This window comes from Flavobacterium sp. MFBS3-15, from assembly GCF_026107645.2.
GTDB lineage: Bacteria > Bacteroidota > Bacteroidia > Flavobacteriales > Flavobacteriaceae > Flavobacterium.
The window spans coordinates 112,558-168,307 of record NZ_JAPCHV010000002.1; the positions used below are offsets into that span (position 1 = coordinate 112,558).

Here is a 55,750-nt window from a genome sequence, read left to right on the forward strand (position 1 = left end):
TTCATGCCAAAGGAATAAAACTATTACTGGCTTCGTCTGCCTCAAAGCGTAAAATTAAGGCTGTATTTACACGCTTTGGCCTGCATCCCTACTTTGATGCTAAAATAAGCGGTGAGGATTTTGAATTTTCCAAGCCCAATCCCGATATATTCCTTGAAGCTGTAAAGCAATCCGGGTTCTCGAAAGATGAATGCATCATTATTGAAGACAGCACAAATGGTATTAAATCTGCAAAAGCCGCCGGTGTGTACTGCATCGGATATAGAAGTGAGCATTCAATGGGGCAGGATACCTCACTGGCCGATATGGTCATAAGCGATTTTAAGGAATTGGATTTTGAAAAGATAAAAACTCTTTAGTCCTTAAAATTTTTTATAGTCCTGATTATTTCTTCTTTAGGTACGACCCCTGATTGTCGCCAAAGCATTTTCCCATTTTGGAATAGCATCAGCGTAGGCACGCCCTTTACCTGAAAACGGGGATTGCCCATTAATACCTGGTTTTTATCAACATCCACCTTAAAGATTTTTATTTCGTCTCCCAGTGTATCTTTTACGTCTTTAAGTATGGGTGCGAGCATTTGGCAAGGGCCACACCACGTGGCGAAAAAATCGATCAATATCATTTCTTTGCCATTGATAAGGGTATTGAAACTGTCCATAATTTTTACATTTTAAGTATAAAGTTAATAAACCATTGGATGGCGCGTTAACCTTTTACACAAAATTATGATAACACATTGTAAGCTCATAATTGTTAGTTAAATCTGACAAGAAATGCAGATAGTCAAATGTTAAAATGATTACTTTTAATCAAAAGAATAACAGCCATGAAAAAAGCACATATTATAATTGCCCTACTGTTTGGGTTTACATTTACCAACATCTCCTGTAAAAAGGACAAAGATAAAATTGAAGCTGATGCTAGCACTGAAGTCCATGATCATGAGGGAGCAGATATACCTTTAGATGCTTCCGGTTTTGACCCTTTCTTTGCTAAATTCCCGCAATACAAAGAATATGAAAAGGACATCCGCGAGCTATACCAAAAGCACAACCATTATATATGGCACGAAAAACGTGGGCTTATCGAATTTGCGGAAGTCCTTTATAATCGCGTGAACCAATTAGATGATGAAGGATTGCCAATGAAAATACCATATAAAAAGAACCTGGACGAAATTTTTGAGGATGCAGGAAGGGGCGAAAAACCTAATATGGAGTCGGAATTGCTTATCAGTTCAATGTACATGTATTATGCCAATAAGACATTAAATGGCCTTGATGACGAAAAAAGCCGTCAAACGGGCTGGTTCCTGCCAAGGGAAAAACTGGATTATGTTGCCTATCTTGATACATTGATGAAGGAGCCTCAAAAAATTAAAGGTGATAAATCAGAAGTATTTGCAATGTACTTTGGATTAAAGAAAGCGCTTCAAAAATACCGTGAGATTGAAAAGAAGGGGGGCTGGGGCGAAATTACACTTGAAAAAGGAGTAAAGTCGCTTAAAGAAGGCGATTCGGCCACCGCAATAGTGCAGATACGGAAGCGTCTTGCATTGGAAGGCTATCTGAAAAGCGACTCCAAAAGCGCGATATATGACAGCGATCTTGCAGCAGGATTGAAACGATACGAAGAAAAACATAACCGTGAGTTTGACGGTAAAATAGGCCCTGCTATGGTAAAGGAACTTAATGTGCCTGTTGCTGAACTCATAAGGAGGATTACCGTAAATATGGAGCGTTGCCGTTGGGTCCCGACAGCCATCAACAAGCAGCAGGAATATATAGTTGTGAATATACCGTCTTATCGTATGCGGTATGTAAAGGACGGAAAGCCATTCCTTATATCAAAAGTTGTAGTAGGTAAGGAGCTTAACAAAACCGTAGTATTCAGCGGGCAGATGAGTTATCTTGTTTTCAGCCCGTACTGGAATGTACCGAAAAGCATCCTTGAAAAGGAAATCAAGCCGGGAATAGCCAAAGATGCTAATTATCTTGCAAAACATAACATGGAGTGGAATGGGCAAAGCGTAAGGCAAAAGCCCGGAGGACAGAATTCACTGGGTAAAGTGAAATTCATGTTCCCTAACTCTAATAATATTTATTTGCATGATACGCCTGCTAAAAGTCTTTTCAATGCTGATGACAGGGCGTTTAGCCATGGATGCGTAAGGGTTGAAAAAGCGCGTGAATTGGCTTTGGCTATTACAAAAGACCAGGCTGGCTGGAGCGAAAGCAAAGTTGATGCCGCCATGAATGGAACCACGGAAACCTACTTTAACCTGAAAAGGAAAATACCGGTATACCTGACTTATTTTACGGCCCTTGCCGATGAAGATGGCAATGTAGCTTTCTATGATGATATTTATGAGAGGGATGGCAGGCTGTCGCAGTTCTTGTATGCAGCTAAATAGGGTTTAATAAAAAGCAACCGGCCACAAACACTAATATTATCACTATTTTAATGGTGAAATTATTGGAATTTGTGGCTTTTTTATGTCAGCAATTTTTCCCTCACAATCTCCATGCCTTCGCTGCCAATTTTAGCGATTACTTGCACTGGGTTGGCCATATAGGGAATAGACGCAGGGTTTGGGTCTACATAAAAGATTGATGTATCTGGCCTTGCGTAATCCATTAACCCTGCAGCCGGATATACCTGTAAAGAAGTACCTATAACAATAACATAATCTGCTTTCTCAACAATAATTATTGCTTCGGTAATAGCAGGAACGGCTTCGCCGAACCATACGATATGCGGGCGGAGCTGGTGGCCATCAGTATGCATGTCGCCAAGATTGATGTCATCCTTCCATTCAACAAAATCAGAGCTGTTTACACTCCGAGCTTTTAACAATTCGCCGTGGAGGTGCAGCACGTTGGTGCTGCCGGCACGCTCGTGCAGGTCGTCCACATTCTGTGTGATGACTGTTACTTCAAAATCTTTTTCCAGTTCGGCAATGATGATATGTGCTTTGTTGGGCTGTACTTCAAAAAGCTGCCTGCGTCGCTGATTGTAAAAGTCGAGTACTAATGCGGGATTTTTACGGAAACCTTCTGGTGTGGCGACATCCATTACGTCATGGCCTTCCCACAATCCGTCGGCATCTCGAAAGGTTCTGATACCGCTTTCGGCACTTACACCCGCACCTGATAATACTACTAGTTTCTTTTTCATTTTGTCGTGCTTGTTTCTCGTTAAATAAATGATTTATGACAAAGGAAAGAAAATATTATCGCTGACGCTTAATAAAAATACAATGCAGGACTACACTTTACCCAGTGTATACAACTGCTCCAATGTAGGGGTTACGCTGCCGCCCGCAGGTTCCAGCGTGATTCCGAAGGCTTCTGCCTGGTCGAAATTCTCTACCTGAAGTATGCCGTTGCTGTTGGCTGCGTTGTCAAGTACGCCTATGCTGGTCGGTGTAAGTGGGTCTAGCTTCAGTGCCCAAACCTGGTATACCTTACCGGCAGGAGGTTCCGGCAATCCGGCAATATCCACGTATATTTCTTTTTTGTTAGGGTTTACGTATACCTTGGCATAGGCTTGTGGCGCTACAGCTTGTCCTTCGAGTTTTACTACGGTATTGAACTGATCCCTGATTACGGCAAGCGCTTTCTCATTTTCCGTATTTTTAACGTTGAGTTCAGCTACCATCTGCTCAAATTTTCCACGTTCTTTGGTCACCGCTTCTACTTCTTTGGTTACCTCATTGTATTCGTAGTATTGGTAGGCCAGCCCGAACATAAGTATGACGGCCGCGGCCCAGCCTATCCATAACGTTATACCTTGTCGCTGTTTAATTTCAACTACTCCACCATGCTTTTCGATGAGCTGTTGGCGTATGCGGTCATAAACCTCTGCTGAAAGGTAAGGGGCAAAACTGTATGACAGGCTTATTACGGCCTTTTCGATAGACACTATCTCTTCCTGTATTTCGCGACTGTCTTCGGCGCGTTTCATTACCTCAAGGTTTTCCTCATCAGAAAGCCTGCCGAAAACGTAAAGTTCCAGTATGCCCGATTCTATATATTCCCTTGTATCCATTATACTTGTAATAGTGTTCGTAAATCTTTAATGCAGCTTCGGTTTTGCGTCTTCACCGTTCCAAGGGGCAATTCCAGCTCTTCCGAAGCCTCTTGCTGCGTGTAGCCTTTAAAGAAAAGCAGGTCGATAATACGGATGCATTTGGGTTTTAGCTTTTTGATGAATTCCCTTATGCCTATCGCGTCAATCTTTGCGGGTGCGCTGCCATTTTGGTCAAGTATATGTACGAAGTTATCAACGGACAGGTTTTTCAGGCTGTTATTATGGCTCTTTGAACGCAGCCTGTCAATGGAGGCATTGCGTGCAATATTGAGTATCCAGGTAAAAAAACGCCCTTTTGTGTCGTTATACGAATCGATGTTCTTCCAGATTTTTATAAAGACTTCCTGTAAAACATCTTCACTTTCTTCTCTGTCGTTCAGTATGTTAAAGATAATTCCATAGAGGCTTTTGGAATACATGTCATATAGGGTTGTAAACGCCCTCCCATCTTTTTTGTAGATTTGTTCAAGTAATTCTTCTTGTGTCATAGTGCCGGTTTGGTTTTTAAATATAGGAAGAATTTTTAACTTATCAGCCCTTTATGAAAAATACAACAGATATCGAATACCTTAATTACCTCGAAGGATTTATGACCAAAGGCCGGGCCGAACGTTTCCGTGATGTGCTTTCGCGCCGTACACGTCATTTTACCGTGGCAGTGGAGGACATTTTCCAGCTTTATAATACCAGTGCCGTAATGCGTACCTGTGAGGTTTTTGGAATCCAGGATTTGCACGTTATCGAAGAAAAGTATGGCAAAACTATAGATAAGGAAATCGCACTGGGTGCTCAAAAGTGGGTCGACGTACACCGCTACGATTCGGTCGCTCCCTGCATTGCCCGGCTAAAGGCCGATGGCTACCGAATTATTGCTACATCGCCCCACGAAGGTTCCTGCCTGCTGGAGGATTTTGACATTAACCGACGATCCGCCTTGTTCTTTGGTACTGAAAGAGATGGCCTATCCGATGAGGTTCTCAAGCACGCTGACGGTTTTCTTAAAATTCCAATGGTAGGTTTTACGGAAAGCCTGAACATATCATCATCCGCGGCAATTGTAATTCAGGATATTACCCACAGGCTCAGGCAATCGGGTATTGGGTGGGGTTTAAATGAAGAAGAAACACTCGAAAAACGCATTGACTGGGCAGAGAAGACGATAAAAGATATTGACTTCATTAAACGGCAGTATTTTGAGCGTAGCTAACCCTATATGTTTAACAGCCTGTTTTATACTTTGTAAAACTAATTGGGCAAACTTTTTATAATAAGGGAGGATAGTCATAAATTTGCAGCAACAACACAACTATTATGTACAAATCACTCATCAGGCCATTGCTTTTTCGCTTCGACCCCGAAAAAGTACACCACTTCACATTTTCATCAATACGTTTCCTGAATAACATCCCCGGAATCCCGTCGGCTTTGCGTTCGGCTTATGAAGTATCAGATCCGCGGCTTGAACGTGAAGTTTTCGGATTGAAATTCAAGAATCCGGTTGGGCTTGCGGCAGGGTTGGACAAGGATGCCAAGCTCTATAAAGAGCTGTCAGGGCTGGGCTTCGGGTTTATCGAAATCGGTACGCTTACGCCAAAACCCCAGGAAGGCAACCCCAAAAAGCGCCTTTTCCGCCTGCGGGAGGACAGCGCCATCATCAACCGGATGGGGTTCAATAATGGGGGAGTGGCTGCTGCTGTGGAACGCCTGAAAAAAAATCCGAAAGGGAAAAACCATGTGCTGATAGGGGGAAATATAGGGAAGAATAAGGTGACTTCTAATGATGATGCTGTAGGAGATTATGAGATATGCTATGAGACTTTATATGACTATGTTGATTACTTTGTGGTCAATGTGAGTTCGCCAAATACACCCAACCTTCGTGAGCTGCAGGATAAGGAACCCCTGACGAAACTTTTGCAGACTTTGCAGGACAGAAACAACAGCAAACCTAAGGCCAAACCCATTCTCCTGAAAATTGCACCCGACCTGACCGATGACCAGCTGCTCGATATCATCGACATTGTGAAGGTGACGAAGATAGCCGGGGTCATTGCGACCAATACCACCATTTCCCGTGAGGGACTTTTATCTGAAAATAAGGCAGAAGCAGGGGGGCTGAGCGGCAAACCCTTAGCCAAACGCTCTACCGAAGTGATACGCTTCCTCTCCGAGAAAAGCAATAAGGCTTTCCCTATTATAGGTGTAGGAGGTATCCATTCTGCCGATGATGCCATGGAGAAACTCGAGGCAGGCGCTAGCCTGGTGCAGTTATATACCGGTTTTATTTATGAGGGGCCGGGGCTGATAAAGGCGATCTGTAAGAAAATCTTACTTTCAAAGTCGTAAAGTTGGAAAGTCGTAAAGCCCTGAAGTACATAAAAAACTTTGCAACTTTATGACTTTACGACTTTGGAACTTTTTAAAAGAAATCGATTTCGTAAACCCCAATTCTTTTTTATCTTTGGGCTTCTATGGACAAAGTCAAAATTATCGAATGCCCGAGGGATGCCATGCAGGGCATCAAGGCATTCATTCCCGCCGAAAGGAAAATAAGCTACATCCAGTCGCTGCTGCGGGTGGGTTTTGATACCATTGATTTCGGCAGCTTCGTGTCGCCCAAAGCCATTCCGCAAATGCAGGACACGGCTGAGGTACTTGCCAACCTCGACCTTTCGGCCACCGAAAGCAAGCTGCTTGCTATTATTGCCAATACCAAAGGAGCTGAAGATGCCGCTCAGCATGCACCGATACAATATTTGGGCTATCCGTTTTCCATTTCGGAGAACTTCCAGATGCGAAATACCCACAAAACCATTGCGGAATCATTAGTCACTTTACAGGAGATACTTAATATTGCTGATAAGTCGGGTAAGGAGGTAGTGGCTTACCTGTCCATGGGATTTGGCAACCCTTATGGCGACCCGTGGAATGTACAAATAGTAGGGGAGTGGACCGAAAAGCTGGCCCGCATGGGTGTCAAGATTCTTTCCCTGTCCGATACTGTTGGAAGTTCAACACCCGATGTTATAACGTACCTGTTTTCCAACCTGATTCCGAAATACCCAGACATCGAGTTCGGTGCCCACTTGCATACCACCCCCGACAAATGGCACGAAAAGGTAGATGCTGCCTATAAAGCCGGGTGCCTCCGCTTTGATGGTGCGATACAAGGTTTCGGCGGATGCCCGATGGCTAAGGATGACCTAACAGGCAACATGCCGACCGAGAAAATGCTATCCTACTTTACCTCTGTAAAAGCCGACCATAACTTGCGCGCCATGAGCTTTGAAAGCGCTTACAATGAAGCTACGAAGCTTTTTGGGGAGTATCATTAATTGGTTGTCGGTTTTCAGTTGTCAGTTGTCGGTTGATGCTTGTCAGTAAGGTTAGGTGTTTTTTAAATTCGTTCCAAAATAATGGCAGTCTGCCGCTGCGTTACAGGTAACTGAGGTGGGGCCATAAAAAAAGCTGCCGGTTTCCCTGACAGCTTTTCCAATATTGTATGAATAACTTACTCCGCAGATACATCCACCGTTGTAGCGGCAGCGATTTGCTTGTACGTACCGTTCTGTAATTTCTCACGGATAGCTTCATAGGCCGCAAGTGTCTGGTTGATGTCTTCCAGGGTGTGGGTTGCGGTAGGGATCATCCTCAACAGGATAATGCCTTTCGGGATAACCGGATACACTACTATTGAAAGGAAGATGCTGTAATTTTCCCTCAGGTCGTTTACCATGACCATTGCTTCGGGGATGCTGCCTTCCAGGTACACCGGCGTAACGCAGGTGTTGGTATCGCCAATATTGAAACCCCTTTCTTTAAGGCCGTTCTGCAATGCGTTCACATTTTCCCAAAGCTTGTCTTTCAGCTCCGGCATGGTGCGCAGCATGTCAAGGCGCTTCAAAGCCCCTTTTACGAGAATCATTGGCAATGACTTGGCAAACATCTGTGAGCGCAGGTTGTATTTCAGGAAGTCGATCACGTCTTTATCCGCTGCTACAAAAGCGCCAATGCTGGCCATTGATTTGGCGAAAGTCGAAAAGTATACGTCGATACCGTCCTGGCAGCCTTGTTCTTCACCGGCGCCGGCGCCTGTTTTGCCAAGCGTACCGAAGCCGTGGGCATCATCCACCAAAAGCCTGAAGTTGTATTTTTGTTTAAGTGCAACAATCTCTTTCAGTTTGCCCTGTTGGCCGCGCATCCCGAAAACGCCTTCAGTAATTACAAGGATACCGCCTCCGGTAGTCTCGGCCATGTTGGTAGCGCGCTCAAGATTCTTCTCAAGGCTTTCCACATCGTTATGCTTATAGGTAAAGCGCTTGCCCATGTGGAGGCGAACGCCGTCGATAATACAAGCGTGGGAGTCTACATCATATACGATCACATCATTTTTTGAAACCAAAGCATCAATGGTAGAAACCATTCCCTGGTAACCGAAGTTCAGCAGGTAAGCCGATTCCTTTTGAACGAAAGAAGCCAGTTCCTGCTCCAGTTGCTCGTGGAAGGTGGTGTGCCCGCTCATCATCCTTGCGCCCATAGGGTAGGCAGCACCATATTCGGCAGCGGCCTCAGCATCTGCTTTACGTACTTCAGGGTGGTTGGCAAGCCCCAGGTAATCATTGATGCTCCAGTTGAGTACTTCCTTGCCGTGGAACATCATCCTGCTGGATAGTGGCCCTTCCAGTTTAGGGAAAACATAATAGCCTTCAGCCTGTGAAGCCCATTTTCCAAGCGGGCCTTTATTTTTCTGTATCCTTTCAAAAAGATCTTTTACCATAATTCATTTTGCGTTTTAAAACGCCCCAAAAATAACTATTAAATATGTTCTGTCATAATATTAAAAGAAGGTTATTTTCATTTTAGGTTCTTTAGCCTGTAATTGCCCGATATTATTACTGTGTTTGTTAAACTCAATAAAATATTTTTATATTTACGGCAATAACAACCAAAAATAAACCAAAATGGATTCACAAAGAGTTGACATGTACCTGATGACCAATGCAAAATTTTTCCAGCCGCAGCATCTTAATTATGTACGCGAAAGGCTGCTTGCAATGGATGATTCTAAATGGGGTATGATCCAGTCGGTAGAGTTGAAGGACCCTACAACAATACTTATCGTTTCAATCCTTGCCGGAGGGCTTGGCATTGACCGTTTCCTGATCGGCGACACAGGCCTTGGAGTGGCTAAGCTGCTTACGTGTGGTGGAGTAGGTATTTGGACGATAATCGACTGGTTCCTTATTATGGACCTTACCCGCCAGAAAAACATGGAAAAACTGCAGCCATTCCTGGGCTAAAATGACAAGGAACAGGCTATACCTGATAACAGGTGTGCTGCTGGCTGCCGGTTATGGCTGGCTGCTGTATGCGTGGGACAAGGCGCACCGTAGCGATTTTACCCCCTGCATATTTAAGAACACCACGGGTATAGCCTGCCCTTCCTGCGGGAATACACGGTCGGTTTTGGCTGTGGCGCACGGGGACTTTGCCGACGCGCTGCTGATAAACCCATTGGGGCTGCTGTTGGCATTGCTTATGATGGCACTGCCGTTTTGGATTGTGTATGACCTTGCTGCAAAAAAAGACACCTTTTACAAAAGTTTCCGTAAATTTGAGCAGACGGCCGGGATCCGATGGGTAGCCATCGTCTTGGTGGTCCTCATAATTTTAAACTGGGCATGGAACATTCACAAGGGACTTTAAAAAATGGCGCAGAAGCCATACATCCGTATGAATATGAGCAGGCATCCAAAAGCTACCTCATGGCCGTGGTAGCCGTCATTGCTGCCTTGCCGCTTCCTATCGTCAACGTGCTGGCTTCGGCAGGATATTACCTGGCACACCGGAAGTCGGGCTACTTTGTACGCTGGCATTCTATCCAGGCCATATTGGTACAGCTTATCATGCTGCCCTTTAACAGCTTCCTCTTTTGGTGGACAGTATCATTGCTATTCAGTGAGGAGCGCTTTCCGCGCCGCCATGGCAGGCATGCTATTGAAGGCCCGGTAACTTTCGACGAAATTTTTTCTTCTGCGTCGCTCTACTACTGGCTGTACCTTTCCATAATAGTATTTCTTAACATTGTTGAATTTTTCAGCGTAATCTATACGGCCGGCCGGGTAGGCAAAGGCCACAATGTGCGCTGGTTCCTGATTTCGGACATTACCGATGCCCTTTGCAGCAGGAAGAACCGCGACCCTTATAAAATCTGATGATGAAGATCGTTTTTGCCTCCAACAATAAGAATAAGATCATTGAGATAAAGCACCAGTTGCCGGCAGACATCGAACTGCTGAGCCTGGAGGACATCGGGTGCCATGAAGACATACCTGAAACTGCTGATACCATTGAAGGGAATGCCATTCTTAAAGCCGACTACGTGACCCGGAAATATGGCTACGATTGTTTTGCCGATGATACGGGGCTGGAGGTCAATGCGCTGAACGGTGCGCCGGGTGTATACTCGGCCCGCTATGCAGGGGAGCAAAAAAACGCCGGCGATAATATGCACAGGCTTTTGCTCGAGCTCGGCAATAACCCTGACAGGAGTGCCCGATTCAAAACTGTAATAGCGCTGAATCTTAATGGGCAGCAGCATTTGTTTACCGGCCTTGTAGAAGGAAATATTACCTATGAGAAGGCTGGCGAAGGGGGCTTTGGGTATGACCCCATCTTTAAGCCGGAAAATCTGGATGTGACCTTTGCGCAAATGTCGCTGGATGAAAAAGCACAAATGAGCCACAGGGGGAGGGCAGTAGCACAATTGGTTACATTTTTGAAACGATATTAAGCCACCGGTATTTCAACATATTTCTGCGCGACATCAGGATGTAGGATTAGCCCTTATTTTGCATCAATTTCGTCACGGTTACCCCGGCTATCCGACATTTTGCGAAACCCCGGAAATACCCCTGCAGGGGAGTGGAAACATAACTTTCTGATTTTCAATTTATTTAATTGTAAGAAATGTGTTCTGTATATTAGATTATCTCGCTAATAAACAGTACCTTTGCACCAATTTTAAAAATATACATGAATAAATTTGAACAATTAGGATTGAATGAATCGCTTCTGAGGGCGATAAACGATCTAGGATTTGAGAATCCGTCAGAAGTACAGGAAAAAGCGATTCCCCTATTATTGGAAAAAGATACAGATATTGTAGCGCTTGCGCAAACGGGGACAGGGAAAACAGCAGCTTTTGGTTTTCCGCTTATCCAAAAAATAAACCCTGAAAACAGGGAAACACAGGCACTTATCCTTTCACCGACACGTGAGCTTTGCCTGCAGATTACCAACGAAATTAAGCTTTATTCCAAGTATATCAAGGGTGTTAACACCGTTGCAGTATATGGCGGGGCAAGCATTACAGAGCAGGCCAGGGAAATAAAGCGCGGTGCGCAGATCATCGTGGCTACTCCGGGAAGGATGCAGGACATGATTAATCGCGGGCTGGTAAACATTTCTAAAATCGACTTCTGTATCCTTGATGAGGCAGATGAGATGCTGAACATGGGCTTTTATGATGATATCGTAAACATCCTTTCTACCTCACCGGACGATAAGAGCACGTGGCTTTTCTCGGCTACCATGCCGCAGGAAGTGGCGCGTATCGCCAAAGAATTCATGCGCAAGCCGCTTGAGATCACTGTGGGCCATAAGAATTCGGGTTCATCTACAGTATCGCACGAGTTTTACCTTGTGAATGCACGCGACCGCTATGAGGCGCTGAAGCGTTTGGCCGATGCCAACCCGGACATCTTCTCGGTTATCTTCTGCCGTACAAAAAGGGATACCCAGGCAGTTGCCGAAAAACTGATCGAGGACGGGTACAACGCCGCTGCACTGCATGGCGACCTTAGCCAGGCACAGCGCGACGGTGTTATGAAATCCTTCCGTGGCAGGCAGATACAGATGCTTGTGGCTACCGACGTTGCCGCCAGGGGTATCGATGTAGATAACGTTACGCACGTGATCAATTACCAGCTGCCGGACGAGATCGAGACCTACAACCACCGTAGCGGACGTACGGGTCGTGCCGGAAAGCTGGGTACATCCATCGTAATCATTACTAAAAGTGAACTGCGTAAAATATCTGCCATTGAGAGGATTATCAAACAAAAGTTTGAAGAAAAAACAATACCTTCAGGCATTGAGATATGTGAAATACAGCTGTTCCACCTTGCTAACAAGATTAAGGATGTTGAAGTTGACCATGAGATTGACTCATACCTTCCTGCCATCTATGAGGTAATGAAAGACCTTACTAAAGAGGAGCTGATCAAGAAGATGGTATCGGTTGAATTTAACCGCTTCATCAACTACTATAAAAAGAACAGGGACCTTTCGGCACAAAAAGCAGGTTCGGAACGCAGGGAAAGCTTTGCCTCAAATGACGGCGGAAGCGGAAACGGCGCGGTGCGTTACTTTGTAAACATTGGGTCGAGGGATAACTTCGACTGGATGAGCCTGAAGGATTTCCTTCGTGATACGCTTGGCCTTGGACGCGACGATGTATTTAAAGTGGATGTAAAAGAAGGCTTTTCCTTCTTTAATACAGATGCCGAACACAGTGAGGTCGTTCTGGAAACCCTGAACAGTATGCACCTTGAAGGCCGCAGGCTGAATGTTGAAATATCCAAGAATGACGGACGTGACAACAACAACCGCAGGGACCACAACGGCAGGAGCGGTGGTGGCTTTAAGCGTGCCGGAGGCGACAGGAGCACCGACCGCAATGCCAGAAGTGAACGCAGGGGCGAATCGTTTGGAGGCGGCAGGAGCGGGGCCAGGACACAAAGCCCGGCAGGACGCGCACCGCGCAGGAGCAGTGATTCGACAGGATCGCGTAAGCCGAGGAGGAGCTAAGCGAAATAATTTCGCATAATTATATACTAACTACAAAATATCCCGTTTGTTTATTACTTTTACATCAGATAAGCAGCCGATGAGATATTTTGTAGTTTTTTTATTTTTATTTTTTACCCTTATATCCGGCGCACAGGATGCCCAAAATGCCGGGACTGTGTCGGGGACGATCCTCACTGATGTGGACCAGCTGCCCGTACAGGGCGTTAACGTGATTAACATCAATAAAGTAAGGGGCGTAGTAACCGATGCAAAGGGTAACTTTACCATTGAGGCGGTTGCCAACGATACGCTGCATATCTCCTACATAGGTTTCCAGTCCATCAAAGTGCGCGTAACCAATGACTGGATCAAATACAAAACTGTAGCCAAAATTCCAATTACCGAACGCGCCTACACGCTTAATGAAGTTGTTGTAGACAAATACCACCTTACCGGATATCTTCCTGTTGATTCCAAGCTGATTCCCGTAAAGGAGAGTTACCGCTATAACATAGCGGGGCTTACACAGGGCTACGAGGGCGGCGAAAATTCGCCGGGTGCCTTTAAGCGCGTGCTTAGCAACATGTTTAACCCGGCCGACCTGTTGCACAACCTGTTTGGTAAAAAAGGCAACGAGATGCGCAGGCTGCGCGACATGAAAAAGGATGATACTGTACGCAATGCGCTGGCCGCCAAATTTGACCGCGAAACCCTTGCAGCATTATTGGGTGTGACCAAGGAAGACATTGCTGACATACTCGAGCATTGCAATTATTCGCAGGAATTCATAACAACCGCCAACGACCTCCAGATCATGGATGCCATAAGCGGCTGTTATGAGGAATATAAGGTGCTGAACAGGAGCAAGTAGTGACTTTACTTAATCGGTAGGCTGAATACGATAACTTATAAGTGTTTCAGGATAATTAATAAATCGTAAATTTGTTGCTAAACAAATAAACGAACATGCAGCATATCATTGACCGGTTCATTAGCTATGTAACCGTTGACACCGAATCTGACCCTAATTCTGATACAACCCCCAGCACCGCAAAGCAATGGGACCTTGCCAGGCAGCTTGTCGAAGAGCTGAAGCAAATTGGCCTTGAGGATGTAACCATCGACGATAATGCGTACATCATGGCGACCCTGCCATCCAATGTAGAGCATGATGTGCCGGTTATAGGGTTTGTGTCGCATTTTGATACAACTCCCGATTTTACAGGAGCTAACATCAAACCGCAGATAATTAAAAATTATGATGGCGGAGACATTATCCTGAATAAAGAACAAGGCATTGTGCTGTCTCCCAATTACTTTAAAGATCTCCTGCAATACAAGGGCCAGACCATAATTACTACCGATGGCATGACCTTGCTGGGTGCAGATGATAAGGCCGGCATTACCGAGATTGTCACTGCAATGGAATTCCTGATACAACATCCTGAGATAAAGCACGGAAAAATACGCATCGGTTTTACACCTGATGAGGAAATTGGCCGTGGCGCGCATAAGTTTGACGTAGCAAAATTCGGTGCTGACTGGGCGTATACTATGGACGGCAGCCAGATAGGGGAGCTGGAATACGAGAACTTTAACGCCGCAGGTGCAAAAGTAACCTTTAAAGGCAAGAGCGTGCATCCGGGTTATGCAAAAGGAAAGATGATCAACTCCATGCTTATTGCCAATAAGTTCATTTCGAAATTACCGAAAGAGGAAGTGCCGGAAAAGACTTCGGGCTATGAAGGGTTTTTCCATGTTACAGGGATTAGCGGGAGCATAGAAGAAACTACGGTGCAGCTCATCATCCGCGACCACGACAAAAAGCAATTTGAGAAGCGCAAAAAACTGGTTAAGAAGATTGTCGATGGCATTAACCGTAAATACGAAAAGCAATTTGGCGGTGACATCGCTGTGGCGGAAGTAAAAGACCAATACTACAACATGAAGGAAAAGGTAGAGCCTGTCTTTCATATTGTGGATATTGCTGAACAAGCCATGAAAGACCTTGGTATTAAGCCGCTCATTAAGCCGATACGTGGCGGTACGGATGGCTGCCAGTTATCCTATATGGGATTGCCGTGCCCGAATATTTTTGCAGGGGGGCATAACTTCCATGGCAAATATGAGTACGTTCCTGTAGAAAGCATGCAGAAGGCGGTCGAAGTCATTGTGCGGATTGCTGAGCTTACAGCGCAAAAGTAACAACCTGTGGAAAAGGAAAAGAAAGTTTGGGACAAGATGCATCTTTGGGAGACAGAGCTCGAGGCGCTTAAAGCTATACTTGCTAAAACCGAACTGGTAGAAACTGTAAAATGGGGTGCTCCAACTTATACGCTCAATGGCAAGAATGTTTTGGGCATAGGAGGGTTTACCAATTATTTTACAATATGGTTCTATAAAGGTGTTTTCCTGAAAGATCCTGCCAATGTGCTGGTCAATGCACAGGAGGGTACTACAAAGTCACTGAGGCAATGGCGTTTCGAAACAAAAGACGATGCCAATGAAAAACTGATCCTGCAATATGCTGCTGAAGCCATTGAAGTAGAAAAGGCAGGAATGGCAATCAAACCACAGAAAAAAGAATTTTCCATACCCGAAGTCCTGCAAAAGGAACTGGATGCATCGGCAGAACTGGCTGCAGCCTTTGCAGCCTTCAAGCCATATAAACAGAATGAATTTTTGGAATATGTCGGTTCTGCCAAACGGCTGGAAACGCAAATTTCACGTTTGGAAAAAGTAAAGCCATTGATATTGGAAGGACGGGGGCTGAATGATAAATACAGATAGTTGTCAGTCTCAGTCTCAGTTTTCAGTTAGCGTTTGACAAAATAAATAATCCCCATCTCAGAATTCCATGATGGGGATTATATTGCTGTTATTACAGCGCAGGTTTCACTACATTACACTTATTCGCCGATATTTGCCGTGTTGCTGACCGGTTTCCGCATAAAGCGCCGGCGTAGGTTGCTGCCCTGTACGAACGGGTGGAAAGTACAGCGCCCCTTACAGCCTCCATCGGCAAAACTGACTACCCGTCATCTTCGCTTCGACATCGTGTATTGCAATTGTTGCCTGTTTATGATGTAAAGTTACATAATACTTTACTATGCTTTTCTTAATGCAAGCCTAAGCTGTTGTTAAAGTACAGGCCTAGTTTGCTTTCTTTTAACTACGCCACTATCCGGGGATAGAAAACGGTACACATCATGCCTTCGCTTGCCTTTTCGGAATGAGGGCAGTGTGGGGTCTGGAATTTTGAACATTTCAGGCAATCGGTTTCCCTGCTTAGTACAGCGCGAAATTCATAAGCACCGCATGCCTGTGTCTCTGCTGTGATTACTTCGTGTATGTTGCACACCTGGCCTTTAATATGGTGATCGCAGTTGCCGCAACAATTTGCTAATTTGATGTCCATGGCTTTATAGTTTTGATTATATCATAAAGTTACGGAGATCTGCTTTTAGAAGAATTATAAATAATTGTTAAACAGCAGTTTATAAATAGAGTGATTAAAAATAAGATGGTATTGTATTGAAAATGTGAACCTAATTGATACTATTCTAATTATCCTGTTTACAATTCATTGTTAACGTAATGCAAAAATGATCCATCCAGTACCGCCTCAAGCCATTGGGTAAAGTCGTCATATACAGGAATGAATCCATTATCAAGTTCTTTTGAGAGCCATATTTTTAATCCATTTTCAACCGAAGCATTATAGGCTACATAAACCATATTGCCGTCTTCGTCGCATTGGTCGGCTACAGCATAAAACCCGTTAGGACTGAGCAGCGGATAATCCCTTATAGCGCTTCCGTCCCAGTAGCCAAATCCATAAACCAAAATACTCAATTCTTCCGATGCGATACTCATGTCGCCGTACTGGCTCAGGTAATAATAATACCCTTCATCATTGATATATGGTGTATCTGTCTTTATAGAGATAGCGTCATTGAGATAGGGGCGTATGGTTTCCTTAGGGTTAGAAGTTTGGAGCTGGTATTTCTCAGAAAGCGCAGTTATGAGAGTATCTGTTTTTTCAATCCTTGGCACTATATCTACAGGGTTTACCTTTATGTTATCAAATCGGGCTTGCATATCGAAAAAGATGCGCTCCATTGTAGTTAGTGTTCCGGGTGCCCCATAAAGCGAATTGCTATAAGGATTATTTTGCAATGTCAAACGGTCATATACCGATAACCTGCCTGCATTGGCGTTTTTCTTAGGTACTAAAAATGTCCAAACCCTTTCAGCAGGGCCATCAAGGGTTTCAATTACCTGTGCGGAGAATTTTTTTATAAGATAATCCGCTATGGAATCAAAATCCTCATAGGTTTCCATGGCATAAATAGATAAGGACAGCTTGTCTTTGCCTTTTTCCAAGTGCACTGTTTTCATATTGTAAATATAAAAAAATCCCCATCGTGTGATGGGGACTTTGTTATGCTTTAGCCGGTGCGTTTAACTTTTGGCTCAGTTCGAGTGATATCGCACTGCGTTCCAGTTTCAGCTTGCCTGCCATAGTTTCTATGACTACGGTATCGCTTGCCAGTTCGGCTATCCTGCCGTGTATACCACTTTTGGTGATGATTTTGTCGCCCACCTTTAGCGCCTGTTCAAATTCCTTTTCGAGTTTTTGCTTTTTCTGCTGTGGCCTTATCATCATAAAGTAGATAACCACGAACATTAAGATTAACGGTAAAAACGTTTGTAATTGTTCCATGTATTAGTGTTTAACAACGCCTATGCCGCCTGCTGCAACATTGGCTTTAAATTTAAGTATTTCGGTACCTTTTTCGGTATTTAAGGTCACTGTTACGTCTTTAGACTGGTTACCGCTTTTTCCGGTTGAGTCGAACGTTACCTTTATCTCACCCTGGCCACCCGGCTTTACAGGAGTCTGTGTGTAGCTTGGTACGGTACACCCGCAGCTTGCCTTTACATTGCTTATTACAAGGTCGGCAGTCCCTTCATTGGTGAATTTATAGGTGTGCTCTACTTTTACGCCCGATTGGATGGTTCCAAAGTCGTGCTCAGGGTTTTCAAATTTTATTACTGGGAGCTTTCCTGCTTCCGCGTGGGCAAGCTCGGCTTTTTTTGCCGTCGCATCATCAATGCGAAGTGCAGCATTCTCTTTTTTGCATGATGTAAGTGTTATTGCTGCTATGGCAAGCATGGCGAATGATTTGTTGATCATTTTATAGTAAATTTTAGTGGTTTTACATTAAGCCTCTTCCGGTCTTTATTAACTTATTATTCGTCTGGTAATCCTTCACCAGGTTGTCAAGGATACCGTTGATAAAGATACTGCTTTTTGGCGTAGAATATTCCTTTGCGATTTCAAGGTATTCGTTTATTGTAACTTTAACCGGTATCGAAGGGAATTTAAGAAACTCACATATTGCCATTTTGAGAGTGATTGCATCAATTTCGGCAATTCGCTCTGTATCCCAGTTTGGGGTTTTGTCTATGAATTCCTTTGCCAGCTCTACTTCATTGAGTACAGTCTTACGGAAAAGGTCGCGCACAAAATCCTTGTCGTCGGCATCTTTATATAGTTTGGGTACACAATAAGCATCTTTACCTTCTTGTGTAAGCTGCTTCAGCTGTTTAGCAATGTATGTATTTACCAATGGAATATCGTCTACCCAAGTAAGCTTATGGTCTTCAAGGTATTCGTATAGCTTTTCGTTGGGTGCAACTACTTCAGTAAACAGGTCGTGTACAAACCGGCGGTCTTCTTCCCAGTCATTCTCCTTGTTATGCATGTATTTTTGGTACACTTCGCTGTTTTTTACATCCTCAAGCAAAAGCAGGATGTAATCGTCGTTGCGTTTCCAGTTGTCAATTTTGCGGTCCTCCATGGCAATGCTTAACGGATTGCTTTCATTCAGCAGCTGTAATACCTGGTTGTGGATAAATTTCCTGTTTGGATTGCGCTCCTCGGGAGTGGCAAGGTGCTTTTTTTGCGATTTGTCTATGTAATCTTCTTCAGCGTTCCTGATCTCTACAAGGGCCGAGACCATGATTAAATATAAATCGCGGATGTTTTCGATACTGTTAAAAAGGAATTTTTCTTCCCTTTCCATATTATCCGAATCGTTTTGATGCATGGCGTATATGGATTGCATCACCTTCACCCGTATGTGTCTTCTGTTTAACATCCGTCTTTAAGAACCTTTAGAAAATTAGCGAAGCGAAAGGACATCCTTTCGCTTCGCAAAATTAAAAATAATATCGTTTTACGCTAATTATTTAGCGGTTTCTTTTTTCCTGTCATCAATGCGCTTCTGTGCAATAGACATTGCGGCCTGCTGCGTAGTGATGTTGTTGGCTTCTGCGTGGCTGAAAATCTCCAGGGTAGTGTTGTAAATGTTTTCAGTCCTCCTCATTGCTTCAGCCTTGTCGTAGCCTACGATTTCAGCATACACATTGATGATGCCGCCTGCATTGATAAGGAAGTCAGGAGCGTAAGCAATGCCCTTTTCCATAAGTATGCGGCCGTGTACCTGCTCAACAGCAAGCTGGTTGTTGGCAGCACCTGCAATAACTTTAGCCTTTAGCTTATTGATGGTTTCATCATTAACCGTAGCGCCAAGGGCACATGGTGCGTAGATGTCTACATCTGCGGTATAAACGTCATCGCCTGTATAGATTGAAGCACCGTATTTGATGGCAACTTCTTCCATCCTTGCTTCGTTGATGTCGGATATGGTTACAAGCGCACCTTCTTTAGTAAGATAGTCGATAAGGGTTTCGCCCACATGGCCTGTTCCCTGTACCAGTACTTTTTTGCCGCCAAGGTTGTTAGATCCAAACTGGTGCATAGCTGCTGCCTTCATGCCCATGTAAACGCCATAGGCAGTTACCGGGGAAGGGTTTCCTGAGCCGCCACGAGATTCAGAGATGCCGGTTACATGCTTGGTTACATCATTAATGCGGTCCATGTCGGCAGTGGTTGTACCCACATCTTCAGCAGTGATATATTTTCCGCTAAGCGAATCTACAAACTGTCCAAACCTTGTGATCATCTCGGGGGTTTTGTCCAATTTAGAGTCGCCTATGATAACAGCTTTACCTCCTCCAAGATTAAGTCCTGAAATAGCTGACTTATATGTCATGCCTCGTGATAACCTCAATACGTCATTCAAGGCTTCCCATTCATTGGCATATTTCCACATCCTGGTACCGCCAAGCGCAGGTCCTAAAACCGTATTATGGATACCGATTATTGCTTTTAAACCTGTATCTTTGTCATGGCAGAAAACAACCTGCTCATGATCGTTGAAAGATGCCTGTCCAAAAACCGGATCAACCTTTATAAGGTCGTTAGCCTTAATAACTTCTGCTATCATAATAGAATCTTTTAAAATTTGAAATTATTCAAAAACGTGATACAAAATTAAACATATAATTAAGATAAGGCAATATATTTGTATTTTTTTACGTAATCAATAATTAAGAGCGTGTTTTTTTAATGTATACAGAACACATTTAATGCCTTTGTTTTAACATATAAGCCAATAAATAAAATTGCTTTTCCATTTAAACAATGAAAGAACTTCAGTATTTAAACAAATATTTTGTAAAATATAAATTTCAATTTCTGTTAGGGATTTTGATTACAATTGCTGCCCAAATCTTCTCCCTTTTTACCCCGGAGCTGGTTAAGCGCTCAATCGACTCAACACAGGAGTTCCTGGAAAATAAAGAAAGCGAGGCTTCGGAATTGTATACACTGCTTGGCGAAAACCTGCTTCTTATAATTGGCACTACTTTAATCGGTGCTGTACTTACATTTTTTATGCGGCAAACGCTTATTGTAATGTCACGGCATGTAGAATTCGACCTGAAGAATGAGATTTTCCGCCAGTATGAGAATCTTACGCAGAGTTTTTACAAGCAAAACCGCACGGGCGACCTTATGAACCGCATCAGTACCGATGTCGACAGGGTACGCCAGTATGTTGGCCCGGCCATTATGTACTCGCTCAATACCATTGTACGTACAGTGGTAGTTATTACGCACATGTGCATCATATCGCCCAAATTGACTCTTTATACACTTATACCGCTTCCGCTTCTTGCATGGAGCATTTTTAAAATAAGCAAGGAAATCAACAAGCGCAGTACAGCCTACCAGCAGAACCTTTCAAAACTGTCGAGTTTTACACAGGAAATGTTTTCAGGCATACGCATTATTAAAGCCTACGCGCTTGAAGGTCAGAAGCAGGCCGCGTTTGATGAGCTTTCGCGTGACAGTGTAAAGAAAAACATGAGTGTCGCTAAAGTGAACGCACAGTTCGGCCCGCTGATGATATTATTGATAGGTGTGAGTAACCTCGTGGTGATATATGTGGGCGGTATGATGTACATAAATGGCAGTATCGATAAGATCGGTACTATTGCCCAGTTCATATTGTACATCAACATGCTTACCTGGCCGGTAGCATCGCTGGGCTGGATATCATCGATGGTACAGGAGGCGGAAGCTTCGCAAAAACGCATCAATGAATTCCTGAAAATTAAGCCTGAAGTGCAAAACAACACTACGGCACATACACCTGTATTGGGCCAAATCGCTTTTGAGAATGTGACTTTCACTTATGACGATACCAACATCACCGCGCTTAAGGATGTATCATTTGAAGTACATAAAGGTGAAACGCTGGCGATACTGGGGCGTACCGGCTCCGGCAAGTCGACCATACTTTCGCTGATAAGCAGGCTGTACGATACCGAAACCGGCAAAGTAACCATAGACGGCGAAGATATCAGGCAGGTAAACCTGAATGACCTTCGGGACAGTATTGGCTTTGTACCTCAGGATGCGTTCCTGTTTTCTGACTCCATTAAGAACAATATTAAATTCGGTAATGAGGACGCAGGCGATGATGAAGTGGTATCTGTAGCCAAAAAAGCTGTAGTGCATAATAACATTACAAGCTTTACCAATCAATATGAAACGATATTGGGGGAGAGGGGTATTACCCTTTCCGGTGGCCAAAAACAGAGGGTATCCATTGCGCGCGCTATGATAAAGGATGCGCCAATATTGCTTCTGGACGATTGCCTTTCCGCAGTAGATACCGAAACAGAGGAAGCGATACTCAATAACCTCCTTGAGTTTTGCAGGGATAAGACAACTATTATCGTTAGCCACAGGGTTTCATCGGCTAAAAACGCAGACCGGATAATTATTCTCGAAGATGGTAAAATAATACAGCAAGGTACTCATAATGCGCTCATAAGCGAACCAGGGTATTATAAAGAACTGTATCTGAAACAGCTTTCAGAAAAAGAATTACAATAATTTTTGTTTTTTTTATATTTTTTTTAGATTTTTGGTAGCACATAAACCAGGTAACATAAAAGAAGGATTATGAGAGAACATGACATGTTGGAAAAGGAAGAGATCTTTTCTAAAGTTTTGAGGGCGGGGAGAAGGACCTATTTTTTTGATGTTAGGGCCACCAAAGCCGATGACTATTATATAACCATTACTGAAAGCAAGAAGTTTACGGAAGAGGATGGCTCTTTCCACTTCAAAAAGCATAAAATCTACCTTTACAAAGAAGATTTTACAGCATTCAGGGAGATACTTGATGAAATGACCGAGTATGTTCTTTCCAACAAAGGGGAAGAAGTAATTTCCGAAAGGCACCAGAAAGATTTTAGAAAGCTGTTTGGTGAAAAGGGCGAAGAAGGAGTTACTATTACAGCTACTGAAAGCTTTACCGATGTTGACTTCGACGATATTTAGAAGCTCATTTTCGTTATAATAGCAAAGTCCGGAATCTATAGATTCCGGACTTTGCTATTATAGATTATGGCGAAGTGCTAAAATGATGCAACTCTAAATAGGGACTTCATCCTCAGTTGCAACAATATAATGCGGATCTTCCTGGATGTTAACGCTAATTACTGCTTCAGCATTTCTAAGTAACACCCGGCAATCCTGACTCAGGTGCCTTAGTTCGACTGTTTTGCCTGCCGTTGCATATTTTTTTGTAATATTATTTAGCGCTTCAATTGCCGACATATCGGTTATGCGGCTCTCCTTGAAATCTATTACAACGTTTTGAGGGTCATTGGCAACATCAAATTTTTCAATAAAATTTAAGGTTGACCCAAAAAAAAGTGGTCCGTATATTTCATAATGCTTGATGCCATTTAGATCAATGTAAGTCCTTGCCCGTATACGCCTGGCGCTTTCCCAGGCAAATACCAATGCTGATATTATTACACCAATAAGCACTGCAAGTGCAAGGTTATGCAGCAATATGGTAACAACCGCTACCAGAATCCCCACAAAAATATCATGGCGCGGCATTTTATTTATTATTCGGAAACTTGCCCATTCAAAAGTTCCTATTGCTACCATTATCATTACACCTACCAGGGCGGCCATCGGTAATTTTCCAATGACTGGCGAACCGAATAATATAATAATCAATATTGTCATTGCGGCAATGATCCCTGATAACCTCGCTCTCGAACCGGCTGAAAGGTTCACCAGTGTTTGTGCTATCATAGGACAGCCTCCCATTCCGTAAAAGAAACCATTAGCAATATTTGAACCGCCCTGAGCAAGGCATTCGCGGTCACTGTTGCCACGGGTGCCTGTTATTTCATCAACTAAGTTTAGTGTCAGTAAACCTTCGGTCAGGCCAACGGCAGCAACTATAAGCGAATATGGTGCGATGACTTGCAACGCCTCCAAAGTAAAAGGTATTTGGGGTATATGAAAAGGAGGGAAACCACCTTCCACCGAAGCAATGTCGGCCACAGTACGTGTATCGATATTAAAAAATACAACCACCGCAAACACGGCTATAATGGCAACGAGGGATGCGGGAATGGCCTTTGTTATTTTAGGAAACACCAGAACAACAGCTATGGTTAGCGCAACAAGGCCGAGCATCGTCCATAGGGCATTACCTGAAAGCCATTCTGTACTGCCATGAACAATAGTCTTGAATTGCTCCAATTGCGACATAAAAATAATAATTGCCAGTCCGTTAACGAACCCATACATTACTGGCTGCGGCACCAGCCTTATAAATTTGCCAAATTTAAACAGCCCGATCAGTACTTGTATAATACCCGCCAGAGCTACAGCAGCAAAGACATATTCAATGCCGTTTGAACGCATTAGCGCAATGAGTACTACTACTGTAGCACCTGCACCGCCTGATATCATACCCGGCCGGCCTCCAAAGATTGCGGTAATAAAGCCTGCAATAAACGCAGCATATAAGCCGGTGAGGGGTGGAAGCCCCGCAAGTATGGCAAAGGACAACGATTCAGGTATCATGGTCATGGCTACTGTAAGCCCAGCTAACACTTCATTTTTATAATTTATCTTTTGGGAAAAATCAAACAGGTTCAAAATTTGCTTCATGCCGCAAAAGTACAATGAAATCAGTTTTTTGAAAGTATCCTGAAATGTATTTGAACATATTTAACGATGGCATTTCGTCAAAAGGATGTGCAACACTTTTTCGATTAGTTAGATAGAGAGTGATCTTGTTTTCATGAAACAACCTATTTTAATTTGCACAAATAAACAAGTGCATTTTACCTCCCACTCAATTTTGTGTTTCCCTATTTGATATTTGTATATTAAAAATCACTATATTTGCATGCAATTTAACTACAAATTGCAACGATGAAAGCACACACAACCAAGATCATCGGAGAAGGCCTTACCTACGACGATGTTCTCCTTGTTCCTAACTACTCTGAAGTTTTACCCCGCGAAGTAAGCATACAGTCTAAATTTTCACGCAACATTACACTCAACGTTCCTGTGGTTTCTGCCGCAATGGATACCGTTACCGAAAGTGCCATGGCTATCGCAATGGCCAGGGAGGGAGGCATAGGTGTTCTTCACAAGAACATGACTATTGAACAGCAGGCAACTGAGGTTCGTAAAGTCAAGCGTGCTGAGTCGGGGATGATCATAGACCCGGTTACGTTGCCGCTTAGTGCCAATGTTGGCGATGCCAAGAATGTAATGCGCGAGTACGGGATCGGAGGTATTCCTGTGGTAGATGCTGACGGAATCCTTAAAGGAATAGTAACCAACCGCGACCTTCGTTTTGAAAAGGATAACCAGCGTTCCATACTGGAAGTGATGACCTCCGAAAATCTGGTAACAGCAGGTGAGGGTACTACGCTTAATGTTGCCGAAGGCATCCTGCAGCAGAACAAGATTGAGAAATTACCTGTGGTAAATGCTAACTATAAGCTGGTAGGGCTTATCACTTTCCGCGATATTACCAAGCTGACACAAAAGCCCATTGCCAATAAAGATAAATTTGGCCGCCTTCGGGTTGCTGCAGCCCTTGGCGTTACTGCCGATGCTGTACAGCGTGCAGAAGCACTCGTAAATGCCGGAGTAGATGCAGTAATCATCGATACGGCTCACGGGCATACCAAGGGTGTAGTTAATGTATTGAAAGAAGTAAAAGCCAAATTCCCGCAGCTCGATGTAGTGGTAGGTAACATTGCTACTCCTGAAGCAGCACTATACCTCGCAGAAAATGGGGCTGATGCAGTAAAAGTGGGCATTGGCCCCGGTTCCATTTGTACTACAAGGGTGGTGGCAGGTGTCGGCTTCCCACAATTCTCGGCTGTACTCGAAGTAGCTGCCGCGCTTAAGGGCTCTGGTGTACCGGTAATAGCCGATGGCGGTATCCGTTATACAGGCGACATACCGAAAGCAATTGCTGCCGGTGCCGATTGTGTGATGTTGGGTTCACTATTGGCCGGGACAATGGAATCCCCTGGTGAAACTATCATATTTGAAGGCAGAAAATTCAAGTCATACCGTGGCATGGGTTCTGTAGAGGCCATGAAGGAGGGTTCTAAAGACCGTTACTTCCAGGACGTAGAGGACGATGTGAAGAAGTTGGTTCCCGAAGGCATTGTAGGCCGTGTACCATATAAAGGCGAACTTTTTGAAAGCATGCTTCAGTTTGTGGGCGGGCTTCGTGCGGGTATGGGTTACTGCGGAGCTAAAGACATTCCAACGCTTCAGGAAACTGGAAGATTTGTGCGAATTACGTCAAGCGGTATTTCTGAAAGCCACCCTCACAACGTAACGATTACTAAAGAAGCACCCAATTATTCGAGATAATTCTTAATCGTATACAATTATAAAAAAACAGCAAGGTATTATCCTTGCTGTTTTTTTATGAAATATATGTGTAACGTTTTTTTAAGGATTGGTAGCAGGCTTTTGCTGTGGTTTTGTTGTTGATTGACCTGTAGGCTTTACTGCCGGGCGGTTAGTCGCCCCTGCTGATCCTGATGCAGGTTTAGCAATACCTTCAGCAGGTTTCGCGACCGGTTTACCTGTAGGAACCGGAATGTCACCAGGACTCAGGTTATTTTCGGCGGCTTCAGGTGTGGTGGGGGCAGGGGCTCCAATAGGAATATATATGTCAGTTACCCATTCCGAAGGCCTTTTGGTTTGAGCTGTTCCTTTACTGAAAAGTTCGACATACTGGCTGCTGGTATTTTCCTGTATACCTTTTTCAGCCATATGTTTCCTTGCTGCGGCCCAGGCTTTAGGCAGATGGGAATAGTCTCCTTTCAAAGTAGTTTTCAGTGCCTGGAACGCTTCAAGCCTGTTACCTTCATATTCGCTTCCTGGTGCTGTGTACATTTCTTCCTTTATAGGAAAGCAAATCATATAATATGCGCTGTCCCTTTGTGTGCTGAATTTTTTATACAAAATAAATGGAGCGCCATTGGTAGCGATTTTGTTTTCTTTTACAAATGCGGCAAGTTTAGGGAATATTTCCAAGGCTTTCTTTTGAACATCACTTGTTTTTGAGTTTACGGATTGTCCTATATAAAAACCACCAGTTTTAGTAACCTGATTCTTAACTTCGACGTTAAATTTAGCCAATTCATCCACAAGGAATATACCTATGTTTTTTAATCCCTTCTCAAGCACGCTTTCCATTTTTTCACCAGCATGCCCCTTTAGTAAAGCGTAGGCTTTTTCCTGAAAACTGAGCTTTCCCTGCATCCTTACCCTAACTTTTGTACCTCCTAAGGTATCTTTAAAGCTCCAGGCCATTTCAGAGTCCAGCCCGTCGATAGTTGCCTTTTGAATGATGGAGTCAGATTCCATTAAATTTACAGTAGTAATTCGGCCTTCAGTGTTGTCTTTCTTCCAAGCCATCGAAGCACCTTTGCCTGAAGTAACTTCAGGATAAGTATAGGTAGCAGTGCTGTCACTGATTATTTCTGTGTTTTCCCAGTTTCGGTACTCACTTATATAATTGTAAAGCACCGCTTTGGGTGCTTTTATTACCTGTTCTTTTGTAATATCATATTTTCCATCCTGTGTAGCAATAAAAACAGTAATTGCAATGGCTGAAAGCAACAGCAGGAGAAATACGTATTTTACAATTTTCATGGAAAATGAAAAATTTTAGTTTGTCGTAAAAATAGGAATATTTATTTTAACAAACTAATTACTTTTTATGCATTAATCCATGTCTTCATACTCATTTTCGAGGGGATAAAGTTCATTGAAATCGGCACGCAGCTTGTGGGACCATTTGTGGGCGTCTTCCTCTTTTGGCTTGCCGAGATGAAAAAAATCTCTTCGCTCAATTTCAATCCATTTGCCTTCTTTTAACTCAGATATGATTACAGATTTTGATTTAAAGGAGATTACATAGTAGATATCCATAACAAAATCGTAAATTTCATTTAAAGGTGCTTCGTATTTGTGGATGACCTCCGCATCACCGGCTTTCCCTTTAATTATTACTGATAACTTTCCATCCTCATCCACCTCGTAGGATTGTACCGTAGTAAAGTCAGGTTCGTACATCCAACTGAATTCCTCAGCAGATTTAAGCATTTTGTTCAAATCCTTTAGCAAGGGTCTGTAGTTCTTTTTTTCCTGTGCTGAGCATATGGCCGTTAAAGAAAGCAAAAGGATGAGAAATCTTTTCATTGGTATACAATTAAAAAAGGCCCGAAGGCCTAATGATTATTTATGGTCGCAGTCAATAAAATCCTGCGGGTAGGGGGAGAGGCTTACTTTATCTACCAGTAGGTAGATATCCTCTTCCTGTGTAAAAAGTTCAATTTCGGGGCTGGTCCGCCCGGCTTCAAGCGCTTTTCTGTGTGTGGTGAGGTTATATTCACCGAGCTTGTCTGTAATGTGGTAATTGAAAGATATAAGCTCGGGAAAATCATTCCTGAACTGAACCTTCCATTTGTATTGCTCACCATTTTTCCCTTCATATTTCAGCCTGAAGGAAATTTTGCTGTAGCAGCTTGTTTTTTGCCAGTTATCCCATACACCCTTATTTTGTTGGGCATTCATGGTTAAGCCGGCTAAAATGAATAGTAATGCAAGTAGTTTTTTCATATCTTTTTATTGAAAGTCAGTATCGTTAACGCCTTCGTTGAATTTTACTTCATTATACACCATTTCCGTAGTGCCATATTCGTTGACAGATGTCATTTTGAATGGAAACATAACACCATTGACATTCCTGTAATCTGAAAACAGGTTAGTAGAATACATCTTCATGCCTACCGCTTTCACAATTGAAGCGGAGCCGATTATTAATCCGCTATTAACACTGTAAAAGTTTGTAATAATAACTCCTGAAGCCGGATCCGTAAAGCTGATGGCGTAGGCATCTTCATTCCCAAAATTTGTAACGCCTTCCAGTGTACCTCCATTTTGTACGGGCAACATGCATGTTTCATAGATGTCCCTGTAGTTTGATCTGTATACGTCGGCAACGGATTTATTCATTTTTTTACGCTTACCTCTTTCGGTAATTGTATATGCCCCTTCGTTATTTATAAGGCTGGTCATTATGTTCTTACCGTTCATTGTGACAGTGCTGTAGCTGTTGTTTCCGCTAATTTTTACAAGAACTTCACTAGAGGTAGGTTGTTGCGTATTTTTATAAGATGAAGTCATGGTAGCACGCATGTATTGTGTTTTAATGCCCTGTACCTTTTCTACACCTCCTATTGCCGCAATATACTTGTCTATAACGCTAAGCAATGTAACTCCTGACGGAGTGGCTTTGTAGCTTACCGGAGACTGTGTCACAGCAGTTGTAGTTGAAGTACTCTGCTGTGTAGCATTGCCTCCAAAAAGCCCTAGGGATGTACTATTATTGCCTGAAGAAGTAGTGCTTGGCACTGTAGAGTTCGAATTTTCCTTCCTGTCGGCTAACATGCTAACCATTCCCTGAAGAGCTGCAGGGTCAACAGGGACTACCTGTGTTCGCCCAAGGTCAAAATAATTTACAATCTGAAGTCCTTTTTTGTAAGGTATTGTCAATGTGTCGGTGTCTATGCCTTGTGGCCCGTACTTTCTCAGTATAAATTTATTATCACCTTCTTTAAGCGGAACTCTTGCATAACTAATAGTTGCCGGTAGCGACTGCCAGTTTCGGGTATCTGCCTTTTCTGTTGCCGCACCTGCTGCATCTGCACCAAGCTTGGTCACTTGTCCGGCTGTACTGCCAAGGGCCTGTTCTGCCAAAGCGCCAAGGAAAGCACTTCCTGCTTTTTTAGTCGCAAAACGAAGTACCAGGTTAATTGTTTCCCTAAGCATACGGTCTTTAAGACATTGTTTGGCAATAGGGTAAAAGTCCTGTCCAAGTTCAAACACTTGCTCCTTGCCATCAACTTCAATAGCTGCTTTGCTGTAATAGTTATCCCTTTTCCGGTATTTTGGAATGGCAATAGCGTTGATGCTGCCAATGTCAGTTCCGGGAGGTATGGGTATAAGTATTTCAACAAATTCCTCGCCGTCCATGTAACTGCCATAGAACACGCCACTTCCGCCCGACGCGGTAATTACAATCTGATCTTTGGCAGGGCCAAGGCCGTTCTCCCAAAAAACTACGGCCTCTCCGGTTGGTTGCGGTACTACAACCGGTTCAGGAATTTTTTCTTCCTTAACTTCCTTTTTGCCTTTTCCCTTACCTTTTTTTGCGGTTTCTTTTTTTACAGGAACCGGATCAGGGTCAACATTAAATTTCTTTCGGTAATCATTGTGCTCCTGGATAAATCCAAGTTGCTTAGTGGTACGCAACAGGTCTTTTTTAAGTTGTTCCGGCATGGCTACACCAAAAAAGCGCCCGCCGTCTCTGTTGAAAATTTCTTCAGCGTTCCTGTAAGCGATAAAGGCGTTGTTTATATCGCCGGTACTTTCATATAATATTCCCTGTAGTATTTGCGAAAAAGCATCCTCGGTATATTTATTCTTGTTTTCCGAATACTTTTCGTTGAATTCAAGAAGCTTTATGTTGATCCTTTTAGCTTCAACAAGAGCTTCATCCGGCATTCCCAACTGGAAATAATTCAGGGCCTTATAGTAATGGATTGTAACTTTTTCAAAGTCTTCCCCTTTATAAGGCTCAGCCATCGGGTTGGTAAACTTTCCGGCGATGGCTTGCCCTACATTGGTTTTGATTTTGTCGTCAATCATAATGTAAGCCTCCTCCAAGAGGTTATTGCTGGCCTCATAGTTGCCTTTCAGGTGTTCCAGCTTGCCTTTTTCTAACAGGTAAAGTAGCCTGTTCCTGTCCTTCTGCAAAAACTTGTTCTTGTCGATGTTTGCTATGGCATTGTCAAAATTGCCGGTCAAAAGGTCGTTCTCGATCTCTGACGTCTTCGAATTATAAGTCCCGCAGGATTGAAGGGCAATCAAGAACAGTACCGGCACCCCTATGCGAAGGGAAGCAGCAATAATGTTTTTGGATGCTTTCATTAGTATAAATAATTAGGTGATTGGTACAAATTGGGTTGTGAAATTACATTTTCTTGTTTCCAAGATATTTTTTGATCTTTTTATCGCCAATCCATACTTTATCATTTGTCTGGATATTGGTGAGCTCAAGGTCAACCTGATAGTAAATTGTTTTTTCTTTTCCTGCTTGGTCTACAATAGAGTTTATTGTACCCTGAAGCATGAAGTCGGCTCCATTTTCAAGTCCGAATTTCTTCATGGTAGACTGAGATGAGAAGTTTTGCTGGTCGGCCCTTTCAGCCCTGATTTCCTCACGCTTGTCGGCGCCTTGTACCAGTTTCATCCTTCCTGAATTGATAATCGCTTTCTCAATGTCTTTAGAAAAAGTTTCAGAGGCAATGTGTTCATGCGATTTGTTTGTGATGATGCCTACTATGATAACGGGTTTCTTTCCGCCATTCTCAGCTGCATAAGTGCTGTACCATGAGTGTTCCATCATCTCAGCAGTGATCTCTTCGGCTGTAAGCCTTGAGTCAGTTTCGTTCCACCTTCCGCTAAGGTCGGTAACTGTGTTTTCGCTTACGCGTTGTACATTTGGCGTACCACAGTTGATAAGGGTAAATCCTAAAGCAAGTGCTGCAATAAATTTAAAAGGACTGGTTTTCATAATTTCATTTTATTGATTAATAAGGGCAAAAATATTAAATATTTGCTTTGTTAAGCTATTCTTAAAATAGTTACACAATATTACTTTTAAAAAGGAGGGGAAAAAATACCTATTTATGGGTATTTTCTCCCCCTCAAACCCAAACTAACCATTAAAGGTTAATTACATAATTAATCAAAGTCGCTACAGTCAAGATCAATCCAGTACTGTGCTGTTTCTTCATACAGGTAGCCGTATTCATCGCAATCCTGGGCTGCATCAAGAAGGTTAAGTGCGGCAGTCCTTAGTGAACTACAGTTTGAAGAAGTAGGGTTGTTTGAAAAAGTATTGCTTCTTGCTACCAGTATATCTGAAAGCTCAATGAGGTCATCATAGCAGTCGTCGCTTACTGATGATGTTTCTTCTTCTTCACATGATACTGCAAAAGCACCGGCAAAGATTAGCACGAATGCTGCTGAAATTTGTTTAATTTTTTTCATTAGTAGAAAATTTGAAGGTTGATAATTAAGTTATTATCGCAAATTTCACGTTTTTAACACTATTAAAAAATACCTATTAAAGGGTATTTTTACTACTAATGAAATCTTAAAAAATCAGAAGTCGTATTTTTTTTCCATAGAATACCTCAATAACTCGCTTTTTCCCTGAAGGCTCAGTTTTTTCAGGATATTTTTCCTGTGTGTGTCCACAGTAGATTTTTCAATGAACAATAAATCGGCAATTTCTTGTGAGGTTTTTCCTTCCCCAATGAGTTTTACGATTTCTTGTTCCCTTTTGCTTAGCGGCACATCGCTGCTTTCCTTTTTTATTAAATTGCTTTTTTTGAGGGAAGTATCAAAAAAAGTTTCACCATTCATGACAGAACGTATTGCAGTAATCACCATTTTTAGGGATGAATTCTTAAGAATGTAGCCTGATGCTCCTGCCGTCTCCATTTGTGCAATGGCTTCATCTTGCTCAAACATACTGAAAGCTATCACTTTACATTGGGGCATTTCCTTCTTTATTTGGCGTGTAGCAGTTATACCATCCATTTTTGGCATCCTGATATCGGTTAGCACCACATCAGGTTTTTTCAGGCGAACAATTTCCAAAAGCCTTTCGCCATCGTTAGCTTCACCAACTATTTTTATGTCGTCTTCATATTCCATAAACAGTTTTATGCCGTCTATCAATGATTGGTGATCCTCTGCAATTGCTACTGTTATCATATTGGTAAGTCTATAATTATGGTTGTCCCGTTATGTGGTTTACTGTCTATATTGAATTGCCCGCCAAGCTGAGCAACTTTTTTCTTTATGGAATCCAATCCCATTCCGTCGGATATTTTAGTTTTCTCAGCATTCATTCCTATGCCGTTATCTTCAATCATGATGTTTATGTTTTCATCATGATGCGTCAGGCTTATTTCTGCTTCTGTTGCCTTCGAGTGCTTTACAATATTGGTGGTGAGTTCCTGTACCATCCTGAATATAGTTATTTCTATAGTATTTTCTAACCTGTCATTAAAACCGAATGCAGATACCTGAATAGAGAGATTTTCCGGTACCGATACTTTTTTTGCAAGTTTGTTTATGGCCGGAATAAGACCTTCATTAGCAAATACACCGGCATTTTTAGCATGTGCAAGTCTTCGGACTTTTTGATAAGCTTCTTCAATAAGTTCGTCCGTTTTGTCATAAAGCCTGTTATCATCCTCTTTCATTCCGTTTTTGCGAAGCTTCAGGTTTTCAAAATTGATTTTTAGTGTGGCCAGCATACTACCAAGGTTGTCGTGCAGGTCGTTGGCAATGCGCTGCCTTTCCTTTTCCTGGCCTTCCAGCATGAGGTCGATGCTATGGAGCTCATAATCTTTAAGTGCTTTTTCAAGCTTTTGTTGCTCAATAAGTTTTTCCTGTCGGGATATTTTCTCTCTTCGTCTGGCATTTTTCAGGATTAGCCACCCTATTGCAATGCCAGCAATAAGCAACCCTGTAAAGGTGTAAAGCAAAATTGTTTTTGTTTTGTTTTTATTTTTCAGCTTTATGTTTTCTAACTCTTTCTCTTTAGTCCTGTATTTTACCTGTATGTCATTGATAGCAATATTTTGTTCCTCTGTTTTTGCGCTGTCCGAAAATTTTTTGTTCAGAATGAGGAATTTGTAAGCATTGGGATAATCACCTGCAGCCTCATAATTGGTATAAAGAAATTCGTATATGTATTGTTTGTTCTTTATAACATTACCTTTAATAGGCACACTGTCGGCTTTTTTTAGCGATGTTATTGCGTTTTTATAATCTTCCAGATAGTAATATGCGGCAGCCTGGTTTACAAAATTGTGGCATATTGTAGTCTCCCTGCGCTTTTTGCCAGTAATAGAGTTTAGGTAAGCCAGGTTTTTTTTTAGGTAATAAAGAGCCGAGTCAGGTTTGTTAAGATCATTTATATATAATGAAGCGAGGTTAACATCTATAGTTGCCTCCACTTCTGGATTATCTGCAATTTTGAGGTAGTTTTTTGCTTTTTTAAAGTACCCAAGCCCTTTTTTATAATCTTTTGAATTTATGCTGAAGGTTGCCAGTCTTGCATAGTATTGCCCAAGTTTTTTTGGGTCGTCAAGAGTTTCTCCATAACTCATGTATTCATTAAGGTATTTTTGATAATCACTTTTGTTTTTTTCCTGTGCACTGAGCAGAAAAGCCAGATGGTAGTTGATTTCCATTGCACGGTCGGTGCTGTCAATCTGGTTGTAGAGTGCTTTGGACTTTAAATAGTAATTATAAGCAAGCTCTTCGTGGTTGTTGTTGTCATAATATTTACCAAACAGATAATTATAATAAGCTTTTTCAGGTTTGGTAAGCTTTTGCTCCACAATTCTTTCCAACGATGTTTTGGCAGTTTTATAGTCGTAGGCAGCAATATCAGACTCTATGTCCTCAAGTTGCCCTGTATGTTGAGAATAAACCATGCCGGCACATAGTAACATTGCCGGCAGGATTATAATTAGATTCAAAAAAGTGTGTTTAAAATTTATCACGATTTTGTAATGATGGTCATACCCGCTTTTCTCGGGTTAAAGAATTTTGAAGCAATCTCAAACAATTCATTTTTTTCAGTCGATTTGTCCCAAATTTTTTCAAGCTTCTTCATTGCCCAGGTTACAGAGAAGGGGCCGGCATATTTGACAGTATTATATATGGTATGCGCTTCTTTTTGCATACTTGAAACATCAGCGGCTGTAGGAGGCTCATGATATAGGATTATGAGTACATCTGAATCTTCCCAATCAAAATCAGATGCGTCCGGATGGTTTGTCATTGAGGTTGTTGGGGTAATTACAGGAATTGCAATTCCCGGGTCAGAACCGTTCCAGGAAAGTTCTGAATCATCGTCACTTTTCAGTTTCATGTGTATCAGTAATGCATTTATCTGCCCGCCTCCTTCATCCTTACAGGATATATTGTGGATGTGGCCAAACTCATAATCGTCATTCGTTAGTGCCGGAAGATTCGCAAACAATTCAATTTCGGTTTCACTAAATTCACCAGTTACAGTGTAAGTTAAATTAGGCATAATATGAATTTTTATTGGTTATGATTACAAATTTCAGGAACATAAAGTAAATAAAAAATCCCCATTAATGGGGATTTTAGATAAAGAGTTATTAAGAATATTTTAAGAATTATCTTTTGTAAAATATTTGATAAAGAACAAAATACCTATAAACGCTATGAAAGCGATCAATATCCAATAGCTGCCTTTATAATATTTTTTATGTAGTGCAAGGTCTTTACGGTATACATATACCATTGCTATGACAAATGCTACAATGAATAATCCTGCAAATACCAATTGGCCTGTTGTAAACATGTTGAAATCTTTTTACAAAGCTAAGGGTTTGGAGTTTTATTTCTAATTAATTTGGAAAGATAAATTTTATATTACCATGAAAAAACAACTTGACTCAGTAAAACAGTTTCATGCCTCATTTGGTCTTGGAATAAGTGAGATACCTAAAGGTGACCTTGGGGATACTGTTAACCTCTTGAGATACAATTTAATGAAAGAAGAGAACGAAGAATATCTTGAGGCTGTCCAAAATAACGACATAGTTGAAATAGCAGATGCACTTGGCGACATGCTGTATATTTTGTGTGGCACTATTATAGAGCATGGCCTACAATATAAGATAGAAGAAGTATTCGAGGAAATTCAGCGCAGCAACATGAGCAAGCTTGGATCCGATGGCAGGCCTATTTACAGGGAAGACGGCAAGGTAATGAAGGGGCCGGATTATTTTAAGCCCGATTTTACTAAAATACTTGAATATTAGCTCAAGCCCAGTATTTACTGAGCTTACCCCATGATACATGACGAAGCCCAAAAAGTTTAAATTTTGGGCTTCATTTATTTTAGTAATTGCAACACGGTATCAATGTTTTGGCTCAAAATTGACTATATTTTCACAGTCCACCCGAAAGTATCTTCGGCCAGTTTGTACTGTATATTTGTAAGTTTTTCTTTAAGTTCGAGCGCTATCGGATTTTCAAGTTTAGGAAGCTCATAGTACTTGTCCTGGTAGCAGAAACCCACTATGGGATTGATAACTGCTGCGGTTCCTGCGCCAAAAATTTCTTTTAATGATCCGTTTTCAGCAGCTTCAATAAGTTCAGTAACTAATACTGAGCGTACCTCAATCTTAATGTTTTCCCTGGCAGCAAGCTCAATAATACTTTTACGTGTTACTCCGTCCAGTATTCTCTCACTCGTGGGAGCCGTATATAAAGTATCATTTATCCTGAAAAACACGTTCATAGTGCCTGCTTCTTCAAGTTTGGTATGTGTTGCATCATCGGTCCAGATGATCTGCTGGTAGCCCATTTCATTGGCCAGTTTCGTTGGGTAAAATTGAGCAGAATAGTTCCCTGCTGCTTTTGCTGCGCCAATTCCTCCATTGGCTGCACGGCTATAATGTTCGGCTATTATTACCCTAACTTCTCCCGAATAGTAGGAGCGTGCAGGAGAGAGGATAATCATGAAACGGTATTGAGTAGATGGGGCGGCTATAACACCCGGACCTATGGCTATCATAAAGGGCCTTATGTATAATGAATTACCTTTGCCTTTTTTCACCCATTCTTTTTCAAGGTTAATGAGTTTTTTCATCCCTCCGATAAAAATTTCCTCAGGAACAGAGGGCATTGCCAACCTTTCGGCCGATTTGTTGAAACGGTCAAGATTTTGGTCGGGGCGGAAAAGCCAGACGTCATTATTTTCGTCTTTATAAGCTTTCATTCCCTCAAAAATAGCCTGCCCGTAATGAAATACTTTAGCAGAAGGGTCGATCAGAAAAGGTTCATAAGGTTTAATCACAGGAGTTTCCCATTCACCGTTCCTAAAGTCGCACACCAGCATATGGTCAGTAAAAATATTCCCAAAAGAAAGGTTTTCAAAATCGACATCTCCAATATGGCTTGAAAGTGCCTTATTAATAACAATGTCAGTGTAGTTTTCGCCCATTATCAGCAGTATAGGTTAGGTTAGTTGTGTTAAACAAATTTAGTAAAAAATCATCGCAAAGCCTCTTTAGTAAGAAATAATAGCAATTAAAAAAATTAATGGGCTGAATAAAAGAAGAATAAGCAAAATATTGGGCCATTACATTTGCGGGCTTCAACTTTCTGTATAAATTTGCCTCTAAACAAAATTTAGCCAAAATGAGAAAAGTAATAATTATGGCTGCCGCCCTCACAGTAATGATTGGCTGCCAAAAAAATAAAGAAACTGAGGTTAAGACCGAAGAAACTGTAATTGAGACCACAAAAGATACTGTACATGTTGATACTGATACAGTTTCAGAAGCCTTAATGGAAGAAGAAAAAGAAACTGCAGCTTCAATTTCCGGCAAAACAGAGCCCCTGAAAAAGATAGAGATTGTTGAGCCTGTACAGGCTGTTATGGTTGATTATGCATCTTTCGGGAGTAAAATTTCGGCAGATAAAGCCCTTACCAAAGAGCAGATGATCGCTAAATATAAAAACCTGAAACCGGGCGATACCGTTTCTGTAAAATTTAAATCAAGGATAAAAGATGTCTGCCAGAAAAAAGGTTGCTGGATGGCTATGGAACTTCCAAATGGCAAGGAATCTTTTGTAAAATTTAAAGATTACGCTTTCTTCGTCCCCCTGAACGCTTCTAATTCTGATGCTATTGTAAGTGGGAAGGCATTTGTGAGCGAAACTTCGGTTGCACAGCTTAAGCATTACGCCAAAGACGGTGGGCAGTCGGACGCTGAAATCGCAAAGATTACCGAACCCAAAATTGAATATAAATTTATGGCCGACGGCGTATTGATAAGTAAATAATGAGGGTTTCACTATTATTTGCAGCAGGGTTGCTTGTTATGGGTTCCTGTAAGAAAGATGGAGAGGCGGTTGATATGAAAGCAAAAGAAAAACCGACTGTTAAAAAAGATAAGGAATTCCAAATGTATGAGATGTCTGAAATGGCAGGTCTCATGGAGCGTATGTATGCAGAAAATATGGAACTTAAAAACCGCATTGCCAATGGAGACACCATAGGAAGGTTTCCGCAGCATTTCCTGAAGATACATGCTTCTGCAATGACTGATGAAAGTGATAATGATGCTTTTTTTAAGGAACAGGCACAAGTATTCATAAAAGCGCAGGAAATGATTTATAAAGATCCTGTAAATGCAAAATCGCATTTTAATAATGCCGTTTCGGCCTGTGTCGCTTGCCATGAGCAGAAATGTGAAGGACCTATACCGAGAATAAAAAAGCTATACATAAAATAATAATTTGGAAAGGCAGATCATTACTACAAACGACGGATCGGTAACAATTTATCTTCCCGAGATGAAGGAGACCTACCATTCCAGATTTGGTGCCATACAAGAGGCATACCATGTATTCATACATAACGGGCTGTCCCTTATTCAGGGACGGACTGTTTCTATTTTGGAGATTGGTTTTGGCACAGGCCTAAATGCCTTCATTACATATCTTGAGTCGGTAAAAAGCGGGCAGGAAATCGAATATACAGGAGTTGAAGCATTTCCTATTGATGCTGCAGAAGCTGCAATGCTTAATTATGTTGCCGAACTGAAAGCCGATGAATTTTCAGAAGTCTTTACTGCCATGCATACGTCTAAATGGGGTGAAAAGACCTATCTTAATAATAAATTTAAGTTAACTAAGCGAAGGCAGTTCTTTAGTGATATTGAAGATGTAAATGCTTTTGACCTTATTTATTTTGATGCTTTTGGTTATCATGCGCAGCCGAATTTATGGAGTGAAGAAATTTTTAGAAAAATGTACAATGCACTCACAAAGGATGGAATATTAATAACTTATGCATGCAGAACAGTTATTAAGAAAGCCATGCAATCAGTAGGTTTCCAAACCGAAAAACTTCCGGGTCCACCAGGCAAACGCGAAATGCTTCGCGCAATAAAAATCTAAATCTATGTTAAATAATTAATAATTTATCATTTTAATCAGATTTAATTATATAAAATTTTTATTGCTGAATCATTTTATTTGTTATTTTTACATATTCGTTCTTATCACCTTTAACTTATAATCTTTAAAAAGGAATATGCCAAGACCTATGTTTAGCTATACAAAAAAAGTTTTGGAAAGTGTAAGCTTTGACCCAAAACTGTTTTGTAAAGAAGTAGAAAAGGCCGTAAAAATCTTGTTGCCTTACGAGATTGAACAACTGATTGACTGGCTCAACAATTTTACGATTGGGAAGCCTGAATTAAAAGCTTGTCTTGTGTACGTTGAACAATAGAAAATTAAAGGAGCCATAAACGGCTCCTTCTTGTTTTAGATTTTTGGATTAATTTTTCTTGTGCAGAGGGCTTGTTATATCAACATTCTGAAAGGTAATAGCTCCTTTCACAACCCCTGCTATAGTACTGCGGAGTGCATCGATAATGTGTAATTTCAATTCTTTTCTCGAATAGATCAGGCTAACTTCACGCGAAGGTCTGGGGTCTTTAAAATGACGTAACTTTGATTTCGCTTTGTCCGACATGTCTATTGTATTCAGATAGGGAAGTAGAGTCATGCCAAGGCCTTCATCAGCCAGTTTTACCATGGTTTCAAAACTTCCGCTTTGTATACGGAATTGACTGTCTTGCGGCATAACTGAGGTTTTGCAGATGTTTAGTACATTATTAGTGAAACAATGCCCGTCCTGTAGCAGGAGTATGCTGCTAAGGTTGATTTCAAGATCTTCAACTTCAAAATCTTTTTTCTGATAGGCTGCGTTATTCTCCGGTACGTATGCTACAAATGGCTCATAGTATAATACAACTTCCTTAATGCTTTCCTCTTCCAACGGCGTAGCTGCAATCGCTGCGTCAAGCTGGCCGTTTTTCAGCATTTTTATGATTTCTTCCGTGGTGCGCTCTTCAACAATCAGGTGTACTTTTGGGTATTTGTTGATAAAGTTGCTTATAAACATAGGTAGCAGTGTTGGCATTATGGTGGGTATGATGCCTATTCTAAACTCTCCACCTATAAAACCCTTTTCCTGATCTACAATGTCTTTTATTCTATCCGATTCGCTTACAATGCTCTTGGCCTGATTGACAATTTTTTGTCCAACCTCGGTAAGTTGTATCGGTTTTTTTCCCCTGTCAAATATTTGAACATCTAGCTCTTCTTCAAGCTTTTGGATCTGCATACTTAAAGTAGGTTGCGTAACAAAACATTTTTCTGCCGCAAGGGTAAAATTTTTGTTCTCGGCAACGGCAAGTACATAATGTAACTGTGTAATTGTCATGTATAGATTTTATGATAAAATTATAAAAACGATTGATAATGACTATAATTTTTATAATTAAATTTACTCTACTTTTATGAATGTAAAAACTTACAAATAAAAAGCATTATGAAAACCAAACAAAAAAAAGAAGAGATAAATATTTTAGGGCTACCCATTAAAGAGGCAGAGGTGATTGCTGCAGAACTAAACATACTTTTGTCAAATTTTCAAATATACTATCAAAATCTGAGGGGTATTCATTGGAATATTAGAGGGAAACGCTTTTTTGATCTTCATGTGAAATTTGAGGAATTGTATAATGATGCCCAGCTGAAAATTGACATGATTGCTGAAAGGGTACTTACTCTTGGAGGTATACCGTTGCACACTTTTGATGATTATATAGCAAATAACAGGCTCGAGGTAGGCAAAAATATTTCGAAGGATACCGATGCAGTTAATCTGATAATGACTTCATTGGCAGACCTTCTTAAAATTGAAAGAGTTATCCTGGATGAATCAGCGAAGATTAATGATGAGGGCACCAACTCTATGATGGGTGATTTCATTAAAGAGCAGGAAAAAACCATGTGGATGATGAAAGCCTGGAGTGAGGAAGAAATATAACATTTGATAAAATAGTTAATAAATAAAAATCCCTATCTTCGCTACGATGAAATTCGTAGTAAACATAGTACTTTTCTTATTTATCTCTTTTTTGGCAGCTCCTACGTTAGTTAGCCTGATTGAAGATGATGCAGATGTGTCTGTGGTTTACAGTCTCACAGAAGAAGAAATACAAAAAGAAATAAAAGAAGTAAAAGCAGCACCGTATACAGAATTCAGTGTTGCTTTTTTCATTCAGGCAAAAAGATCGGCCATTATAAAATCGGCTAATCTTCAAAAGCACAATAATCTTGCCGGAGAAATACTCTCTCCACCTCCCGAAATATATATATAATCCAGATTTGCCATTTGGCATCCGGACACTATTGTGTTCGGCACATCATTATATATATATATATTATTCGGGATATGACAAAGAAAACAAATCTTTTAGGTAGCCTAAAGTCCGATTTTCCATCAGGGCTTGTGGTTTTCCTTGTGGCATTGCCATTGTGTTTAGGTATTGCCCTTGCTTCTGGAGCGCCGCCGCTTTCCGGTATTATAGCAGGTATCATTGGCGGTATAGTTATTGGGGCTATAAGCAATTCCCATATTAGTGTTTCCGGACCGGCTGCCGGGCTTATTTCGATAGTCCTTACCGCAGTAGCTACACTTGGCAGCTTCGAGGCTTTTTTGCTGGCAGTATTTCTTGCAGGTATTATCCAGCTTGTTTTAGGTTTCCTTAAAGCGGGAAGCATATCAAATTATTTCCCTTCCAATGTTATAGAAGGGATGCTTGCAGGCATTGGTGTAATTATCATCATTAATCAATTGGAGCATGCCGTAGGGTATGATAAAGGCAATGAAGGTGATGAATCGCTTTTGAGGCATGACGGGGGCAATTTTTTTTCAGATATACCCGACATCATCAGCCGATTCGAAGGAGGTGCTGTTATCATTTCGATTGTCTCTCTTGCAATTCTTGTATTGTGGGACAAAATCCCAGCGCTAAAGAGGCTTAAAATATTGCCGGGAGCACTGGTTGCAGTAGTTGCAGGAATAGTTATAAATCAGCTCTTTATTTCTACAGGAAGCCATTTGGCGTTGGAAAATGCACACTTGGTGACTTTGCCTGTAGCAACTTCATTTGCCGATGTGCAGAGTTTTGTCATCATGCCGGATTTTTCCGCAATATCCAATACGCAGGTTTGGATTACTGCAGTAACTATTGCCGTTGTAGCTTCTATCGAAACTTTATTATGTATCGAGGCTTCAGACAGGATGGATGTGCAAAAGCGTTATACTAATACCAATAATGAATTGCGGGCGCAGGGTATAGGCAACATCCTTAGCGGTCTTATTGGCGGCCTGCCCATCACATCCGTTGTAGTACGCTCTTCGGCAAATGCAAATTCCGGTGCAAGGACTAAAATGTCTACTATAATACATGGTAGTTTGTTACTTGTATGTGTGCTTGCAATTCCGTTGGTATTGAATATGATACCGCTTGCTACGCTCGCCGCAGTATTGCTTTTAGTTGGATATAAACTTGCAAATCCGGCAAAGCTGAAGCATTTTTGGGACAAGGGAAAATACCAGTTCATACCATTTATAGCGACTTTGATAGCTGTTGTTGCGACCGATCTTTTAAAAGGGGTTGCTTTAGGTATGATAATAAGCATTATATTCGTGCTGAGAGGTAACCTGAAAAGGGCCTATAACTTCAGGAAAGAAGAATATGCCGCAGGAGACATTATCCATATCGATCTTGCTCAGGAAGTATCGTTTCTTAATAAGGCAGCAATCAAGTCGACCCTGAATGATCTTCCTGAAAACTCGGAAGTTGTGGTTGATGCATCTGACACTGTATATATTGCGCATGATGTGCTGGACCTGATACAGGAATTCAGGGACATAAAAGCGATAGAGATGAATATAAAAGTGAAGCTGGTAGGGTTTAAAAAAGCTTACGAACTTCAAAATACAGATACAAGCAAGGTATTTGTAGAGCATAAAGAAAAGAACAATAAAACAGAAAATTAATTCCCGTTTGGGTTAAACATAAGAATGAGTTAATTATGAAAATGAATGATGATTTTTATAAGAAGATACTAGATAACAACAAAATATGGTCTGAAACAAAGTTGGCTGCAGATCCCGAATATTTCAACAAGCTTGCGAAGGGCCAGTCTCCGCCGCTATTGTGGATTGGATGTTCTGACAGCCGGGTACCTGCCAATGAGGTCATCGGCGCGCAGCCGGGCGAAGTGTTCGTACACAGAAATATTGCCAATATGGTAGTACATAGTGATATGAATATGCTAAGTGTACTTGATTATGCTGTAAATGTGCTTAAGGTAAAGCATGTTATTGTGTGTGGCCACTACGGTTGCGGTGGGGTTAAAGCGGCAATGGGGAATGATTCAATAGGGTTGATTGATAACTGGATAAGGCACATTAAAGATGTGTACAGGCACCACAGGCAATACCTTGATTCTATTATTGATGAGCATGACAGATTCAATGCTTTTGTCGAATTGAATGTAAAAGAGCAGGTTAGTGATCTTGCTAAGACATCTATTGTGCAAAATGCCTGGAAAAATGGGCAGGAACTATGCCTGCATGGTTGGGTATACGGCCTTGATACAGGTGTGGTAAAAGACCTTGAAGTGAATTATTGCGACAATACGGAACTGGAAAAGGTAAGCCGCTTAAAGTTCTAATCTTGATATTGATGAATGGCCGCCTCCAAAGGGCGGTCATTTTTTACTCATTCTCCTCCAGATTCTCGTTAAACACCGTAGGTAGCAATTGCGGAATGAACTTGATCAACAACGGTAGTAGCAGGCTTCCTCCGGGTAAAAGAAAAATAGTAAGTGAGGGCACTGTTTTACATATTTCCAAAAGCTGTTTTTTTACTTTTTTCTTCTCCTTTGCATCGAGTGTGCGATGGGTAGAATGGGTTAGGAGCAGCATCAATTCACCATTGTTGGAAAGCTCTTTTATAAATCTGGCCTTGTTGCGGTTAATGAGCAGTTTTACGCTTTGGGCCGCGTGGTCATAAAAATGTTTTACAGGGTTTGAATAATTAAAGTAGGGGATATTTTTTTTGTTTTGACGGATAAATACATCAAATGATGCTATACTCTCTGCAGCTATATCTTCTCCAAGGCCAAGTTCAGATGCCAGGCGGTACAGGAAATCAATTTCACTCTCTTCAGTAGTACCATCCGTCCATATAGCCATACCTGCCATATCGAGAAGGTAGTTTTTTTCGGATTTAGACTCGAAATATCCTAGTTCAAGCTTACTGAAATCGTCTGCTTTTATAGCTGAAAATTTTGTGTAGCGAACTGATGATTCGAAAAGCTTAATCAAAAGATCATCATAGTCAGTAGTTTTGCTTTTATTTTTTAGTGCAAGCGAAACGATGCTGAGTACAGCTTCTTCCAGCTTTCTCAGATATTCACTAGGGATTTCATTGTTTAACAGATATTGACGAAAGGCCAGTACATCCATAACAATGAGCGCATTAGTCAGTATGTGTGAAAAACTTCTGCTGAACACATTGTCATTGGTCTTGATGCGTTCCTCAAGAATTTCCTCCAGTTGCTGGCTCCTTGGAGAGGTAGGCAATACTTTTTTTAGCAGGCTAAATCCATCGGGTGTCATCTGCTTGTAAAATGCTATAGCCCTGCTGATAAATGCTTTCGTGTCCTCTTCATTAGTAACCCTTACATGTACATTGTACAATGTGTTTAATAGTGCTGCTTTTGTTGTTTCTTCTATTGTCCAGCCTTTAGTCTCTTTTTTATCAATATTGTTGAATGAAACTACATGGCCATAAATGAACCCTGTATCCCGTACAGCCCTGTAAAATTCATGTGAATTCTGGGCTATTGGGCGCGTGTTCTTTAGAAGTCCAAAAAACTTATCTATCCAGCCACTGGCAGAAGGGTTGATCATTGTAGAGGTTAATTACCGCAAAGCTATGCATTTTTTTGGGGATGGAACAACAGTTAAATTATTCCTATAATTAAATAACTGTCAAATAACACCCATCCAAAACCGATACATTTGTATGTAATCATTCAATTATGACACTAAAAGCAGGTTACCCGTTCTGGCTGGTAAAAGACGGTCTCCCATTTACATTTCCGAAGCTCGACCATGATATTGACACTGATGTGGTGGTTATGGGTGCTGGCATTTCAGGTGCCCTTGTACGGTATTACCTTATAAATGCCGGAGTAAAGTGCGTTACAGTTGATGCACGCACAATTGGCCTTGGCAGTACGAGTGCCAGTACATCACTGCTGCAGTATGAGATTGATGTGCAACTGCACAAACTCTCCGAAATGATAGGCCGTGATAAGGCGGAGAGAGCGTATCAATTATGCAGCCACGCGATTGATGTTCTTGGAGAGATTGTAAAGAAACGTGGGGTTGATTATTTTGAAAAAAAGAAAAGCCTTTACTATGCAGCTTATAAGAAAGATGTGGATAACCTGAAGAAGGAATATGAGGCCAGAAAGCTGGCTGGCTTTAAAGTAAGGTATCTTGAAGCAGATGAATTGGAAAAAGAATTTGGTTTTAAGGGATATGGAGCCATTTTATCTGACCAGGGTGCACAAACCAATGCCTACATGCTCGCGCATTGCCTATTGCAACACAAGCATCAAAAGGGGAAAGCCAATGATATTTTCGACCGTACTCCGATAATTGATATCAAGCACTCCAAAAATGGTGTAGTGCTTAAAACGGAGAATGGATATACCATCCGTTGCAAGAAGCTTGTATATGCAACAGGTTATGAGGTTGTAAACTATATTGACAAAAAAATTGTTGAGCTACTTTCCACTTACGCCGTAGTGAGCGAGCAGTACAACGAGAGAAAATTCTGGAAGGACGATGTCCTTATATGGAATACTGCCGACCCGTATCTTTACCTTCGTACAACCCCTGACAATCGGGTGCTGGTAGGGGGTAGGGATGAGGACTTCCGTGACCCTGTAAAGCGCGACAAGCTTATCGATAAAAAGACAAAGCAACTTACTGCAGATGTTGATAAAATGTTTCCTGAATTGGAATTTAAGCCGGAATTTAGCTGGACAGGCACATTCGGCACAACAAAGGATGGATTACCCTATATTGGCCCATATGATAAGCTGCCTAACAGTTATTTCGCACTCGGCTTTGGTGGTAATGGGATTACTTTTAGCCTGATTGCGGCCGAAATCATTACCGATCTTATATTGGGGAAAGAGAATAAAGATTTGGAATTGTTTTCTTTTGAGCGTTAAGCATTAGCATTTTGATAACGTTTATTGTGATAATGGTAACACCCTTGCCCGGTTATAAGCTTTATCTTAGCTTATACAAATTTAAAACAGACTTATTATGAAAAAGACTTCATTTTTTGGTAAAGCGCTCCTGGGTGCAGCCGTTGTAACAATGTCGATGTCGACCATTGCCTGCAAAGATGAAAATAAGCAGGAAGATTCAAAAGAAGTAGCTGAAGAAGAAAACGAAGCCAAGTATGACGATGTAAATGATGATAAGGAAGAAGACGCCGATTACCTCATATTTGCAGCCGAAGTAGACATGAAAGAAATAGAACTGGGCAAGCTCGCACAACAAAAAAGTACCAATCCCGATGTACAGGCATTAGGTAAGATGATGGTTGACCAGCATACCAAATCACTTGCCGACCTGAAAGCTGCTGCAACTAAAAAGAACATCAGCATTCCTGAAACACTTACTGATAAAGGACAGGAAGCTTACAAGGATTTAAACGAAAAGACCGGCCATGATTTCGATAAGGCTTATACCGATAAAATGGTTGATGGGCATGAAAAAACGATCGAAAAAATGGAAAAAGCATCCGAAAAGGCCTCTGATGCAGACATCAGGATGTGGGCTGCTAATATGCTTCCAACATTAAGAACACATCTTGAACATGCTAAAATGGCAAAAGAAAAAGTAGATGCCGTAAAATAACGAGTACATATAATTAAAAACTCCGGAGCTATCCTCCGGAGTTTTTATTTTGAATAATCAGGTTATTTGTCTGATGAAGGTTTCTTTTTAATGAGCGAAACTAATGCAAATACCAAGGCTCCAATTAGAAGCAAATGTATCAGCGCGCTTGTAATTTCCCAAATAAAACGGCCAAGTACCCATAATATCAGGAATAACACGATTATAATATAAAGTAATCTTTTCATTTTAAATTAAAGGCTCAGGATAAAACTGTCTTTACTAAGGCCCTCGGTAATATACTGCCAGTTGATATGCACCACATCACTAAGGATCTTTTTCAACATGTTGAAATCGTTAGGCTTTTTAATATAAACATTTGCGCCGTTGGTAAAGGTGTCTTCTATGTCTTGTTCTGATGAAGAAGTAGAGTAAATAGCGACTGATATCTTCTTCAGGCGTTCATCATTACGTATTTCCTTCAAACATTCAAGACCGGATTTTCTGGGCATATTGAGATCCAGAAATATAATGTCAGGCAAGGGGTTTTCAGGTGCATTGAGGTAATCCATCAATTGTTCACCATCATTAAATGCTGAATATTGGTAATTTATTTTAACTTCTTCAAAAGCTTCCCTGAAAAATAAGCGATCATCTTCATCGTCATCAGCAAGCATTATGTGTAGGGACTTTGGCTGCATTTAGTCTTTCTCTTCTCGTATTAGGCGTAACGTTTTTGCTTCATTATTTTTTGGAATGAAGTAGGCGTTACACCGGTTATGTTTTTGAACTGCTGGGACAGGTAGGCGACACTGCTGTAATTCATCATGAAAGAAATTTCTGTAAGAGATAAATTTTCAGTTGTAAGCAATTGCTTTACCCGCTCAATTTTGTGCAAAATAATGAAATTTTCGATAGATATGAAAGTGACCTCTGAAAATACTTGTGATAAAGTGCGGTAGTTTTCTCCAAGCTTTTCGGAAAGATAGGAGGAAATTTTTAAAGCCTGTACACCTTTGTCAGCATATATCATTTCTATAATGACATTCTTGATTTTCTGTACAAGAATATTTTTTTGATTATCAACTATTTCAATTCCAAATTCACTAAGTGACTTTATGAACCTGGCATACGTCTCCATAGGTATGTTCTCGCTAAATTTAACATAACCGGGTTCAGTAACACGGCAATTGATATCAAATTTGTCGAGTTGCTGCTGCAGGAGTACTTTGCACATAGTATCAATGTTATACTTTAAGTAAAGCTCCATTTTGATTGTTTTATATCTGAAAGTAAAATTATAAAAATATACTTACTTTTTAAGCGATGGTTAAAAAAATATAAAATTGTAAGAAATTTGCAGAAGATAAATCCAATCTGTTCATTCATATAATACTGATTTTGTAGTATATTTAATTGCCATACAATTTATAACTATAAATTAAAATTATGCTTTTACAAAATCCTCCCGATGGAGGCATGCTTTATGCGGAAACTGATTTAATGCGTTTTTTCCCTGAACCGCTGAATGCCATAACTTCCTGTTTCTTTTTGGCAATAGCTGTTTATTGGACTTTTAGGTTACGCGGTCAATGGAAGCGACACACATTTCTTACCGTAGTCTTGGCGCTTCTTTACATAGGCGGCATAGGTGGCACTATATACCACGGTTTACGGCAATGGAGTTTCTTTATTATGATGGACTGGCTTCCCATAATGCTTATGTGCGTTTTTGCCGGAATTTATTTCCTGGGTAAACTGACAAAGTGGTATTATGCTCTTGGCCTTGTAGTGCTTTATGGTATCTTTCAATTATATATCAGGCACCAGATATTGAAATCGGGTGGCATCCAGTTCTTTATCAATATCAATTATGCGGTTTTGGCCGGAATGGTATTATTGCCGGTACTTGCTTATCTAATAAGTACCCGTTTCCTATACGGTCGTTGGGTTGGTTTATCGCTTATTGCGTTTATACTGGCTCTTACGTTTCGCGTGGCCGATGGTTGGGGATGGATGTCGCAGGGAACACATTTCCTTTGGCATACCTTTGGGGCTATAGCTGCGTTTTGCATGTTCCGGTATATCTATAGCATTAATACAAACGACTCAGGTAAGGAAAAATCATAAAAAAATCCGTTTCCTATGGCGGCGCAGGAAACGGACTAAAGCATTAGTTGGGTATTATATTCTTTTGGCTTCATTAAACTAATAGATGTGGTTTAATAAAGGGATGTAAAGTTAGTAAAATATATAACACAGTCTTAATTTCTTTTCAAAATATGATTTATGCTACAACACAAGGTCTTTAAATAATTTTGTTGCATTGTATTCAAGGTCTTCACACAATCCCGGGTGCGGTCTCGATGTTTGGATGACAGAGCTCCGCATAGCCGTAAGCCACCTGAAACGTTCAGAAGTTTCTAATTGTGCTATTGGGCCTCCATCCTTTGCCCCGCGGGCTATTCGTTCAAAAGATATAAGATTGAGGCTAATCTGCGCAATGTTCAGTTCAGGGTGTAGCATATGTAACTTTTCCTCGTTAAGGGTATATAATACCTTTATAAATTTCGCCCTCTTGCAAAACACAACAATGCCCACATTCATAAATTCCTCGCGCTCTACCCGAGGGACCACCCGTATTACGGCATACTCATATAAGTGTTTGTCTTGCATTTTGCGCCTGGTTTACAAATATTTGTGAATTATTTAAACGGGTTGTCAGAAATTGGAAATACACCTCGCGTACTTCATCAGGAGTTTGTTCAAGCCCTTCCCATTGCAGCCAGTTGTCGGGCAGTAGACTTACTATGGTGCGCAACTTATTATCGGTAAGCATAATTTTATATTCCTTGTCAACTTCATCAAGCAGCGATGCCTGAGGAAGCAAGACATGATCCTTTATCATTGCAAATGGGCTTTTGGCATGGCCTGCGGGATCCTCGAAGGAATGATGGAAATACAAGCTTGCTCCGTGGTCAATAAGCCAAAGTTCCCTGTGCCAGATAAGCATATTGGTATTGCGGAAAGTCCGGTCTACATTGGTTATAAATGCATCGAGCCATACAATTTGCGAAGCCATCTTAGGTTCGACGGTAGTAACTACAGGGTCAAAATTTATTGCACCCGATAGATAATGCAATGCAAGGTTGAGGCCCTGGCTGGTCCGTAGCAGGTCCTGTATCTCCTCATCAGCTTCGGTGCGGCCGAAGGCTTCGTCCAGGTTAGCAAAAACCAATTCAGGAACAGGAAGTCCCAATATACGGGCAATTTCTCCGCCTATTAGTTCGGCAATGAGTGCTTTGGTACCATGGCCTGCACCCCTGAATTTAAGGACATAATTAAAACTATCATCGGCTTCGGCAATGGCTGGAAGCGAGCCCCCTTCACGAAGCGGGGTAACATAGCGCGTAACATTTACTGTACGCAACTGTCGAATTTCGGCCATATTTGGTGTGTTTTTCCTGTAAAAATAAGGATTTTAAAATATCATCGCCTGTGAATCTGCTATGAATAATCGTCCGGCTCTATATGCACCAGCACATGCCCTAACTCCGGAAGTTGAAGGCGCAGGACATCTTCCAGTTCGTGTGCCAGTCGATGGCCCTCCTTTACGGTGATATTCGAGTCGACAACAGCGTGGAGTTCCAGGTGGTAGCGCATACCGGCTTTGCGTATAAAGCATTTTTCGGTATCCAATATCCCGGGTACAGTAATGGATATCCGCTTTATATCAGCGGCAAGGTCATCGTATACGTGCTCATCCATGATCTCGCCCAAAGCAGGCCTGAATATGAGATAGCTGTTGTATAGGATGAAGAATGAGGCGAACAAAGCAGCCCAATCGTCGGCGGATTCATAACCCGGACCACAAAAAACAGCGATGGAAATGCCAATAGATGCAGCTACTGATGTTATGGCATCGCTACGATGGTGCCAGGCATCGGCTTTGAGCGCCGAACTGTTGGTCTCCCGGCTTTTTGCCATCACGATGCGGAAAGATATCTCTTTCCAGATTATAATCGCTCCCAGCACTATAAGTGTCCATTTTTCAGGCAGCTCATGCGGAGATTGTATATTTAAAATACTTTCGTAGGCAATTATCGTAGCTGATGTGATAAGGAAGCCGACTACTATAAAAGTAATTAACGCTTCGGCACGCCCGTGGCCGTAAGGGTGGTTTTCATCGGCGGGCTTGTTGGAATATTTTATGCCAAACAGAACCAGGAATGACGAAAAGATATCAGTTGTAGACTCAATTGCATCGGCTATCAATGCGTATGAGTTGCCAAGAATCCCTGCAGTACCTTTGATTAAGGCCAATAGGGCATTGCCTGCCAAACTGAACCAGGTTGCACGGATTGCTTTTTCAACGTTGGTGTTGTGTGTTGCTATGGACATCGAATTTTAGAAGAAGCAAAGTTAGGATAATTTTTTCTGACAGCTAAAAGTAGTTGTTAAAACCCTTCAAACACACCCAGCCCAAACAATGCAAAATCATATTTTACCGGGTCGGTTATGTCCATTTCGCGTAGTGCAGCATCAAGTTCCGCAAGAGCTCTGGCATCGTTTTGCTTACGTGTAAGTATGCCCAGTTTCCGCGCCACGTTTCCGCTATGTACATCTAGCGGGCAGGAAAGGAGGGACGGCGAAACGCTTTTCCAGATACCCAGGTCAACGCCTGTGTTATCGTTGCGTACCATCCACCGTAAGTACATATTAATCCTCTTAGCCGCCGATCCGGTGAGAGGGTCACTAACATGCTTGTGCGTGCGGTTTTGGTGTTCAATTTCGAAAAACACTTTCTTGAATTCGTGGATGGCCGGCTGCAGGCTGTTGTGTTTTCGATGCTTTGCAAAAACGGCCTCCAATCCGCCGTGATTTTGGTAAACATTTTTTAAAGATTTGATGAAGGTAATAAAGTCCAAACCGTTGAAAGTACGATGAACAAAGCTCTCAAGTTGCTCGAGATGGTGCTCCTTATGGTGTAATACAAAATCATAAGGACTGTCGCCCATTAGTGCTACCATTTTCTTCGCGTTATTGATGATCATTTTACGGTTTCCCCATGCTATCGTTGCAGCCAGGAAACCTGCAATTTCAATGTCTTCCTTTTGTGTAAATAGGTGGGGTATCTGTATAGGGTCGCTCTCAATAAAGCCAGGCTTGTTATAAAGCAGTACTTTTTCGTCGAGGAAGGCTTTTAGTTCCTTTTTTTCAATCTTTTCATTCATATCGGGTAATGTCCTCTGCATAAAATCCATCGGCAATGTTTTCAGACCTTTGTTGGGGCAGTACCTTGTATTTTTTTGAGAAATAATTTATTTGCCTCTCATTGATGCAGGGCAGTGGCCCATCACCGGAGCCCCAGAAAAAATCTATATTTACAGGCGAATAATAGTGTAGGTTGTGGTCTGTTATTTTTTTGAAGTCAGTTGTGTATTTAGAATTCTTGTAAGGCTTAATAATATTATTTATTGAAAATGTACTGTTGTGTGTTACGTATTTATTGTTTGTAAAGCTTGAAAGATTAAGAGGTACAAACAATGCAAATATACAAGCTCCAACTGAAGACCAAAGTATTACCAAAATGGCTCTATGATTTGTTAAGACTACCGCCATAATGCAGAAGGAGAACAATAAAACAAAATTAAGAAAAAATCGGTATTGTGGTGATGACACAGCCAACAATGCTATCTGTATACACATTACCCCATACAAAAGCCATAATTCACGGCGGTTAAAATACCTATATAGTATCAAGGGGGTAATGATGGTAAGTCCGGTAATGGTTTTATTGAAAAATCCGTGTAGTTTAGGCAATGTACTCCAACGCAAAAATTTTTGCCATACCGACATTGAATCAAATTGTTCCTGTGACAAAAAATAAGCATAAAGTTTAGTTGTTGTGTAATACTGTTTAGCAATGTGGTTTGGCAGGCTGAAATCCGTATCCGCAAATTTATATCCGGTGATAGGGAATAAAGGATGTCCGCTTACGAAAGTATTTTTTGCAAGGAATAAACCCAGTACAATACTACCCAAAAGAGCACATCTCATAAGAACGGGTTTTACTATTCTAAAATTTTTGATTAAAAGGAATACCGGTATTATAAGTAAACCTGCAGCCGTTGTCTTAATATAAAGGCAGAAGATCACAAGCAATGTTACAAGTGTAAATGTTTGTGCATTAATGTCCCTGAATCGTTCCAGGAAATAAAAGAAGACTATAAAGGAAAAGACGTAGATGGGCAGGTCAGGCGACGGAGCAGTAACGAACTGAAATAATAATACGTTGGCTACAGGCAACAGCCCTACAATGAGGTAGTGAGTTTTGCCGTTTATAAAATACTGTGATAGCCGGGTTATCGCGAAAACATTGCCTAATAGGAGACAGTATCCGCTAAGGTCGTTAAAACTACCATAAACGAAGGAAAAGTTTAGCGCACTTTGCGTAATGTGCCATCCGCTTGTTTGCGCAAGGTAAAAATGCAGGTTCGCGACACCCTTAACAAATCCGTATTCGTTGAGCCACTTTATGGTTTGGATGTAGTAGGATTCATTGTCAATGATATTTGGTGCAGCAGCGCATTGTGACAGTATTAGCAAGGCAATTACACCTACAAAAAGTCTGAGAGGTCCTCCCATTGATTTTAAGTCGTCCAGGAAATGCCTGTATAGCCCTGCAATGTTTTTGCGAAGGAAAACGAAAGATATGCAATTGACTATCAGTAGTGTTATATGGAATTCCCAATTAATCCTTCCAAAAATTGCCCATGCAGATGCTAATAAAGTTATAGCGAAAAGCCCAAGTACTATCGTTATTGTAATATTCTTTACATGAAGGCGCAATATTCTGTTTAGAATTTCGCCCAGAATAACTGTGGTTATAGTTATATATATCCAGCTTATCAGGATAAGTAACATACTACGAAACAATTTGCCCGTCGCTCATTATGAGCTTGCGGTCAGCCATGTTGGCAAGTTCTTCATTATGCGTTACAATAACAAAGGTTTGCCCCATCTCATCGCGCAGTTGAAAGAACAGCTTGTGCAGGTTCTCAGCCGATGCAGTATCCAGGTTGCCCGATGGTTCATCTGCAAAAATCACGGCAGGCTTATTGATCAGGGCTCTCGCTACAGCAACACGTTGCTGCTCCCCACCTGACATTTCGCCCGGCCTGTGGCTAATGCGGTGCGAAAGCCCAAGGTACTCCAGCAGCCTTTTGGCCTCCGTCTCTGTGGCACTTTTTGATTTACCCGAAATGAAGGCTGGTATACATACATTTTCGAGAGCGGTGAATTCAGGCAGCAGTTGGTGGAACTGGAAAATGAATCCCAAATGTATATTACGGAATTTTGAAAGTGCCTTATCTTTCAGCCCGAGTACATTTTCGCCGTTAATGGTAAGCGAAGTGTCGTTTTCTTTAGTGGGAATGTCCAGTGTACCGAGTATTTGCAGCAATGTGGTTTTACCAGCACCCGAAGCGCCCACAATGGATACTATTTCACCTTTTTTTATATGTAGGTCAACACCCTTGAGCACGTGAAGCTGGTCGTAATATTTGTGAATGTTTGTTGCCTGTATCATTTATGCAGTTTTCACAAAGAAACGAACAATTTAAAAGATACAGAAATCATTTTGGCACAATATTTCGTATGTATTGAAGGTAAAGTTTCGTTAACCTGCACAATAGTGACTGGCTTATACCTTAACTTTGAAAAACTACCATCATGAATAAATTGATAGCAATAGCGCTGGCTGTGGTTTCAGCATCCTGCCAGGGGAGCCCCAAGCCGGAGGGAGAAGGAAATCAAGGCAAAAAAGATGTTCAATTAACAGATAATAAAGGAGAAATTACAATGAATGACAAAACAGAAACTGCCATTTTTGCAGGTGGCTGCTTTTGGTGTACCGAAGCTTTTTTTACCGACCTGAAAGGTGTGCAAAAGGTTGTTTCGGGATATATTGGTGGAAAGACTGAAAACCCCACCTACAAAGAAGTCTGCGAGGGCTACACAGGGCATGCTGAGGCTATAAAGATTACATTTAATCCTGATGAGGTGGCCTATGAAGACCTTTTGGAAATATTTTTTGCAACGCACGACCCTACAACCATTAACCGGCAGGGGAATGATGTGGGAACCCAGTACCGCAGTGAAATATTCTATACATCAGAGGCACAAAAGGTAGCAGCTGAGAATTTCATAAAGCTGCTTGCCGACCAAAAGATTTTCGATAAAAAGATTGTCACAAAGGTATCACAGGCCACGGTATTTTACCCGGCAGAAGAGTACCATCAGGACTATTACTCGCAAAACCCTAATCAGCCTTATTGTGCGGCTGTCATTGCGCCAAAACTGGCTAAGTTGAAGAAAAATTATAAATCGAAACTTAAGGAGTAAATTCCTGGTAAATATTTTAAGCCATGTAGTCCGGGCTGCATGGCTTTGTTTTTTTTTAGTGTGCTGTATAAATTTGTGAAAGGGTGATCAGTACAATTGCAATTAACGCAAGTGCAATTCCCAGATAGTTTTTACCATTAAGTTTTTCCTTAAAGATCAGGATCCCAACAAGGCTGCCCAGTACTATTACTCCCATGTTCATCGCTGCAAAAACGGTTGATGGATTATGTGAAAATTCCTTGTGTGCTTTTAGGTAAAAAAGAATATTTCCGAAGTTAAAAATCCCTACCAGAGTGCCAAATGCGACACTCATCATGTTAATCGCTTTTTTTGCTGACAGGATTTCGTACAGGCAGATTATTGCCGTAATGGCTACCGCTCCGCAAAATACAAAGAACAGTGACGTAGTAAAAGCGGCGTCAGGCAAAAGGGCAACTCTTTTAAAGAGGATATCGATCACGCCAAAACCTAATAATACCAGAGCCGGGTATATCCATTGCTTTTCATGGTTTTTGTCTTTGCGGTATGCCAGCAGGAGCAGAATGGCAGGGAATGCAACTGCAAGGCCAGCCAGCTTCAGGACATTGAATTCTTCGCCAAAAATA

63 protein-coding genes (2 of these 63 running past the window's edge) are annotated in these 55,750 nt (G+C 41.5%); 28 read left to right on the forward strand and 35 right to left on the reverse strand.

Annotation, left to right across the window (positions count from 1 at the left end):
- Positions 1–359 carry the 3' portion of an HAD family hydrolase gene (locus tag OGH69_RS02470; protein WP_265172853.1) on the forward strand. 295 nt of this gene lie to the left of the window's left edge, so 359 of the gene's 654 nt are visible here — the last part of the coding sequence; its start codon lies off the left edge, out of view; the stop codon is at positions 357–359.
- On the opposite strand, the gene trxA is transcribed toward OGH69_RS02470, so the two are convergent.
- Positions 356–661: a thioredoxin gene (gene trxA, locus OGH69_RS02475; protein ID WP_265172854.1), complete on the reverse strand. Its 306-nt coding sequence runs from the start codon at positions 659–661 to the stop codon at positions 356–358. The genes OGH69_RS02470 and trxA overlap by 4 nt on opposite strands.
- A 168-nt stretch (positions 662–829) precedes the next feature.
- On the opposite strand from trxA, the gene OGH69_RS02480 reads away from it, so the two are divergent.
- Positions 830–2,416, forward strand: a complete 1,587-nt coding sequence (locus tag OGH69_RS02480) for a L,D-transpeptidase family protein (RefSeq protein ID WP_265172855.1) — start codon at positions 830–832, stop codon at positions 2,414–2,416.
- Positions 2,417–2,496: 80 nt separating this feature from the next.
- Here the strand turns inward: OGH69_RS02480 and OGH69_RS02485 are convergent, their stop codons facing one another.
- From OGH69_RS02485 to OGH69_RS02495, 3 genes are all read right to left on the reverse strand, one after another.
- Positions 2,497–3,180 (reverse strand): SIR2 family NAD-dependent protein deacylase, encoded by a 684-nt coding sequence (locus OGH69_RS02485; protein WP_265172856.1) that lies wholly within the window; start codon positions 3,178–3,180, stop codon positions 2,497–2,499.
- A 90-nt stretch (positions 3,181–3,270) separates the two neighbouring features.
- Positions 3,271–4,053 carry an anti-sigma factor gene (locus tag OGH69_RS02490; RefSeq protein WP_265172857.1) on the reverse strand — a complete coding sequence of 261 codons (783 nt, stop codon included), beginning with the start codon at positions 4,051–4,053 and terminating at the stop codon, positions 3,271–3,273.
- Positions 4,053–4,583: an RNA polymerase sigma factor gene (locus OGH69_RS02495; RefSeq protein WP_265172858.1), complete on the reverse strand. Its 531-nt coding sequence runs from the start codon at positions 4,581–4,583 to the stop codon at positions 4,053–4,055. The genes OGH69_RS02490 and OGH69_RS02495 overlap by 1 nt, the downstream gene beginning before the upstream one ends.
- Before the next feature lie 53 nt (positions 4,584–4,636).
- On the opposite strand from OGH69_RS02495, the gene OGH69_RS02500 reads away from it, so the two are divergent.
- From OGH69_RS02500 to OGH69_RS02510, 3 genes are all read left to right on the forward strand, one after another.
- Positions 4,637–5,302 (forward strand): TrmH family RNA methyltransferase, encoded by a 666-nt coding sequence (locus OGH69_RS02500; protein ID WP_265172859.1) that lies wholly within the window; start codon positions 4,637–4,639, stop codon positions 5,300–5,302.
- Between the two features lie 104 nt (positions 5,303–5,406).
- Positions 5,407–6,441 (forward strand): quinone-dependent dihydroorotate dehydrogenase, encoded by a 1,035-nt coding sequence (locus OGH69_RS02505; protein ID WP_265172860.1) that lies wholly within the window; start codon positions 5,407–5,409, stop codon positions 6,439–6,441.
- A 125-nt stretch (positions 6,442–6,566) separates the two neighbouring features.
- The gene (locus OGH69_RS02510; protein ID WP_265172861.1) at positions 6,567–7,430 is read left to right on the forward strand and encodes a hydroxymethylglutaryl-CoA lyase; all 864 of its coding nucleotides are present in this window, start codon (positions 6,567–6,569) and stop codon (positions 7,428–7,430) included.
- A gap of 176 nt (positions 7,431–7,606) precedes the next feature.
- On the opposite strand, the gene OGH69_RS02515 is transcribed toward OGH69_RS02510, so the two are convergent.
- Positions 7,607–8,872 (reverse strand): cysteate-C-fatty acyltransferase, encoded by a 1,266-nt coding sequence (locus OGH69_RS02515; protein WP_265172862.1) that lies wholly within the window; start codon positions 8,870–8,872, stop codon positions 7,607–7,609.
- A gap of 184 nt (positions 8,873–9,056) precedes the next feature.
- On the opposite strand from OGH69_RS02515, the gene OGH69_RS02520 reads away from it, so the two are divergent.
- The 8 genes from OGH69_RS02520 (at position 9,057) to OGH69_RS02555 (ending at position 15,738) form a co-directional block, all read left to right on the forward strand.
- Positions 9,057–9,395, forward strand: a complete 339-nt coding sequence (locus OGH69_RS02520; RefSeq protein WP_265172863.1) for a TM2 domain-containing protein — start codon at positions 9,057–9,059, stop codon at positions 9,393–9,395.
- A 1-nt stretch (position 9,396) separates the two neighbouring features.
- Entirely contained in the window at positions 9,397–9,801 is a 405-nt protein-coding gene (locus OGH69_RS02525) for a DUF2752 domain-containing protein (protein ID WP_265172864.1), read from the forward strand.
- Positions 9,777–10,310, forward strand: coding sequence for a magnetosome magnetite crystal formation protein family (locus OGH69_RS02530; protein ID WP_265172865.1), 534 nt, complete (start codon positions 9,777–9,779; stop codon positions 10,308–10,310). The genes OGH69_RS02525 and OGH69_RS02530 overlap by 25 nt, the downstream gene beginning before the upstream one ends.
- 2 nt (positions 10,311–10,312) lie before the next feature.
- Positions 10,313–10,888 (forward strand): non-canonical purine NTP diphosphatase, encoded by a 576-nt coding sequence (locus tag OGH69_RS02535; protein ID WP_265173101.1) that lies wholly within the window; start codon positions 10,313–10,315, stop codon positions 10,886–10,888.
- Positions 10,889–11,130: 242 nt separating this feature from the next.
- On the forward strand, positions 11,131–12,966 hold the full coding sequence (locus OGH69_RS02540) for a DEAD/DEAH box helicase (RefSeq protein WP_265172866.1): 1,836 nt from the start codon (positions 11,131–11,133) through the stop codon (positions 12,964–12,966).
- Positions 12,967–13,045: 79 nt separating this feature from the next.
- On the forward strand, positions 13,046–13,819 hold the full coding sequence (locus OGH69_RS02545; RefSeq protein WP_265172867.1) for a carboxypeptidase-like regulatory domain-containing protein: 774 nt from the start codon (positions 13,046–13,048) through the stop codon (positions 13,817–13,819).
- 95 nt (positions 13,820–13,914) lie between these two features.
- Positions 13,915–15,153 carry a peptidase T gene (gene pepT, locus OGH69_RS02550; protein ID WP_265172868.1) on the forward strand — a complete coding sequence of 413 codons (1,239 nt, stop codon included), beginning with the start codon at positions 13,915–13,917 and terminating at the stop codon, positions 15,151–15,153.
- Between the two features lie 6 nt (positions 15,154–15,159).
- The gene (locus OGH69_RS02555) at positions 15,160–15,738 is read left to right on the forward strand and encodes a YdeI/OmpD-associated family protein (RefSeq protein WP_265172869.1); all 579 of its coding nucleotides are present in this window, start codon (positions 15,160–15,162) and stop codon (positions 15,736–15,738) included.
- A gap of 382 nt (positions 15,739–16,120) precedes the next feature.
- Here the strand turns inward: OGH69_RS02555 and OGH69_RS02560 are convergent, their stop codons facing one another.
- From OGH69_RS02560 to OGH69_RS02585, 6 genes are all read right to left on the reverse strand, one after another.
- A complete protein-coding gene (locus OGH69_RS02560) occupies positions 16,121–16,366 on the reverse strand; it encodes a hypothetical protein (protein WP_265172870.1) in 246 nt (81 codons plus the stop codon).
- Between the two features lie 158 nt (positions 16,367–16,524).
- Positions 16,525–17,349 carry a hypothetical protein gene (locus tag OGH69_RS02565; protein ID WP_265172871.1) on the reverse strand — a complete coding sequence of 275 codons (825 nt, stop codon included), beginning with the start codon at positions 17,347–17,349 and terminating at the stop codon, positions 16,525–16,527.
- A 43-nt stretch (positions 17,350–17,392) separates the two neighbouring features.
- Positions 17,393–17,674: a preprotein translocase subunit YajC gene (gene yajC, locus OGH69_RS02570; protein ID WP_265172872.1), complete on the reverse strand. Its 282-nt coding sequence runs from the start codon at positions 17,672–17,674 to the stop codon at positions 17,393–17,395.
- 3 nt (positions 17,675–17,677) lie between these two features.
- The gene (locus OGH69_RS02575) at positions 17,678–18,148 is read right to left on the reverse strand and encodes a DUF1573 domain-containing protein (RefSeq protein ID WP_265172873.1); all 471 of its coding nucleotides are present in this window, start codon (positions 18,146–18,148) and stop codon (positions 17,678–17,680) included.
- Positions 18,149–18,170: 22 nt separating this feature from the next.
- Complete coding sequence (nusB, locus tag OGH69_RS02580; protein ID WP_265172874.1) at positions 18,171–19,115, reverse strand: transcription antitermination factor NusB; 945 nt, start codon at positions 19,113–19,115, stop codon at positions 18,171–18,173.
- A gap of 87 nt (positions 19,116–19,202) precedes the next feature.
- Entirely contained in the window at positions 19,203–20,306 is a 1,104-nt protein-coding gene (locus OGH69_RS02585) for a Glu/Leu/Phe/Val dehydrogenase dimerization domain-containing protein (RefSeq protein WP_265172875.1), read from the reverse strand.
- A gap of 197 nt (positions 20,307–20,503) precedes the next feature.
- Here OGH69_RS02585 and OGH69_RS02590 point away from each other — a divergent pair, with 197 nt between their 5' ends.
- Together OGH69_RS02590 and OGH69_RS02595 are read left to right on the forward strand one after the other, a co-directional pair.
- A complete protein-coding gene (locus OGH69_RS02590; protein WP_265172876.1) occupies positions 20,504–22,264 on the forward strand; it encodes an ABC transporter ATP-binding protein in 1,761 nt (586 codons plus the stop codon).
- A 69-nt stretch (positions 22,265–22,333) separates the two neighbouring features.
- Positions 22,334–22,714, forward strand: a complete 381-nt coding sequence (locus tag OGH69_RS02595; protein WP_265172877.1) for a PUR family DNA/RNA-binding protein — start codon at positions 22,334–22,336, stop codon at positions 22,712–22,714.
- A gap of 93 nt (positions 22,715–22,807) precedes the next feature.
- Here OGH69_RS02595 and OGH69_RS02600 read toward each other — a convergent pair whose 3' ends face one another.
- Positions 22,808–24,355: a SulP family inorganic anion transporter gene (locus OGH69_RS02600; RefSeq protein WP_265172878.1), complete on the reverse strand. Its 1,548-nt coding sequence runs from the start codon at positions 24,353–24,355 to the stop codon at positions 22,808–22,810.
- 267 nt (positions 24,356–24,622) lie between these two features.
- On the opposite strand from OGH69_RS02600, the gene guaB reads away from it, so the two are divergent.
- The gene (gene guaB / locus OGH69_RS02605; RefSeq protein WP_265172879.1) at positions 24,623–26,095 is read left to right on the forward strand and encodes an IMP dehydrogenase; all 1,473 of its coding nucleotides are present in this window, start codon (positions 24,623–24,625) and stop codon (positions 26,093–26,095) included.
- 81 nt (positions 26,096–26,176) lie between these two features.
- On the opposite strand, the gene OGH69_RS02610 is transcribed toward guaB, so the two are convergent.
- The 10 genes from OGH69_RS02610 to OGH69_RS02655 form a co-directional block, all read right to left on the reverse strand.
- Entirely contained in the window at positions 26,177–27,388 is a 1,212-nt protein-coding gene (locus tag OGH69_RS02610; protein ID WP_265172880.1) for a GyrI-like domain-containing protein, read from the reverse strand.
- 72 nt (positions 27,389–27,460) lie between these two features.
- The gene (locus tag OGH69_RS02615; RefSeq protein ID WP_265172881.1) at positions 27,461–27,937 is read right to left on the reverse strand and encodes a hypothetical protein; all 477 of its coding nucleotides are present in this window, start codon (positions 27,935–27,937) and stop codon (positions 27,461–27,463) included.
- 36 nt (positions 27,938–27,973) lie between these two features.
- Positions 27,974–28,357, reverse strand: coding sequence for a hypothetical protein (locus tag OGH69_RS02620; RefSeq protein ID WP_265172882.1), 384 nt, complete (start codon positions 28,355–28,357; stop codon positions 27,974–27,976).
- A gap of 6 nt (positions 28,358–28,363) precedes the next feature.
- A complete protein-coding gene (locus OGH69_RS02625) occupies positions 28,364–30,730 on the reverse strand; it encodes a hypothetical protein (protein ID WP_265172883.1) in 2,367 nt (788 codons plus the stop codon).
- Positions 30,731–30,773: 43 nt separating this feature from the next.
- Complete coding sequence (locus OGH69_RS02630) at positions 30,774–31,376, reverse strand: penicillin-binding protein activator LpoB (RefSeq protein WP_265172884.1); 603 nt, start codon at positions 31,374–31,376, stop codon at positions 30,774–30,776.
- Between the two features lie 170 nt (positions 31,377–31,546).
- On the reverse strand, positions 31,547–31,822 hold the full coding sequence (locus OGH69_RS02635) for a hypothetical protein (protein ID WP_265172885.1): 276 nt from the start codon (positions 31,820–31,822) through the stop codon (positions 31,547–31,549).
- A 147-nt stretch (positions 31,823–31,969) separates the two neighbouring features.
- Complete coding sequence (locus OGH69_RS02640; protein WP_265172886.1) at positions 31,970–32,587, reverse strand: response regulator transcription factor; 618 nt, start codon at positions 32,585–32,587, stop codon at positions 31,970–31,972.
- The gene (locus tag OGH69_RS02645) at positions 32,584–34,368 is read right to left on the reverse strand and encodes a sensor histidine kinase (protein WP_265172887.1); all 1,785 of its coding nucleotides are present in this window, start codon (positions 34,366–34,368) and stop codon (positions 32,584–32,586) included. Before OGH69_RS02645 ends, OGH69_RS02640 begins: the two co-directional genes overlap by 4 nt.
- 20 nt (positions 34,369–34,388) lie before the next feature.
- The gene (locus OGH69_RS02650; protein WP_265172888.1) at positions 34,389–34,928 is read right to left on the reverse strand and encodes a hypothetical protein; all 540 of its coding nucleotides are present in this window, start codon (positions 34,926–34,928) and stop codon (positions 34,389–34,391) included.
- 102 nt (positions 34,929–35,030) lie between these two features.
- On the reverse strand, positions 35,031–35,225 hold the full coding sequence (locus tag OGH69_RS02655; RefSeq protein WP_265172889.1) for a hypothetical protein: 195 nt from the start codon (positions 35,223–35,225) through the stop codon (positions 35,031–35,033).
- 76 nt (positions 35,226–35,301) lie between these two features.
- On the opposite strand from OGH69_RS02655, the gene OGH69_RS02660 reads away from it, so the two are divergent.
- Positions 35,302–35,688 carry a nucleoside triphosphate pyrophosphohydrolase family protein gene (locus tag OGH69_RS02660; RefSeq protein WP_265172890.1) on the forward strand — a complete coding sequence of 129 codons (387 nt, stop codon included), beginning with the start codon at positions 35,302–35,304 and terminating at the stop codon, positions 35,686–35,688.
- Positions 35,689–35,810: 122 nt separating this feature from the next.
- Here OGH69_RS02660 and OGH69_RS02665 read toward each other — a convergent pair whose 3' ends face one another.
- Positions 35,811–36,875 carry a branched-chain amino acid aminotransferase gene (locus OGH69_RS02665; protein ID WP_265172891.1) on the reverse strand — a complete coding sequence of 355 codons (1,065 nt, stop codon included), beginning with the start codon at positions 36,873–36,875 and terminating at the stop codon, positions 35,811–35,813.
- A gap of 197 nt (positions 36,876–37,072) precedes the next feature.
- On the opposite strand from OGH69_RS02665, the gene OGH69_RS02670 reads away from it, so the two are divergent.
- From OGH69_RS02670 to mnmD, 3 genes are read left to right on the forward strand one after another with little or no spacing between them, the layout of a single operon-like run.
- Positions 37,073–37,720 (forward strand): DUF4920 domain-containing protein, encoded by a 648-nt coding sequence (locus OGH69_RS02670; protein ID WP_265172892.1) that lies wholly within the window; start codon positions 37,073–37,075, stop codon positions 37,718–37,720.
- The gene (locus tag OGH69_RS02675; RefSeq protein WP_265172893.1) at positions 37,720–38,172 is read left to right on the forward strand and encodes a hypothetical protein; all 453 of its coding nucleotides are present in this window, start codon (positions 37,720–37,722) and stop codon (positions 38,170–38,172) included. The genes OGH69_RS02670 and OGH69_RS02675 overlap by 1 nt, the downstream gene beginning before the upstream one ends.
- 4 nt (positions 38,173–38,176) lie before the next feature.
- Positions 38,177–38,839, forward strand: coding sequence for a tRNA (5-methylaminomethyl-2-thiouridine)(34)-methyltransferase MnmC2 (mnmD, locus tag OGH69_RS02680; RefSeq protein WP_265172894.1), 663 nt, complete (start codon positions 38,177–38,179; stop codon positions 38,837–38,839).
- Between the two features lie 382 nt (positions 38,840–39,221).
- On the opposite strand, the gene OGH69_RS02690 is transcribed toward mnmD, so the two are convergent.
- A complete protein-coding gene (locus tag OGH69_RS02690; protein WP_265172896.1) occupies positions 39,222–40,172 on the reverse strand; it encodes a hydrogen peroxide-inducible genes activator in 951 nt (316 codons plus the stop codon).
- Between the two features lie 108 nt (positions 40,173–40,280).
- On the opposite strand from OGH69_RS02690, the gene OGH69_RS02695 reads away from it, so the two are divergent.
- From OGH69_RS02695 to can, 4 genes are all read left to right on the forward strand, one after another.
- Positions 40,281–40,781, forward strand: a complete 501-nt coding sequence (locus tag OGH69_RS02695) for a Dps family protein (RefSeq protein ID WP_265172897.1) — start codon at positions 40,281–40,283, stop codon at positions 40,779–40,781.
- A gap of 46 nt (positions 40,782–40,827) precedes the next feature.
- Entirely contained in the window at positions 40,828–41,115 is a 288-nt protein-coding gene (locus OGH69_RS02700) for a hypothetical protein (RefSeq protein ID WP_265172898.1), read from the forward strand.
- Positions 41,116–41,189: 74 nt separating this feature from the next.
- Positions 41,190–42,803 carry a SulP family inorganic anion transporter gene (locus OGH69_RS02705; protein ID WP_265172899.1) on the forward strand — a complete coding sequence of 538 codons (1,614 nt, stop codon included), beginning with the start codon at positions 41,190–41,192 and terminating at the stop codon, positions 42,801–42,803.
- A gap of 41 nt (positions 42,804–42,844) precedes the next feature.
- Entirely contained in the window at positions 42,845–43,483 is a 639-nt protein-coding gene (gene can / locus OGH69_RS02710) for a carbonate dehydratase (protein ID WP_265173102.1), read from the forward strand.
- A gap of 43 nt (positions 43,484–43,526) precedes the next feature.
- Here the strand turns inward: can and OGH69_RS02715 are convergent, their stop codons facing one another.
- Positions 43,527–44,726, reverse strand: a complete 1,200-nt coding sequence (locus OGH69_RS02715; protein ID WP_265172900.1) for an LETM1-related biofilm-associated protein — start codon at positions 44,724–44,726, stop codon at positions 43,527–43,529.
- 131 nt (positions 44,727–44,857) lie between these two features.
- Between OGH69_RS02715 and OGH69_RS02720 the strand changes: the two genes are divergently transcribed.
- Both OGH69_RS02720 and OGH69_RS02725 read left to right on the forward strand, forming a co-directional pair.
- A complete protein-coding gene (locus OGH69_RS02720; RefSeq protein ID WP_265172901.1) occupies positions 44,858–46,063 on the forward strand; it encodes an NAD(P)/FAD-dependent oxidoreductase in 1,206 nt (401 codons plus the stop codon).
- A 97-nt stretch (positions 46,064–46,160) separates the two neighbouring features.
- Complete coding sequence (locus OGH69_RS02725) at positions 46,161–46,760, forward strand: DUF4142 domain-containing protein (protein ID WP_265172902.1); 600 nt, start codon at positions 46,161–46,163, stop codon at positions 46,758–46,760.
- Between the two features lie 62 nt (positions 46,761–46,822).
- Here OGH69_RS02725 and OGH69_RS18245 read toward each other — a convergent pair whose 3' ends face one another.
- From OGH69_RS18245 to OGH69_RS02735, 3 genes are read right to left on the reverse strand one after another with little or no spacing between them, the layout of a single operon-like run.
- The gene (locus OGH69_RS18245; RefSeq protein ID WP_372339326.1) at positions 46,823–46,987 is read right to left on the reverse strand and encodes a DUF5670 family protein; all 165 of its coding nucleotides are present in this window, start codon (positions 46,985–46,987) and stop codon (positions 46,823–46,825) included.
- A gap of 6 nt (positions 46,988–46,993) precedes the next feature.
- Positions 46,994–47,440, reverse strand: a complete 447-nt coding sequence (locus tag OGH69_RS02730) for a response regulator (RefSeq protein WP_265172903.1) — start codon at positions 47,438–47,440, stop codon at positions 46,994–46,996.
- Positions 47,441–47,460: 20 nt separating this feature from the next.
- Positions 47,461–48,009, reverse strand: coding sequence for a helix-turn-helix domain-containing protein (locus tag OGH69_RS02735; RefSeq protein ID WP_265172904.1), 549 nt, complete (start codon positions 48,007–48,009; stop codon positions 47,461–47,463).
- A gap of 179 nt (positions 48,010–48,188) precedes the next feature.
- On the opposite strand from OGH69_RS02735, the gene OGH69_RS02740 reads away from it, so the two are divergent.
- Complete coding sequence (locus OGH69_RS02740; protein WP_265172905.1) at positions 48,189–48,869, forward strand: hypothetical protein; 681 nt, start codon at positions 48,189–48,191, stop codon at positions 48,867–48,869.
- 162 nt (positions 48,870–49,031) lie between these two features.
- Here OGH69_RS02740 and OGH69_RS02745 read toward each other — a convergent pair whose 3' ends face one another.
- The 6 genes from OGH69_RS02745 to OGH69_RS02770 are packed head-to-tail and all read right to left on the reverse strand — an operon-like array spanning position 49,032 to position 54,330.
- Positions 49,032–49,415, reverse strand: coding sequence for a DUF3037 domain-containing protein (locus tag OGH69_RS02745; protein WP_265172906.1), 384 nt, complete (start codon positions 49,413–49,415; stop codon positions 49,032–49,034).
- Positions 49,393–50,187 (reverse strand): HipA family kinase, encoded by a 795-nt coding sequence (locus OGH69_RS02750; RefSeq protein ID WP_265172907.1) that lies wholly within the window; start codon positions 50,185–50,187, stop codon positions 49,393–49,395. Before OGH69_RS02750 ends, OGH69_RS02745 begins: the two co-directional genes overlap by 23 nt.
- A gap of 59 nt (positions 50,188–50,246) precedes the next feature.
- Positions 50,247–51,140 carry a cation diffusion facilitator family transporter gene (locus OGH69_RS02755; RefSeq protein WP_265172908.1) on the reverse strand — a complete coding sequence of 298 codons (894 nt, stop codon included), beginning with the start codon at positions 51,138–51,140 and terminating at the stop codon, positions 50,247–50,249.
- A 56-nt stretch (positions 51,141–51,196) separates the two neighbouring features.
- Complete coding sequence (locus OGH69_RS02760; protein WP_265173103.1) at positions 51,197–51,961, reverse strand: TIGR02757 family protein; 765 nt, start codon at positions 51,959–51,961, stop codon at positions 51,197–51,199.
- A 4-nt stretch (positions 51,962–51,965) separates the two neighbouring features.
- Positions 51,966–53,666 carry an LIC_10190 family membrane protein gene (locus tag OGH69_RS02765; RefSeq protein ID WP_265172909.1) on the reverse strand — a complete coding sequence of 567 codons (1,701 nt, stop codon included), beginning with the start codon at positions 53,664–53,666 and terminating at the stop codon, positions 51,966–51,968.
- Position 53,667: 1 nt separating this feature from the next.
- The gene (locus OGH69_RS02770) at positions 53,668–54,330 is read right to left on the reverse strand and encodes an ABC transporter ATP-binding protein (protein WP_265172910.1); all 663 of its coding nucleotides are present in this window, start codon (positions 54,328–54,330) and stop codon (positions 53,668–53,670) included.
- Positions 54,331–54,473: 143 nt separating this feature from the next.
- Here OGH69_RS02770 and msrA point away from each other — a divergent pair, with 143 nt between their 5' ends.
- A complete protein-coding gene (gene msrA, locus OGH69_RS02775; RefSeq protein ID WP_265172911.1) occupies positions 54,474–55,145 on the forward strand; it encodes a peptide-methionine (S)-S-oxide reductase MsrA in 672 nt (223 codons plus the stop codon).
- 55 nt (positions 55,146–55,200) lie between these two features.
- Here the strand turns inward: msrA and OGH69_RS02780 are convergent, their stop codons facing one another.
- Positions 55,201–55,750 carry the 3' portion of an EamA/RhaT family transporter gene (locus OGH69_RS02780; RefSeq protein ID WP_306354342.1) on the reverse strand. 149 nt of this gene lie beyond the right edge of the window, so the window shows 550 of its 699 coding nt (coding positions 150–699); its start codon lies beyond the right edge, outside the window; it ends in the stop codon at positions 55,201–55,203.

What these genes read in the sequence shown, in the direction of transcription:
- OGH69_RS02525 (WP_265172864.1), top strand. Translation starts at nt 9,397, where the DNA reads ATGACAAGGAACAGGCTATACCTGATAACAGGTGTGCTGCTGGCTGCC.
- OGH69_RS02715 (WP_265172900.1), bottom strand. Translation starts at nt 44,726, where the DNA reads ATGATCAACCCTTCTGCCAGTGGCTGGATAGATAAGTTTTTTGGACTT.
- OGH69_RS02750 (WP_265172907.1), bottom strand. Translation starts at nt 50,187, where the DNA reads ATGGCCGAAATTCGACAGTTGCGTACAGTAAATGTTACGCGCTATGTT.
- OGH69_RS02770 (WP_265172910.1), bottom strand. Translation starts at nt 54,330, where the DNA reads ATGATACAGGCAACAAACATTCACAAATATTACGACCAGCTTCACGTG.
- msrA (WP_265172911.1), top strand. Translation starts at nt 54,474, where the DNA reads ATGAATAAATTGATAGCAATAGCGCTGGCTGTGGTTTCAGCATCCTGC.
- OGH69_RS02620 (WP_265172882.1), bottom strand. Translation starts at nt 28,357, where the DNA reads ATGAAAAAACTACTTGCATTACTATTCATTTTAGCCGGCTTAACCATG.
- OGH69_RS02655 (WP_265172889.1), bottom strand. Translation starts at nt 35,225, where the DNA reads ATGTTTACAACAGGCCAATTGGTATTTGCAGGATTATTCATTGTAGCA.
- OGH69_RS02575 (WP_265172873.1), bottom strand. Translation starts at nt 18,148, where the DNA reads ATGATCAACAAATCATTCGCCATGCTTGCCATAGCAGCAATAACACTT.
- OGH69_RS02480 (WP_265172855.1), top strand. Translation starts at nt 830, where the DNA reads ATGAAAAAAGCACATATTATAATTGCCCTACTGTTTGGGTTTACATTT.
- OGH69_RS02530 (WP_265172865.1), top strand. Translation starts at nt 9,777, where the DNA reads ATGGAACATTCACAAGGGACTTTAAAAAATGGCGCAGAAGCCATACAT.
- OGH69_RS02510 (WP_265172861.1), top strand. Translation starts at nt 6,567, where the DNA reads ATGGACAAAGTCAAAATTATCGAATGCCCGAGGGATGCCATGCAGGGC.
- OGH69_RS02650 (WP_265172888.1), bottom strand. Translation starts at nt 34,928, where the DNA reads ATGCCTAATTTAACTTACACTGTAACTGGTGAATTTAGTGAAACCGAA.
- guaB (WP_265172879.1), top strand. Translation starts at nt 24,623, where the DNA reads ATGAAAGCACACACAACCAAGATCATCGGAGAAGGCCTTACCTACGAC.
- OGH69_RS02705 (WP_265172899.1), top strand. Translation starts at nt 41,190, where the DNA reads ATGACAAAGAAAACAAATCTTTTAGGTAGCCTAAAGTCCGATTTTCCA.
- OGH69_RS02630 (WP_265172884.1), bottom strand. Translation starts at nt 31,376, where the DNA reads ATGAAAACCAGTCCTTTTAAATTTATTGCAGCACTTGCTTTAGGATTT.
- OGH69_RS02590 (WP_265172876.1), top strand. Translation starts at nt 20,504, where the DNA reads ATGAAAGAACTTCAGTATTTAAACAAATATTTTGTAAAATATAAATTT.
- OGH69_RS02600 (WP_265172878.1), bottom strand. Translation starts at nt 24,355, where the DNA reads ATGAAGCAAATTTTGAACCTGTTTGATTTTTCCCAAAAGATAAATTAT.
- OGH69_RS02765 (WP_265172909.1), bottom strand. Translation starts at nt 53,666, where the DNA reads ATGTTACTTATCCTGATAAGCTGGATATATATAACTATAACCACAGTT.
- OGH69_RS02690 (WP_265172896.1), bottom strand. Translation starts at nt 40,172, where the DNA reads ATGACAATTACACAGTTACATTATGTACTTGCCGTTGCCGAGAACAAA.
- OGH69_RS02585 (WP_265172875.1), bottom strand. Translation starts at nt 20,306, where the DNA reads ATGATAGCAGAAGTTATTAAGGCTAACGACCTTATAAAGGTTGATCCG.
- yajC (WP_265172872.1), bottom strand. Translation starts at nt 17,674, where the DNA reads ATGGAACAATTACAAACGTTTTTACCGTTAATCTTAATGTTCGTGGTT.
- OGH69_RS02515 (WP_265172862.1), bottom strand. Translation starts at nt 8,872, where the DNA reads ATGGTAAAAGATCTTTTTGAAAGGATACAGAAAAATAAAGGCCCGCTT.
- nusB (WP_265172874.1), bottom strand. Translation starts at nt 19,115, where the DNA reads ATGTTAAACAGAAGACACATACGGGTGAAGGTGATGCAATCCATATAC.
- OGH69_RS02695 (WP_265172897.1), top strand. Translation starts at nt 40,281, where the DNA reads ATGAAAACCAAACAAAAAAAAGAAGAGATAAATATTTTAGGGCTACCC.
- OGH69_RS02505 (WP_265172860.1), top strand. Translation starts at nt 5,407, where the DNA reads ATGTACAAATCACTCATCAGGCCATTGCTTTTTCGCTTCGACCCCGAA.
- OGH69_RS02490 (WP_265172857.1), bottom strand. Translation starts at nt 4,053, where the DNA reads ATGGATACAAGGGAATATATAGAATCGGGCATACTGGAACTTTACGTT.
- OGH69_RS02735 (WP_265172904.1), bottom strand. Translation starts at nt 48,009, where the DNA reads ATGGAGCTTTACTTAAAGTATAACATTGATACTATGTGCAAAGTACTC.
- can (WP_265173102.1), top strand. Translation starts at nt 42,845, where the DNA reads ATGAATGATGATTTTTATAAGAAGATACTAGATAACAACAAAATATGG.
- OGH69_RS02520 (WP_265172863.1), top strand. Translation starts at nt 9,057, where the DNA reads ATGGATTCACAAAGAGTTGACATGTACCTGATGACCAATGCAAAATTT.
- pepT (WP_265172868.1), top strand. Translation starts at nt 13,915, where the DNA reads ATGCAGCATATCATTGACCGGTTCATTAGCTATGTAACCGTTGACACC.
- OGH69_RS02595 (WP_265172877.1), top strand. Translation starts at nt 22,334, where the DNA reads ATGAGAGAACATGACATGTTGGAAAAGGAAGAGATCTTTTCTAAAGTT.
- OGH69_RS02665 (WP_265172891.1), bottom strand. Translation starts at nt 36,875, where the DNA reads ATGGGCGAAAACTACACTGACATTGTTATTAATAAGGCACTTTCAAGC.
- OGH69_RS02560 (WP_265172870.1), bottom strand. Translation starts at nt 16,366, where the DNA reads ATGGACATCAAATTAGCAAATTGTTGCGGCAACTGCGATCACCATATT.
- OGH69_RS02485 (WP_265172856.1), bottom strand. Translation starts at nt 3,180, where the DNA reads ATGAAAAAGAAACTAGTAGTATTATCAGGTGCGGGTGTAAGTGCCGAA.
- OGH69_RS02740 (WP_265172905.1), top strand. Translation starts at nt 48,189, where the DNA reads ATGCTTTTACAAAATCCTCCCGATGGAGGCATGCTTTATGCGGAAACT.
- OGH69_RS02670 (WP_265172892.1), top strand. Translation starts at nt 37,073, where the DNA reads ATGAGAAAAGTAATAATTATGGCTGCCGCCCTCACAGTAATGATTGGC.
- trxA (WP_265172854.1), bottom strand. Translation starts at nt 661, where the DNA reads ATGGACAGTTTCAATACCCTTATCAATGGCAAAGAAATGATATTGATC.
- OGH69_RS02610 (WP_265172880.1), bottom strand. Translation starts at nt 27,388, where the DNA reads ATGAAAATTGTAAAATACGTATTTCTCCTGCTGTTGCTTTCAGCCATT.
- OGH69_RS02615 (WP_265172881.1), bottom strand. Translation starts at nt 27,937, where the DNA reads ATGAAAAGATTTCTCATCCTTTTGCTTTCTTTAACGGCCATATGCTCA.
- OGH69_RS02675 (WP_265172893.1), top strand. Translation starts at nt 37,720, where the DNA reads ATGAGGGTTTCACTATTATTTGCAGCAGGGTTGCTTGTTATGGGTTCC.
- OGH69_RS02535 (WP_265173101.1), top strand. Translation starts at nt 10,313, where the DNA reads ATGAAGATCGTTTTTGCCTCCAACAATAAGAATAAGATCATTGAGATA.
- OGH69_RS02540 (WP_265172866.1), top strand. Translation starts at nt 11,131, where the DNA reads ATGAATAAATTTGAACAATTAGGATTGAATGAATCGCTTCTGAGGGCG.
- OGH69_RS02495 (WP_265172858.1), bottom strand. Translation starts at nt 4,583, where the DNA reads ATGACACAAGAAGAATTACTTGAACAAATCTACAAAAAAGATGGGAGG.
- OGH69_RS02700 (WP_265172898.1), top strand. Translation starts at nt 40,828, where the DNA reads ATGAAATTCGTAGTAAACATAGTACTTTTCTTATTTATCTCTTTTTTG.
- OGH69_RS02565 (WP_265172871.1), bottom strand. Translation starts at nt 17,349, where the DNA reads ATGAAAACAGTGCACTTGGAAAAAGGCAAAGACAAGCTGTCCTTATCT.
- OGH69_RS02730 (WP_265172903.1), bottom strand. Translation starts at nt 47,440, where the DNA reads ATGCAGCCAAAGTCCCTACACATAATGCTTGCTGATGACGATGAAGAT.
- OGH69_RS02755 (WP_265172908.1), bottom strand. Translation starts at nt 51,140, where the DNA reads ATGTCCATAGCAACACACAACACCAACGTTGAAAAAGCAATCCGTGCA.
- OGH69_RS02500 (WP_265172859.1), top strand. Translation starts at nt 4,637, where the DNA reads ATGAAAAATACAACAGATATCGAATACCTTAATTACCTCGAAGGATTT.
- OGH69_RS02545 (WP_265172867.1), top strand. Translation starts at nt 13,046, where the DNA reads ATGAGATATTTTGTAGTTTTTTTATTTTTATTTTTTACCCTTATATCC.
- OGH69_RS02640 (WP_265172886.1), bottom strand. Translation starts at nt 32,587, where the DNA reads ATGATAACAGTAGCAATTGCAGAGGATCACCAATCATTGATAGACGGC.
- OGH69_RS02745 (WP_265172906.1), bottom strand. Translation starts at nt 49,415, where the DNA reads ATGCAAGACAAACACTTATATGAGTATGCCGTAATACGGGTGGTCCCT.
- OGH69_RS18245 (WP_372339326.1), bottom strand. Translation starts at nt 46,987, where the DNA reads ATGAAAAGATTACTTTATATTATAATCGTGTTATTCCTGATATTATGG.
- OGH69_RS02660 (WP_265172890.1), top strand. Translation starts at nt 35,302, where the DNA reads ATGAAAAAACAACTTGACTCAGTAAAACAGTTTCATGCCTCATTTGGT.
- OGH69_RS02720 (WP_265172901.1), top strand. Translation starts at nt 44,858, where the DNA reads ATGACACTAAAAGCAGGTTACCCGTTCTGGCTGGTAAAAGACGGTCTC.
- OGH69_RS02725 (WP_265172902.1), top strand. Translation starts at nt 46,161, where the DNA reads ATGAAAAAGACTTCATTTTTTGGTAAAGCGCTCCTGGGTGCAGCCGTT.
- OGH69_RS02625 (WP_265172883.1), bottom strand. Translation starts at nt 30,730, where the DNA reads ATGAAAGCATCCAAAAACATTATTGCTGCTTCCCTTCGCATAGGGGTG.